Annotated in this window: 54 protein-coding genes and 1 tRNA gene (1 of these 55 running past the window's edge); 18 read left to right on the top strand and 37 right to left on the bottom strand. The window is 41.5% G+C overall.

The window, feature by feature from the left end:
* The 27 genes from DMZ48_RS08525 to DMZ48_RS08395 form a co-directional block, all read right to left on the bottom strand.
* Nucleotides 1-717 carry the 5' portion of a hypothetical protein gene (locus DMZ48_RS08525; protein WP_143954713.1) on the bottom strand. Its footprint begins 33 nt before the window's first position, so 717 of the gene's 750 nt are visible here — the first part of the coding sequence; its start codon is at nt 715-717; its stop codon lies beyond the left edge, outside the window.
* Nucleotides 718-1,036: 319 nt separating this feature from the next.
* Complete coding sequence (locus DMZ48_RS08520) at nt 1,037-3,049, bottom strand: M13 family metallopeptidase (RefSeq protein WP_143954712.1); 2,013 nt, start codon at nt 3,047-3,049, stop codon at nt 1,037-1,039.
* 282 nt (nt 3,050-3,331) lie between these two features.
* On the bottom strand, nt 3,332-4,087 hold the full coding sequence (locus DMZ48_RS08515) for a hypothetical protein (protein ID WP_143954711.1): 756 nt from the start codon (nt 4,085-4,087) through the stop codon (nt 3,332-3,334).
* Nucleotides 4,074-4,775: a hypothetical protein gene (locus tag DMZ48_RS08510; protein ID WP_143954710.1), complete on the bottom strand. Its 702-nt coding sequence runs from the start codon at nt 4,773-4,775 to the stop codon at nt 4,074-4,076. Before DMZ48_RS08510 ends, DMZ48_RS08515 begins: the two co-directional genes overlap by 14 nt.
* A 294-nt stretch (nt 4,776-5,069) precedes the next feature.
* Nucleotides 5,070-6,119, bottom strand: a complete 1,050-nt coding sequence (locus tag DMZ48_RS08505; protein WP_143954709.1) for an SDR family oxidoreductase — start codon at nt 6,117-6,119, stop codon at nt 5,070-5,072.
* An 18-nt stretch (nt 6,120-6,137) separates the two neighbouring features.
* Nucleotides 6,138-6,965 carry a sugar phosphate isomerase/epimerase family protein gene (locus DMZ48_RS08500; RefSeq protein WP_143954708.1) on the bottom strand — a complete coding sequence of 276 codons (828 nt, stop codon included), beginning with the start codon at nt 6,963-6,965 and terminating at the stop codon, nt 6,138-6,140.
* A 57-nt stretch (nt 6,966-7,022) separates the two neighbouring features.
* Entirely contained in the window at nt 7,023-8,093 is a 1,071-nt protein-coding gene (locus DMZ48_RS08495; protein WP_143954707.1) for a Gfo/Idh/MocA family oxidoreductase, read from the bottom strand.
* Nucleotides 8,090-9,265 (bottom strand): MFS transporter, encoded by a 1,176-nt coding sequence (locus DMZ48_RS08490; RefSeq protein WP_143954706.1) that lies wholly within the window; start codon nt 9,263-9,265, stop codon nt 8,090-8,092. Before DMZ48_RS08490 ends, DMZ48_RS08495 begins: the two co-directional genes overlap by 4 nt.
* 294 nt (nt 9,266-9,559) lie before the next feature.
* Complete coding sequence (locus DMZ48_RS08485) at nt 9,560-10,636, bottom strand: serine hydrolase domain-containing protein (RefSeq protein WP_143954705.1); 1,077 nt, start codon at nt 10,634-10,636, stop codon at nt 9,560-9,562.
* Nucleotides 10,637-10,705: 69 nt separating this feature from the next.
* Complete coding sequence (locus DMZ48_RS08480; RefSeq protein ID WP_199287956.1) at nt 10,706-11,590, bottom strand: helix-turn-helix domain-containing protein; 885 nt, start codon at nt 11,588-11,590, stop codon at nt 10,706-10,708.
* A gap of 8 nt (nt 11,591-11,598) precedes the next feature.
* On the bottom strand, nt 11,599-12,639 hold the full coding sequence (locus DMZ48_RS08475) for a T9SS type B sorting domain-containing protein (RefSeq protein ID WP_143954704.1): 1,041 nt from the start codon (nt 12,637-12,639) through the stop codon (nt 11,599-11,601).
* 81 nt (nt 12,640-12,720) lie between these two features.
* On the bottom strand, nt 12,721-13,140 hold the full coding sequence (locus DMZ48_RS08470) for a nuclear transport factor 2 family protein (RefSeq protein WP_143954703.1): 420 nt from the start codon (nt 13,138-13,140) through the stop codon (nt 12,721-12,723).
* A gap of 80 nt (nt 13,141-13,220) precedes the next feature.
* Nucleotides 13,221-13,673 carry a hypothetical protein gene (locus DMZ48_RS08465; protein WP_199287955.1) on the bottom strand — a complete coding sequence of 151 codons (453 nt, stop codon included), beginning with the start codon at nt 13,671-13,673 and terminating at the stop codon, nt 13,221-13,223.
* A gap of 65 nt (nt 13,674-13,738) precedes the next feature.
* Nucleotides 13,739-14,284, bottom strand: coding sequence for a carboxymuconolactone decarboxylase family protein (locus DMZ48_RS08460; RefSeq protein WP_143954702.1), 546 nt, complete (start codon nt 14,282-14,284; stop codon nt 13,739-13,741).
* A gap of 298 nt (nt 14,285-14,582) precedes the next feature.
* Nucleotides 14,583-15,431, bottom strand: coding sequence for an NmrA family NAD(P)-binding protein (locus DMZ48_RS08455; RefSeq protein WP_143954701.1), 849 nt, complete (start codon nt 15,429-15,431; stop codon nt 14,583-14,585).
* Between the two features lie 175 nt (nt 15,432-15,606).
* Entirely contained in the window at nt 15,607-16,596 is a 990-nt protein-coding gene (locus tag DMZ48_RS08450; RefSeq protein WP_143954700.1) for an AraC family transcriptional regulator, read from the bottom strand.
* 139 nt (nt 16,597-16,735) lie between these two features.
* On the bottom strand, nt 16,736-17,134 hold the full coding sequence (locus DMZ48_RS08445) for a DUF4844 domain-containing protein (RefSeq protein ID WP_143954699.1): 399 nt from the start codon (nt 17,132-17,134) through the stop codon (nt 16,736-16,738).
* A gap of 81 nt (nt 17,135-17,215) precedes the next feature.
* Nucleotides 17,216-18,166: a serine hydrolase gene (locus DMZ48_RS08440; protein ID WP_199287954.1), complete on the bottom strand. Its 951-nt coding sequence runs from the start codon at nt 18,164-18,166 to the stop codon at nt 17,216-17,218.
* Nucleotides 18,163-18,618: a toxin-antitoxin system YwqK family antitoxin gene (locus DMZ48_RS08435; RefSeq protein ID WP_143954698.1), complete on the bottom strand. Its 456-nt coding sequence runs from the start codon at nt 18,616-18,618 to the stop codon at nt 18,163-18,165. The genes DMZ48_RS08440 and DMZ48_RS08435 overlap by 4 nt, the downstream gene beginning before the upstream one ends.
* A gap of 247 nt (nt 18,619-18,865) precedes the next feature.
* A complete protein-coding gene (locus tag DMZ48_RS08430) occupies nt 18,866-19,189 on the bottom strand; it encodes a peptidylprolyl isomerase (RefSeq protein WP_143954697.1) in 324 nt (107 codons plus the stop codon).
* Between the two features lie 27 nt (nt 19,190-19,216).
* Complete coding sequence (locus DMZ48_RS08425; RefSeq protein WP_143954696.1) at nt 19,217-20,638, bottom strand: DUF1593 domain-containing protein; 1,422 nt, start codon at nt 20,636-20,638, stop codon at nt 19,217-19,219.
* Nucleotides 20,639-20,825: 187 nt separating this feature from the next.
* Nucleotides 20,826-22,262 (bottom strand): DUF1214 domain-containing protein, encoded by a 1,437-nt coding sequence (locus tag DMZ48_RS08420; RefSeq protein ID WP_143954695.1) that lies wholly within the window; start codon nt 22,260-22,262, stop codon nt 20,826-20,828.
* 388 nt (nt 22,263-22,650) lie between these two features.
* Complete coding sequence (locus DMZ48_RS08415; protein ID WP_143954694.1) at nt 22,651-23,640, bottom strand: phosphotransferase enzyme family protein; 990 nt, start codon at nt 23,638-23,640, stop codon at nt 22,651-22,653.
* A 115-nt stretch (nt 23,641-23,755) separates the two neighbouring features.
* Nucleotides 23,756-24,802 carry an agmatine deiminase family protein gene (locus DMZ48_RS08410; protein WP_143954693.1) on the bottom strand — a complete coding sequence of 349 codons (1,047 nt, stop codon included), beginning with the start codon at nt 24,800-24,802 and terminating at the stop codon, nt 23,756-23,758.
* A 4-nt stretch (nt 24,803-24,806) separates the two neighbouring features.
* Nucleotides 24,807-25,694 (bottom strand): carbon-nitrogen hydrolase, encoded by an 888-nt coding sequence (locus DMZ48_RS08405; RefSeq protein WP_143954692.1) that lies wholly within the window; start codon nt 25,692-25,694, stop codon nt 24,807-24,809.
* Between the two features lie 286 nt (nt 25,695-25,980).
* The gene (locus DMZ48_RS08400; RefSeq protein ID WP_143954691.1) at nt 25,981-27,222 is read right to left on the bottom strand and encodes a restriction endonuclease; all 1,242 of its coding nucleotides are present in this window, start codon (nt 27,220-27,222) and stop codon (nt 25,981-25,983) included.
* 147 nt (nt 27,223-27,369) lie between these two features.
* Nucleotides 27,370-28,122 (bottom strand): NERD domain-containing protein, encoded by a 753-nt coding sequence (locus DMZ48_RS08395; RefSeq protein WP_143954690.1) that lies wholly within the window; start codon nt 28,120-28,122, stop codon nt 27,370-27,372.
* A gap of 812 nt (nt 28,123-28,934) precedes the next feature.
* Here DMZ48_RS08395 and DMZ48_RS08390 point away from each other — a divergent pair.
* Nucleotides 28,935-29,432 carry a hypothetical protein gene (locus DMZ48_RS08390; protein ID WP_143954689.1) on the top strand — a complete coding sequence of 166 codons (498 nt, stop codon included), beginning with the start codon at nt 28,935-28,937 and terminating at the stop codon, nt 29,430-29,432.
* A 6-nt stretch (nt 29,433-29,438) separates the two neighbouring features.
* Here the strand turns inward: DMZ48_RS08390 and DMZ48_RS18545 are convergent, their stop codons facing one another.
* The 4 genes from DMZ48_RS18545 to DMZ48_RS08375 all read right to left on the bottom strand — a co-directional run bounded on the left by DMZ48_RS18545 (nt 29,439) and on the right by DMZ48_RS08375 (nt 33,019).
* Nucleotides 29,439-29,657: a hypothetical protein gene (locus tag DMZ48_RS18545; protein ID WP_162558686.1), complete on the bottom strand. Its 219-nt coding sequence runs from the start codon at nt 29,655-29,657 to the stop codon at nt 29,439-29,441.
* Between the two features lie 244 nt (nt 29,658-29,901).
* Entirely contained in the window at nt 29,902-32,334 is a 2,433-nt protein-coding gene (locus tag DMZ48_RS08385) for an arylsulfatase (RefSeq protein ID WP_143954688.1), read from the bottom strand.
* Between the two features lie 313 nt (nt 32,335-32,647).
* Nucleotides 32,648-32,729: transfer RNA gene (locus DMZ48_RS08380), tRNA-Leu, on the bottom strand.
* Nucleotides 32,730-32,827: 98 nt separating this feature from the next.
* Entirely contained in the window at nt 32,828-33,019 is a 192-nt protein-coding gene (locus DMZ48_RS08375; protein ID WP_338420299.1) for a GIY-YIG nuclease family protein, read from the bottom strand.
* A 306-nt stretch (nt 33,020-33,325) separates the two neighbouring features.
* Between DMZ48_RS08375 and DMZ48_RS08370 the strand changes: the two genes are divergently transcribed.
* The 3 genes from DMZ48_RS08370 to pth all read left to right on the top strand — a co-directional run bounded on the left by DMZ48_RS08370 (nt 33,326) and on the right by pth (nt 35,589).
* On the top strand, nt 33,326-34,267 hold the full coding sequence (locus DMZ48_RS08370; protein ID WP_143954686.1) for a ribose-phosphate pyrophosphokinase: 942 nt from the start codon (nt 33,326-33,328) through the stop codon (nt 34,265-34,267).
* Between the two features lie 23 nt (nt 34,268-34,290).
* Complete coding sequence (locus DMZ48_RS08365; protein ID WP_143954685.1) at nt 34,291-34,890, top strand: 50S ribosomal protein L25/general stress protein Ctc; 600 nt, start codon at nt 34,291-34,293, stop codon at nt 34,888-34,890.
* A 132-nt stretch (nt 34,891-35,022) separates the two neighbouring features.
* Nucleotides 35,023-35,589 carry an aminoacyl-tRNA hydrolase gene (gene pth / locus DMZ48_RS08360; RefSeq protein WP_143954684.1) on the top strand — a complete coding sequence of 189 codons (567 nt, stop codon included), beginning with the start codon at nt 35,023-35,025 and terminating at the stop codon, nt 35,587-35,589.
* Between the two features lie 194 nt (nt 35,590-35,783).
* Here the strand turns inward: pth and DMZ48_RS08355 are convergent, their stop codons facing one another.
* Nucleotides 35,784-36,476: a fibronectin type III domain-containing protein gene (locus DMZ48_RS08355; RefSeq protein ID WP_143954683.1), complete on the bottom strand. Its 693-nt coding sequence runs from the start codon at nt 36,474-36,476 to the stop codon at nt 35,784-35,786.
* Complete coding sequence (locus DMZ48_RS18845; protein ID WP_143954682.1) at nt 36,473-40,267, bottom strand: reprolysin-like metallopeptidase; 3,795 nt, start codon at nt 40,265-40,267, stop codon at nt 36,473-36,475. The genes DMZ48_RS08355 and DMZ48_RS18845 overlap by 4 nt, the downstream gene beginning before the upstream one ends.
* Nucleotides 40,268-40,415: 148 nt before the next feature.
* Between DMZ48_RS18845 and DMZ48_RS08345 the strand changes: the two genes are divergently transcribed.
* The 12 genes from DMZ48_RS08345 to DMZ48_RS08290 all read left to right on the top strand — a co-directional run bounded on the left by DMZ48_RS08345 (nt 40,416) and on the right by DMZ48_RS08290 (nt 51,669).
* Nucleotides 40,416-41,357 carry a bifunctional riboflavin kinase/FAD synthetase gene (locus tag DMZ48_RS08345; protein WP_143954681.1) on the top strand — a complete coding sequence of 314 codons (942 nt, stop codon included), beginning with the start codon at nt 40,416-40,418 and terminating at the stop codon, nt 41,355-41,357.
* Nucleotides 41,350-42,675 (top strand): HTTM domain-containing protein, encoded by a 1,326-nt coding sequence (locus DMZ48_RS08340; RefSeq protein ID WP_143954680.1) that lies wholly within the window; start codon nt 41,350-41,352, stop codon nt 42,673-42,675. The genes DMZ48_RS08345 and DMZ48_RS08340 overlap by 8 nt, the downstream gene beginning before the upstream one ends.
* 86 nt (nt 42,676-42,761) lie before the next feature.
* On the top strand, nt 42,762-44,033 hold the full coding sequence (gene serS, locus DMZ48_RS08335; RefSeq protein ID WP_143954679.1) for a serine--tRNA ligase: 1,272 nt from the start codon (nt 42,762-42,764) through the stop codon (nt 44,031-44,033).
* Between the two features lie 180 nt (nt 44,034-44,213).
* Nucleotides 44,214-46,001, top strand: a complete 1,788-nt coding sequence (locus DMZ48_RS08330; protein ID WP_143954678.1) for a tetratricopeptide repeat protein — start codon at nt 44,214-44,216, stop codon at nt 45,999-46,001.
* A 45-nt stretch (nt 46,002-46,046) separates the two neighbouring features.
* Nucleotides 46,047-46,358, top strand: coding sequence for a DUF4286 family protein (locus DMZ48_RS08325; protein ID WP_143954677.1), 312 nt, complete (start codon nt 46,047-46,049; stop codon nt 46,356-46,358).
* Between the two features lie 5 nt (nt 46,359-46,363).
* Nucleotides 46,364-47,209: a 16S rRNA (adenine(1518)-N(6)/adenine(1519)-N(6))-dimethyltransferase RsmA gene (gene rsmA, locus DMZ48_RS08320; RefSeq protein WP_143954676.1), complete on the top strand. Its 846-nt coding sequence runs from the start codon at nt 46,364-46,366 to the stop codon at nt 47,207-47,209.
* Nucleotides 47,210-47,317: 108 nt separating this feature from the next.
* On the top strand, nt 47,318-48,673 hold the full coding sequence (gene mgtE / locus DMZ48_RS08315) for a magnesium transporter (protein ID WP_143954675.1): 1,356 nt from the start codon (nt 47,318-47,320) through the stop codon (nt 48,671-48,673).
* A gap of 363 nt (nt 48,674-49,036) precedes the next feature.
* Nucleotides 49,037-49,990, top strand: a complete 954-nt coding sequence (locus tag DMZ48_RS08310) for a 2-hydroxyacid dehydrogenase (RefSeq protein WP_143954715.1) — start codon at nt 49,037-49,039, stop codon at nt 49,988-49,990.
* A gap of 8 nt (nt 49,991-49,998) precedes the next feature.
* On the top strand, nt 49,999-50,457 hold the full coding sequence (locus DMZ48_RS08305) for a DUF1801 domain-containing protein (RefSeq protein ID WP_143954674.1): 459 nt from the start codon (nt 49,999-50,001) through the stop codon (nt 50,455-50,457).
* 43 nt (nt 50,458-50,500) lie between these two features.
* Nucleotides 50,501-50,884, top strand: a complete 384-nt coding sequence (locus DMZ48_RS08300; RefSeq protein ID WP_143954673.1) for a VOC family protein — start codon at nt 50,501-50,503, stop codon at nt 50,882-50,884.
* A gap of 52 nt (nt 50,885-50,936) precedes the next feature.
* On the top strand, nt 50,937-51,311 hold the full coding sequence (locus DMZ48_RS08295) for a TM2 domain-containing protein (RefSeq protein WP_143954672.1): 375 nt from the start codon (nt 50,937-50,939) through the stop codon (nt 51,309-51,311).
* 34 nt (nt 51,312-51,345) lie between these two features.
* Nucleotides 51,346-51,669 carry an ArsR/SmtB family transcription factor gene (locus tag DMZ48_RS08290; RefSeq protein ID WP_143954671.1) on the top strand — a complete coding sequence of 108 codons (324 nt, stop codon included), beginning with the start codon at nt 51,346-51,348 and terminating at the stop codon, nt 51,667-51,669.
* On the opposite strand, the gene DMZ48_RS08285 is transcribed toward DMZ48_RS08290, so the two are convergent.
* The 3 genes from DMZ48_RS08285 to DMZ48_RS08275 are packed head-to-tail and all read right to left on the bottom strand — an operon-like array spanning nt 51,666 to nt 55,278.
* The gene (locus DMZ48_RS08285; protein ID WP_143954670.1) at nt 51,666-53,495 is read right to left on the bottom strand and encodes a GNAT family N-acyltransferase; all 1,830 of its coding nucleotides are present in this window, start codon (nt 53,493-53,495) and stop codon (nt 51,666-51,668) included. The two genes, DMZ48_RS08290 and DMZ48_RS08285, sit on opposite strands and share 4 nt — an antisense overlap.
* A gap of 54 nt (nt 53,496-53,549) precedes the next feature.
* Nucleotides 53,550-54,800: an aspartate kinase gene (locus DMZ48_RS08280; RefSeq protein ID WP_143954669.1), complete on the bottom strand. Its 1,251-nt coding sequence runs from the start codon at nt 54,798-54,800 to the stop codon at nt 53,550-53,552.
* Nucleotide 54,801: 1 nt separating this feature from the next.
* The gene (locus DMZ48_RS08275) at nt 54,802-55,278 is read right to left on the bottom strand and encodes a GNAT family N-acetyltransferase (RefSeq protein WP_143954668.1); all 477 of its coding nucleotides are present in this window, start codon (nt 55,276-55,278) and stop codon (nt 54,802-54,804) included.
* A 126-nt stretch (nt 55,279-55,404) separates the two neighbouring features.
* Between DMZ48_RS08275 and fbp the strand changes: the two genes are divergently transcribed.
* On the top strand, nt 55,405-56,409 hold the full coding sequence (gene fbp, locus DMZ48_RS08270; RefSeq protein WP_143954667.1) for a class 1 fructose-bisphosphatase: 1,005 nt from the start codon (nt 55,405-55,407) through the stop codon (nt 56,407-56,409).
* A gap of 17 nt (nt 56,410-56,426) precedes the next feature.
* On the opposite strand, the gene DMZ48_RS08265 is transcribed toward fbp, so the two are convergent.
* Nucleotides 56,427-56,861 carry a tellurite resistance TerB family protein gene (locus tag DMZ48_RS08265; protein ID WP_143954666.1) on the bottom strand — a complete coding sequence of 145 codons (435 nt, stop codon included), beginning with the start codon at nt 56,859-56,861 and terminating at the stop codon, nt 56,427-56,429.
* A 269-nt stretch (nt 56,862-57,130) separates the two neighbouring features.
* Between DMZ48_RS08265 and DMZ48_RS08260 the strand changes: the two genes are divergently transcribed.
* Nucleotides 57,131-57,574: a hypothetical protein gene (locus DMZ48_RS08260; protein ID WP_143954665.1), complete on the top strand. Its 444-nt coding sequence runs from the start codon at nt 57,131-57,133 to the stop codon at nt 57,572-57,574.
* Nucleotides 57,575-57,671 lie beyond the last annotated feature (97 nt).

The raw sequence follows: 57,671 nt of genomic DNA, 5'->3' as shown, positions 1-57,671 counted from the left end.
CCATTGTTTGAAATAGAGATTCTCAATTTCTTTTCTTTCCTTGGTATTTATCAGTTCAATAGGTTTTGAGTCTTTTGAAAGATCAATGATGTACCAGATTCCCTCATCCTTTACATCAAATTTTTGGTCATTATTGGTATCTCTTAAAGTCTTATAAATAATTTTATCGGTATTTGGTACGATATGGTATTCCACAAGGTGTTCTGTGATCGGACTTAAACGACGATAATTTTCACCATCCTGATCTGTTATGCAGAGTTGCAGAGGATCTTCAGAGGTGAGTTTGTTATCCTTATTGAAATCGGTATCGGCCAACTTATACAAAACACTTTTTTTCAGAAGGGGGCCAACCCTGTAAAAATTGGTTTCGAATTCGGAGATTCGGGTTTTCTTTTTGGTTAGTAACCGGGCGCTGCCACTTTTGATATCATAAAAAATGAAGTTCCAGTAATTCGGATAGCTATCCGCTTCGCTGTCAAATTTGCTACTATACCGGGGAAAAGTACTTCCGGAGGATCGTTGGGTTGTAATGGGTAAAATCACCTTTTCAATACTGTCGATCATAACGATTCTCGAGTATTCGAAACTATATTCATCGAGCACCGAATCGATTTGTTGCGGTGTCAGATCGGTTTCTTCAATGACTTGTATCCTTTCATCCTTTTTTCCACAGGATATGGCAAAGATGATCAGGGGAAGCATAAGGAGTCTACTCATAAAATGAATCTTAAATATTTGAATTCTTTGATGAGTCGGGTGGGGGAGAAATAGTAGGATGTAGAGTTTCAGACATCCATGACTCAAATCAATAGGGGAATATAGGAAAATATTCTCTTACTGGTAATAATCAAAGAGTTAATATGACAGATTTTTCGTTGATTTTTGAAAAAATAAGAGCCGATTATGGAAATTAATCGGCTCTTATTCTATTCAGAAGAAAGTATTACGTAATTATATACGTGCCCGGAGCAGCCAGGTTTTCCCGGACTCTATTCAAATATCCAAAGTTGTCATCATTAGAACGTAAGTGGTACGGTTACCAAACAGAAACACGTTCCCCTTCCGGCAGGTACATCTTGTCTTCGGGTTGTACATCGAAGGCCGAATAGAATCCCGGGATATTCATCAGGGGTCCGTTCACACGCCACATCGGTGGAGAATGCGGGTTGTTATTGATCCAAAGACGTAAGAATTCATCCTTCATTTTTACCCGCCAAATTCTGGCTACCGACATAAAGAATCGCTGATCGGGTGTATAGCCATCAATTTTCGTTGTATCCTGTCCTTCAGCGGTCATTTTAAAGGCGTCATATGCTACGGCTACCCCACTGAGGTCGGCTGTGTTTTCCCCAACGGTCATAGCTCCTTTGATGTGAATCGAGTCTAATACCGTGAAAGTACTGTACAGGTCGATCACTTGTTGGGTCTTCTCTTTAAACTTTTCATAATCCTGCGCTGTCCACCAGTTTTTCACATTCCCGTCTTTATCGAATTGAGCACCCTGATCATCGAAAGTATGAGTGATTTCATGTCCGATCACCATACCGATCCCTCCGTAGTTCAGTGCGTCATCGGCATCGTTATCAAAGTAGGGCGGTTGAAGGATTCCTGCTGGAAATACGATCTCATTGGCAGAAGGATTATTATAGGCAGTAACCGTAGGAGGTGTTGTGAACCATTCTTTTTTATCTACCGGTTGCCCTAATTTTGAAAGGTCATACTGATAATCAAAGGAATTCGCAGCGATGATATTGGCAAAATAATCATCAGCAACGATAGTGAGATCGGAATAATCTTTCCAATTATCAGGATACCCGATCTTTTTGGTGATCGCAAATAATTTTTCTTTGGCTTTTATCTTGGTACTGTCACTCATCCACTCCAGCTTGTCGATTCGGGCAGCATAGGCTTTTTGCAAATTGTTCACCAGGTCAAGCATTCTCTTTTTAGCGGATTCCGGGAAATATTTCTTTACATACAGCTGCGCCAGCCCATCTCCTAAAAGGCGGTCTACCGCACTCGTCATCTCTTCACTCCTTGGTTTTGGAACGTCTTGTCCGGAAATCACTTTATTGAATGCAAATTTGGCATCGACAAAGGGAGCACTGAGATTATCCGCATAATTCATAATCGACTTTGCCTTTAAGTACGTCTTCCAGTCATCTAAGGCAACACTAGGTAACAGTTCGTTGAGCGTATTATAGTAACCGGGTTGACGAACATCGATAGAGTCGGTTTTCATTCCGAGGCTTTTCAGAAGATTTTGCCATTCAAGATTTGGCTGACTTTCGATCAGCTCGGAAACAGCCATTTTGTTGTAATTGGCTTTTACATCCCGCATTTCTATTCTGGTCTTATGCGATTCAGCTAATTGTTTGTCGATATCATAAACCACTGTTGCACTTTTTGCTGCTTCTGCAGAATCACTTCCGGTCAGTTCGAAAAGGCTTTTCAGGTAGCTTTTGTAAGCATCCTGGATTCCAATCGTGGAAGGATCCGTTTTAAAATAATAATCCCGGTCAGGAAGTCCGAGTCCTGTTTGGTAGACATGAGCTATGTTCATAGAACTGTTCTTGTCGTCCGGTCCTATTCGGAAACGGAATAAGGAGGAATTATAAACCTTATATTGATCGGCGATGAATTGGATCATTGCGGGAATGTCGTTGATGGCTTCGATTGAAGTCAATACCGGTTTTATCGGCTCGTATCCTTTTTTGTTGATGGCAGCAGTATCCATTCCAGAGGCATAGAAGTCACCTACTTTTTGGGCGATACTACCATCCGGATTCTCACTTTTGGAAATACTATCCAGCAACCCCTGAAGGCGGATACGCTGTGGGTAATTCATAAACATATAAGCACCCACTCCCGCCTGGGTGGAAGGAATTTGAACAGAGTCGTACCAGATCCCGTTCATGTATTTGAAGAAATCATCTCCGGGCCGAAGACTGGTGTCGATACCTTCGATCTTCACGATCTTCTTTTCAGGTTCAGTGGAACAAGCCTGAACGGCAAGTACCAGAACAAAAAGGATTAAAATTTTTTTCATGGTTGGTGGTTTCAGTTTATCAGGCCGTACATAAGTACATCAATAGCAGTTACTGGTGTTCTTATGTTGCCCATTAGTTACGTTAAAAGCAGTTTCTAAGATATTAAAAAAGAATATTTTATTGAATTTGTAAGAGCAGAATTGCAAAATATTGTGAAAAACGAGGAATTACATGATAACTATGAAATACTTCATTGGGAGATTGTTGAATTCGAAAGAACTGGGTGTATTAAAGTTCATCGATTTCACAATCCGCAATGAGCAGTACCTATATAAATTACCTCAGAGATTCGCTGTTTTTTTTGAATCGATTAGATCGATCAATCTTTCGAGGGATGATTTTACTTTATCAGATTCACTTTTCTTCAACATCAATTCAGCCTTCTTTTTCATTTTATCAAAATTTGCTTCTGGATAGATCTCTACTAGTTCGGTGAAATAAGTATCGATTCCTTCTGCAAGTATTTCTTTACCTTCCTCTGAAAATGCTTTTTCATTGTTGAGCTCATCCATATAGATCAAATAGTTGTTGATCATGGATTCTAAATTTTTGTTGAGAGTATATGAAACCTTACTAGCATTCGGATCATCTGCACTTTCCTTAATTTCAGTGTTGGCTAACGTAAAATATCTGACCTGAAGATCCAATCCAAAATGCCAAACTGCCAGCATTTCCTTATCGTATAAATATTGATCTTTTCTATCCTGATCTTTATAGATCTTACTCATATTTTTCCATTGGGTGAAGAATTTCTGAGCGTATTCATTCCTGTGTTTCAATCCGAGTTCTTCATCATCCAATACTACCTTAAAATTTTGATGATCTGTAAGTTTTTCTACAATGAGTCTTGTTTCCGGATCATTAAAATTTGGGAGTTTTTCATCGGTGTCATAGCCATAGTTTAATTCAAGAATGGACGCTTCATAATCAACAAGATCCCAGTATCTTTTGTCTAGCGGGAATTGATGCTTTTCCGTTGTACAGTGGGTAGAAATAAAACAGGTTAGAAGGAGTAGGATTAGGTTAATTCTTTTCATTGAATTGAATTTTGGGTTTTTTATATTCAGCCAGTAAATTTAATAAACTATCAATTTCTTTTTCATATCTCTTTTGTTCACTCCATACATAGCTATGGAAAGTGTTATAATCATATTCTTTTTGATAGTCGTGAACATCAGCATACATGTCGTCAATGATCATTTCAATTCTCTCTTTGTCATAACGATCCAGTTTTGCAATTTTCTTCTTTGCTTTTCGAGTAAAAAGCTCAGTGATTTTTATGTGATATTTTTCATGAGACAAAAGGTCCTCACTAAAAATATTTCTTTTATACACAAATGAACGCGAAGGATGAAATAGCGATTCAATCGTTACGCCATCATTACTTATATCGGTTTCTATAGTAGTAACCACATAGGCAAAGCGTTCATTTCCATAGAGGGATTTTCTGAAAAATTCAAGGCCTCTGAAATTCTCAAACGTGATTTGATCATATTTGTCAAAGGTCATCGGTCTTTCATAATTTAAATAATTTACACGTATTAAAAGCGCAAATGCGATCAGCAGTGGAACAATGATCATGAGACTGATCTTGAGTATTCTTTTCAGCTTTCCTAAAGGAACTTTATTCCCTTTTTTATTCTCCTTAATTACAATGAACAGTTGATAAAAAACAGGCGAAAAGTAGATCAGAATTACCAGTATAATGATTAAGATATCCTTCATGTGTATTTCAATGCCCCGAATATATAGATTTCCTGATAAAATCCGGGAATGGAATACCCAGTATTGAATCTTTGGAAAGATCGGTTTTCAAAACTTTTCTATTTAGCGGGTTGTCATAAAGAATGACTAACTATTAAGATTATGCAGTCTGGGTAAATGAGCTGTATACTTATGAAGTTCTAAGAAATTATGTTCCAGATTGAATTCAAATAAGCGTATGAGATTCGTGGATTCGACCTTTTGTTTTCCGTTGGTTTACGGGGCTTTTTCTCCATTTATGCAGGCAGATTTACTTTAAGGAATAATCTTCTGCTCCTTTAGTGTTTGAAAGGTTTGGATCATATTCTCGATGCTGTTGACATGCATCTCGTGAAAGCCATGTCTTCTGGCCTTGTTGACGTCCAGAATGGCATCATATTCCACATTGAATATAAAATCACCGAAACCCCATTGTACCAATTCATCAAGACTGTTTTTTTGAAGTCCGTATTTCTCCACTATCCTTTGCCACAGTTCCGATTTTCCAGGCATATATTCCGAAAGACTGAAGGTCTGTGGTTCTGCGATCTCGACACCGAAGAATTCTCCGAATTTTTCCCATGCCTGATACCATCTAAATATATCACCATTGGTAACATTAAAGATCTCGTTTTCTGTTGACGCAGAAGTGGAGGCCCAATCCATACCCTTGCTCAATACCTCTACTCCCGTGACATTGACCAGCACCTGATAGGCTTTCGGTGATCCAGGAAATCGAAAAGGAATACCCTCTTCTTTACAGAGTGTTGCATAAACTGCGATCAGGTTGGATAGATTCATCGGATTGCCTAGGGTGTACCCAATCACAATATCGGGTCGAATTGCTGTCCAGGTCCAGAATTTATCCTTTGATCGTTCCCTAAGATAATCTTCCTGATTATAATAGAAATTAGGGGTGATACTACGTGGATCGGTTTCTAAAGCCGGGGTTTTATAGATACCCAAATGGGCACCATAGGCTTTCCCTCCCTGAATAAATACTACTCGTTGTAAAGGGGCTTCTATTGCTTCGAGTCCGGTAATAAGGTTTTCCAGTAATTCCTGATTGGCATTTACCTGTTCGTAAGGATCGACGCGTTCAGTATAGGCGGAATAGAATACATGGGTTACTTCCTGAAGTATATCGATTTGCTGAAATACTGCGTTTTCATTACTGAGGTCCAGTGAGACATAGTTAGCGGTTGTATTATATTTTAAGGGTGACCTTGAAGTTACGATAACTTTCCAATCATCCCGGTTGCAGAAATAATCGGTTAGATTTCTGCCGATGATTCCATTTCCTCCTGCGATCAATGCTGTTCTCATGTTCTTTTAAACTGAATTTTAATTTTTGATGATTGAAGTCCAAAGTGTCAGACTCCTGCGACATTGACCTAAAAATTCCTGCATTTGTTCTTTGTTCATCGGGTATTTATACGGACGAATTTCCGGCAGAACGAATTCGAAGAATACATAACCCTCAAATCCGATCTCCTTCAAAGTCCTGTATTGTTCAGTATAATCAATATGTCCGGTTCCGATACCACCTCGTCCTGAATCTGAAATATGATAACTGTGTAGTAAATCCCCGATCTTCAACAAGGGTGAGTGCATATCTGATTCACAGATATTCATATGAAAACTGTCAAGAACCAGTAACAGGTTTTTCGCTTTAGATTCGCGATATATGCGTAATAGTTCTTCGGCGGTTTGTACCCAGGGTAATTCATAGTGATTGCAGGCCTCATACGAGAGTGTTATTTGCTCATTTTGAGCAATTAGGTCTAATTGTCGTACTGCTTCTATGATGAAATCCATCGCTTTTTCATAATTTCCGATTTCTTTGGTCCAATAGGAAATTCCCTGAAGTGTAACTACAGGCGCTCCGATCGCTACTGCGAAAGCAATAATTTCCTGATAATGACTGACGCAGTCTTTGAGCGTGAATTGTTCTTCGTTGCAAGGTTTATAATTCATCGGATCATAGACCCTTATGTCCAATTCATATTTTTTAGCCAGTGTTACCACAGTGACAGGATCATAGAACTTATGATCACCACTGAATTGAATAGCCTCAAAGCCTGTTGATTTGATACTGGAAAAAAGTGTCTCCAGATCCTTAATTCCGTAAGTCCATGTGATAACTCCTACCTTTGGTTTATTATTGGTCATTAAAATGTGTTTTTCTTGGAGATTGATCCTTTGATCCGTATACTATTAAAGATAATACTAATATCCGGTCAGGTCAATTTCTACAATACTTCCGGTATTTACACTTTTACGTACAGCATCCATGACAAGCATGGTGTGATAGCCCTCCCAACCGGTTACAGGCACCGGTTCACCATATACTAATGCCCGATAAACCGCTTCAAAGTAGTTGTAGTAATTACCGATTTCCGTCGGGATAGTTTCTTTTATACGCTCTCCGTTACTGAAATAATATAAATGGCCTTCTTCATTCTCCGGTTCAGCACACCAAGGGCCTTTTGAAGGTTTTGCACCAGTCAGTAACAGGTCTTCCTGCATATCGGATCTGCTTTTAAAAAAGGATCCTTCCAGTCCGTGAAAGACATAGGCATCTTGTCTGCGTACAGCAATATTAGTCTCGTGTAATTTTACACGTTTGTCAGGATAAAATAAGATAGCGTTTACATAGTCCTCAACGGTACCTCCTTTTCGAAAGGTTGCAAAATCTGCAAAAACCGCAGTTGGTAAACCGAAGAGATTCAGAGCCTGATCGGTTATATGAGAGCCCCTGTTATTAAACTCACCGCCACTCACCGGTTTTTCAGTATGTGCTTCACCACCTTCCCTTAATTGGGGATGGTGAATATCATAAGCTATATTTACTTCTTTTAAGGGACCTAATTTTCCTGATTTGAGAATCTTTTTAGCGGTCAGGAAGTCACTGTCGAACCTTCGGTTCTGGTACACGATCAAATGTAGATCCATATTTTTGGCCAGTTCACAAAGCTCTTTGGCTTCTGCGGCCGTATTGGTAAATGCTTTCTCTACAATAACATGCTTTCCGGCTTTTAATACTTCTTTAGCGTATGTATAATGAGTATCGATCGGGGTATTCACAACTACCAGGTCAATGGATTCATCGGCGAGGATCTCTGCTAATGATTCATAGCTGTTAACATAGGAATAGTCTTTTTGAATTTTCTTTTCCGATCGTTCCCAGGCACCTTTTAGGGTAAAACCTTCATGTAAATGTAAAAAGGGTGCAAAGAAGATAGAGCCTGAAAAGCCATAGCCCAGAATGACGGTATTTATTTTTTTGATATCCTTCATAGAGTTTTATTTTTAATCTTTTTTTCACCGATCCAGTGGGTGAGCAATACCAAAGTAGCGATCACAAAGCCGGCGATGGATATTCCTTCCCATTTAAAATAGTACCATATATAGCCGCCGATAAAGGTGCCAAGCGCACCTCCGGTAAAATACATAACCATATATACCGTATTGATACGGTTTCTTGCCGCGGGATTCCCTTCAAAGATGATGGTCTGGTTGGTGATGTGTACCGATTGTATACCCATATCGAGCAGGAATGCACCGATGATCAGACTGATCAAACTTTCTGATGAAAACCCGATGATGATCCAGGATGCCATGATGATCAGGATCGCGATCACGATCAGGGTACTTTTCCGCATACGATCACTCAGTTTTCCAACCACCGATGCCATAATGGCTCCGGCGATCCCTACCAATCCCATACCGCCGGCCACATCACTTCCCATATGGAACGGTGCGCCTTCCAGCAAGAACACCAGGGTGGTCCAGAAGATGCTGAAACAGGCAAAGTCCAGTGCTCCGCGTAAGCCTGCCAGGCGCAATTTTGGCTGGGTTCGGAATTGTACGATGATGGATTTCAACAGAGAGCCATAACTGCCTTTGAAATCCGGGTTTATTTCAGGGAGGTGTCTGAACAGGAACAGAAACAAGATCATCATGATCACTGCTGCAATGATGTACATGGTTTGCCAGCCATAGTATTCTCCCACTAGTCCACTCAACGTTCTTGAACCCAGAATACCGATGAACATCCCGGTCATGACTGCGCCTATCGCGGCCCCGCGCTTTTTCTCATCGGCTAGTTGGGCAGCCATAGGAACCATCAATTGCGGGACTACGGAAGTGAGGCCGATAAAAAAACTGGCGATCTTTAATTGCAAGGGTGAACCGGCAAAGGCAGAGCACAATAAGGCTGCGATGATCAGGAAGAAATCGGAGAGGATAAGTTTTTTACGTTTTAATTTATCTCCCAGCGGAACGATCAGGAATAATCCGAAGGCATAACCGATCTGAGTAAGCATGGGAACACTGCTGATCTGAAGTTCTGTAACACCATAACTTTTCGCCATCAAGCCGAGTAAAGGCTGGTTGTAATAGTTGTTGGCAACTACCAGACCGGTAGTAGCAGCCATCAGGAATAAGAGTCCTTTGCTTAATTGCTGCATACTAAAAAGTGTTGTGGACTACCATTAACGAATCCGTAACGGGTGTTTTCATGTAATTTTTCAGGGTGGCCATGGTAACCTTATTTTAGCATCGAATTTGCAGCCTTCCCATTTAAGCCTGACCGTGTTGAGGGGGATCCAGGATGGCATTTACAGGAAGGGACTGCAGATTTCGATCTTTATTCTTTTTCTGAACCATAAAATTCCGAAGTTTGCAGGTTATTTCCTTGTAAAAAAACTGGAAGTGTTTGTACATTCCCGTGGACCGTAATACCGATCATGACGGTAGTACTTTTAATATTTTGAGGCCAATTCCGCGATTTCACGGGTTATCTTTGTTGGCGAATTACAATCGCAATTGGTCAATCCTATCACATAAATTTCGGAATCCGGCAGGTATACACCCATCGATTTAAATCCGAAGATAGAACCGCCATGTTCATAGCTCTTTTGGTCTGCTAGGTTTTCGATATGCCAACCATATCCATAGTTAATGAGGGTTCCATTGTTTAGCGAATAGTTGGTAAAGGCCATTTCGGTGGTTTTTTCACTGATCAGCCGATGGTTCCTGATCGCTTCTACCCATTGCATCATATCGGAGACGGTAGACATTAAAGAGCCTGCGGCATAGGGTAAAGAAAAGCTGATGTAATTACTATTGCTATACGTGTCGTCTTTTTTGTGATATCCTGAGGCTCGGTTCGCGATCACCTTTTTGTGACGGGCATACCAGGAATTTGTCATGTTTAGTTTTAGAAATATATGTTTTTCGATATAATCGGCGTAGGTTTCTCCAGATACGATCTCAATGATATATCCCAGTAAAACATAACCCGCATTGGAGTATTTAAAGTAATCTCCAGGTTGAAAATCTTTCGGCTCATTTTTAAAGAAATCGATGAATTCTTCGGGTGATAGATCTGCTCTTGAGATCTCATTCAGACCTTTGACCCTTGTGAAATCCCTAATCCCGGAAGTATGGGTGAGAAGGTGGTGTATAGTGATATGATCTCCTTCGGGATAATCAGGGATAAACTGAGTTAGCTTATCATCCAGACTAATTTTGCCTGATTCCATAAGCATTAATATAGCGACAGCGGTGAATTGCTTGGTCATGGAGCCTATTTCGAACACATCGTCAGGCTTCATGGGTACATTCAATTCGAGATTGGAGAGTCCGAAAGCCTTTTTGTAGAGGATGTTGCCATCTTTGGCGATCAGAAAACTGGCACCCGGTTCTTCCGGATGGTATTTTTGCAGTAAGATACTATCGACTCTGGAAGCCAGGCCTTGAGCGTGAATCGTTGTGGGAGGGTTTAGGATTAAAAGTGTAAATAATAAAAGTAATGGTAAAGAACTAGTGATTTTCATTTCCGATTTGTTTTGATCGTTTAGCGTATGACGGCCGATCTAGTATTCGGGTAACAGAAAAATTTGAGTTTATGCCTGTGAGGCTCTGTCAGATCCGATATTTCTTCGATAGATCTGAGGTGAAACCTCTGCCTTCTTTTTGAAAAAACGACTGAAATAATATTCATCATCATAACCCAGTTGAAAAGCGATCTCTTTGATGGATTTGTTGGTCAGGTAGAGTTCGCGTTTCGCTTCGATCATAATGCGTTCGGAGATCAGATCGGTTAATGTTTTCTTGAAATGAGTTTTTGTTAGTTTCCCTAATGCTTTCGGACTGATGGCTAACATATCCGCATAATCACTGGCTGAGTGATTGGTTCGGTAGTTTTCATTGATATAATCTTTCAACTTTTTCAGTACAAAAGGTTCATCCTCAGTAGCGGTATTTTTGTCGGGATCTTGCCCTTGTTCTTTCTTAAGGCGTGAGGCTGTGATCAGAAAGATCTTGAGATAAGAAACCAGCAACTCATGTTGCGCAAGTTCCGGATGTTTCATTTCGGTCATCATCTGGTCGATCATCATGTTCAGTTTCCCCTGCGCAGGCTCATCAAGCCTTACTTCCGGGGAATCATAAATGTTATTAAACAATACGCCATCACAAGCCACTTCCTTATGATGTTTATGAATACAGAAAAAATCAGGATGAAAATGTATGACCTGAGCATCGATGGATTCAATCATCAATTTAAAAGGTTGGTAAGGAGAAAATGAGACCAGGGAATTTTCCCCAAACTGAAATTTAGCAAAATCTGCCTGAATAGTGCCCTTTCCCTGCTTGATCCAGATCAACGTATAATGATCAAGACGTTGAAGTTCGAGAAACGGATTTTCATTTTCAAGGCTATAGATCTTTAAGGCCTGATACTTAGTAATGGGATCGATCAAGGTATAATCTGAATTCGTCATCATCATTTAAAAGTTTAATTTTCATTAGTACGATCAATGCTTATGATCACTCTGTCAATAATTTGTTTAGCCGTCGTTATCTCAGAGAGATCTTCATATAATTCACCATTCTTTCCGGAATGGTGTCCGTGTCCGATGAGCTTCATCAGGCCATGAACCGTTGATTCTTTGAATTCTGAAAAAATATCAGCGGCGTAGATAAGGGAAGGCTGACCTACCTGTCCGGATCCGGAGTAAATCATATCCTCGGGGAACCTGTCCTTGCTATAATATTCATTCCAGTCGTAAGATTGGTTGACTTCTAACAGGATTCTGTAATTATTTAGCTCAAAATTACTTCTGGATTCGATCAAAAAATTACCTGTTGGTGTTGCTCCGGAAACGGCATCGATGTCTGCTGAGTTTTCGAGCGGAGTAAAAAGCCCGTCCGATGCCTTTATCCCTCTTTTGTGGGTCCAATAAGGTAAGGCTTCCGGTCTTCTTTTAACTGCGGGTTCCCATTCACCGTCGATGTTAATACCAAAGTCATAAGTGCTTGAAGCGATCACCCGGGAGATGTAGAGGGTCTCAAGGTAGTTGCCCAGGCTATCTTCGGCCCAAATAGCAAAAAGCGGGTATTGAAAAGCGGATCCTTTTTTTAGTTCGACTGCAATGTTATTGTTGCCCTTGGAATTGTTTAACTGAATCAACTGATAACCGAAATTTTCTTCAGTAATGCCAGTTTGCCTGTTTCTCAGTTCATTACCGAACATATAAATGCTATTCAATCCCGGTAAATCAAAGAAAACTCCTGAAGCTAAAATGATCATCATCAATAATACAAAGGGTGCCTGAAGCTTTTTGATTCCCTTTTTTCTTTTTCCGGTGACATAATCGGACAATGGTTTTTTATTGTTTTTGAGGTGAAGAATAATTACCATCAGGAATACTATTCCAAAGAACGTATGTATAGCTGCGATACGGCTGTCAAAAGGCTTGAAATACATGATGATTCCGGAGCTTAAAAGAACCAGTAAAGTAAAGAGTAATATATTTCCTAAAATTCTTCTGTTCATGATCGTTCAATCTTTATTTACTGGTTCTAATAAGTTTTTATAGGAGGTTTTAATCATCGGGAGGAGATTTGATGAAGTATCTTATTTAAATTTTCTGTCCTTTTCCTGAATTTCCAGGTCATTGATACTCGCATAACGTCTGCTCATAAGTCCGTGCTCATTGAATTCCCATAGTTCATTTCCATAGGCTCTGAACCATCGCCCTTTATCATTGCGATATTCGTATTCAAAACGTACCGCAATTCGGTTGTTTCTGAAGCCCCAGAGTTCCTTTTTAAGCTTATAATCTCTTTCGTGCTTCCATTTATTGGTTAGAAATTCTTCGATTTCCTTTCGACCGTTAAGGAATTGTGCTCTGTTTCTCCATTCAGAATCGATCGTATATGCTTTAGCAACAACTTCTGGATTTCGGCTGTTCCATGCATCTTCCGCCATCTGAACCTTTTGTAAGGCAGTTTCTTCAGTAAAGGGAGGGACCGGAGTTTTTATTTCTTCTGACATTTTTAAAATATTTTAAATTAAAATCGGTAAACGCAATTCTTCATAGAATCAAAAATGCATTATCCGAATAATTACAGATTTCATATTTCTCTTAAGGAAGCTTTGTTCCTGAGGGTACTTTGTTGGTATTTATGGATAAAATACCATAGTGGAATACCGTAGGCTAAATGCCTTACCATCGATAGTACCGGAAGTAAGGCGCCTGCTTTTAATCCTGCAACCCCGGCTCCCAGGAGGGGAAACATAAAGAACCAAACCAGTGCAATGGTTTCTGCGATTACAAATATTTGCGCCCGAAGCCATTTTGGGCCGATCAGGGAGGGGGCAATTCCGGCATATAGAACGGCGAGTAAAATTCCATTCGAATAATGTCCGATTACTCCATAAGCCATTCCTAACCCGGTTTTTTCACCGATGATGCCGGCAATATCCCACCAGGTTCCGGTAAATAGTAATCCGATGAGGTCAAAGGCTAAAGTTCCGGTGATTCCAGCCAGGATCGCATTTTTCCAATTGATTTTATGTGTATTCATTTTGCTTTCTTTTTAAGGGTTAAATGAGCCTCTCCAAAGGAAGGAGAGGACTCCTTACTTTAGTTTTAAAGGGCCGTGGCGATCGGAAAATCGACAGGTATTTGCGTAAGATTGTGCAAATAGTTCATGGCGGTTTTATCACTTACCTGAAGGATCAGATCAACAAGATTTTCTCTGGTATATCCTTGATTAAAGAAATTTTGAAGGTTTTGATCACGTACCTGTCCTTTGTTTATAGTAACATCAGCAGCGAGTTTAACTAAAGCATCCAGTTTAGCATTATCGCTGTTACCCTTTCTGATCGCGATCAATTGCGCATCGGAAAACCCGTTCATTTTCCCTATAACAGTGTGGGCACTTTGACAATAGATACATCCATTCACTTCGCTAACAACAAGATTTATCGCTTCTTTCTCCTTGTTAGAGAATGAGGTTCTGGCATTCTGGTAATTTAAATACCTTTCAAGGGCATGATCTGAATGCGCTATGGTGGCGTAAAGGTTAGGTACAAACCCTAAGGCATTTTCCAGTTTGTCAAAAATTGCCTGATTAGTGGCTGACACTTCACTTCTTTCAGGTACTTTGATTTCAATCTTTTTAATTGTTTCCATTTTTTACATTTTTAGGATTAAACATTTTTACATTGCAAAGATGTCCCGGAACTTAGCGGTAGAACATGGATGTTCTACGCCATCAGATGGACATTTTTCCGCTATCGCATCTTCTTCATTCTGTGCAGGATGGCATCTTTAATACCTAAGCAAGTTCGTAGTTAGTCTTACGGCATGAAATGGAACAATGATTTTTTAGTCCTTCAGTTTTCAGAAGGAGAATAAGGATTAGTACAGGGGGTGAACTATTAGTGCTATGCTATCAAATTGGCTATGAAACCATCATGGGGATATAGTCTTAACGGATATTGAGTTTGGAAGTCGGATTCCATATTCCTGATTCGGCAGTTACGCTTGCATACTCAGCAAAGGTGGTCGGTTTTCTGTTCAACACCCTTTGAATATCCTGCGTGATCTCCGAATTTTCCGGATTGCCTAATACCTCCGTGAATAAATAGCCGATCAACCATATGAAATCATCCGGCACTTCAGCGTCATGCATTCCTTGTACATAGTCCTGCATGGAAACGGGAATAAATGAAACAGATCGACCGGATGCCTTTGCAATGATTTCCAGTGCTTCCTTAAAGGTTAATGCTTCGGGTCCTGTGAGTTGATAGATCTGACCATTATACACATCGTCTGTCAATACTTTAACGGCCACCTCAGCAATATCTCGGGTGTCTACAAACGGAATTTTCACATGAGATTGCGGTAATGCCAACATACCCCTTTGAATAGGTTCGGTTAAAAAGCTTTCACTGAAGTTTTGATTGAACCAACTGGCCCGGATGATGGTGTAGTTAATTCCTGATCGTATGATAACCTGTTCACACAATTCGGCTTCACGTTCACCTTTACCGGAAAGAAGTACTAGTTTTTGAATATTTGCCTGCTTTGCAACAATGATCAACTGCTCAATCGCACGTATTGCTCCGGGTACGGCAAGATCAGGTTGGTAGGTGATATAGATTCTGCTCATTCCATTAATAGCCGCTGACCAATTCTCGGGTTTACTCCAGTCAAAAGAAGGTTCACTGGTTCTTGAGCCAATGCGTACATTGTGGTTTAGCGCTTTTAATTTTTCTACGACGTGACGCCCGGTCTTACCGGTTCCTCCAAGTACTAAAATGTTCTCTGATTGCATAGGTGTCTTGCTTTTTTTGGCGCTATGGATTGTTTAGCGCTTAACGGTTCGTTGATTCATTGATGGGTTATACGACTATCACTATAACCTTGATGAAGCAAAGTTCCGCTGCTTGTCAAACATTTTATTGACTGGATGAACCAATAATTTGACACTTTGTGCCAATCCGAAGAAATTACAGGCTTTTTCTATATTCCAGTGGTGTTTTGGAGGTCCACTTTTTAAAAGCCCGGTTAAATGCACTTTGTTCTGAGAATCCGGTTAAGAAGGCAATTTCTGCTACGCTTTGGTCGGAACTGAAAAGTAAATATTGAGCGATCTCCACCTGAGTATCTTTAATTATTTCACGGTAGGTCGTGTTGTTCTCCGCTAATCTGCGCTTTAGGGTTCGGCTACTCATTCCCATATGGTCACTGATCTGTTGAATGGGTGGAATTCCACTTGGCAGTGCATCCTTAACCAGTGATCGAATCTCAGATACGATTCGGATATCCAGCTTTTGAATACCGATTCTTTCTTCTTCCATACGTTCCAACAGAAATTTGCTGATGCTTTTATCTGCCTTTGTTGATGGAGTTTCCAGATCTGTGGTTAGAAAAGACAGGGAGTTTTCCTTTTTTGAAAAATGAACATCACAATTGAAGAAATTCTGATATTCTAAAGTATTCGTGGGTGACTGATGTTCGAAGGATACCTTTACCGGATCTATATTACTTTGCGTGATCAGTCTGACAATATTTACACTAACGGCAAAGGTTGCTTCATTCGATAGCGCCTGACCCAGACGATAGGCAGGTCTGTTCAACGAAACGATAGTAAGGTTTTCTTTGGTTACGACTTCAATACCTCCAATAGTGGTGATCAGGATGGCATATCTTACAGCACGTTCAAATACATCTCTCGCTTTCCAGCATGTTTTCCAGGATAAGCCTAATGTCCCGTAATCTTCAGGAATCATTTGTGCGCCTACCCGTATGGCAAAGCCCGGAGATAAATGATGATGTCCTAATTCATAAATTTCTGCCAGGAGTTCAAAAGGGACAAAGGCGGTTGAGGTTTCTTTAAAGTCGGGGATTTTATGATGCAGCAGTTTTTCAGGGGGTAATCCTTCCGAAATCGCTTTGTTCACCACTTTTTGATAGATATGCCTGGAAACTAAACTCATGTTTTATAAAAGCACAGAAGCGTTATTAACTCATCCGGGGACATAATATCCTTTTTTAAACAGTAGGTTATCAAAGATAGTATGATAATTTGAAATGGTGTATGATGGCTATTTGGCGCCATATCCTGATTATATTCCACTATTGGTCACTGTCATCAGTCTTATTGAAACCATTGGGATCAAATCCGTACATGAAATTATTCAATTGCCCGTTTGAACTTGCTAATTCCACAATGTCCATCAGTTCTTCAAAATAACTGCAGACACGTTCACGATCTTCGGTATCCAACTCCAAATAAAGCTCCTCAAAACGTAAGAGTCCTTTTCGGATTTCCTCCAGGTATTTTTGTTCGGTGGGTTCCGCTGATTCGGCAACCGATCGAAAGCTTTCCGCTACCTGATTGATCTTTGTCGAATAGGTCGGGCGCATTTTTTCGTCACGGATTCCCGGATAAAACGGCTGTGATGACTCCCGGATGAATTTCTCCTTGGCTATAAAATCATCAAACATTTGAGAGGCATTTTCAGGAGGTTTCATAAGAACAGATTTCGATCCGCATGCAAAAAAAATGCGATGGAAATCAGTAGTAAAATGGTTTTTTTCATTTCATTAGACCTATTATTCCCCGGTCATATGCGCATAGAAAGAACGGGATATTCCGGCTAGTTGTTCGGTGCCTTTATCGAAATCTTCCAGGTTCTTAGACAGCAGTACCAGTACATACGAACCTCCATCCGGGAGGTAGATGATTCCTGCATCGTGGTGAATTCCTGTGATCGATCCTGTTTTATGGGCAACCGAAACATTTTCGGGAAGCTCTTTAGGGATGATCTCGTTGAATTGCTGATCTTTCAGGATAGCGATCATCGAATCACAATCTTCTTTGGTTCCCGCTTTACCGGAGGCGATGGACTCCATGATGATCTGGAGATCTCTTGCTGTGGTCGAATTGCTGAGCCCCATATCATAGGCCTTTTGATCTTCCACCCCTCGAAGGACTTCAATTTTTTGGGCTCCGAGATCTCTCATCGTGGCAGTTACGTTTTTAGCATCCACCAGTTCGATCAGTACATTGGTCGCCAGGTTACTGCTGACCGTGATCATGCTATACATTAGGTCATTCAAGGCTACTCTGGAATTGATCTTATCGTAAATGATATCGTCGCTGTCATCGGAAATATCCATACTGTACGGACTCCCATCTACAATACTCTTGAATTCATTGATCAGGAGGATGGAGTCGTTGAGGTTTAACGTTCCTGCTTCCTGTTGCTTAAAGAGTTCAATCATGACGGGTACCTTCATAGTACTTGCGGCGTGGAATTTTTCGTCCGCTGCGATAAAAAGCGTATCTGAAGGATCGGATAAATTCAGAAATGCTACCGCGATATCCCCGGCAATAGAATCGATCTGCGACTGAATAGTTGCTTCCAGTAGTTCTTGCTTCGTCTTTTCAGGTTCACAGGAACAGATTCCAAAAAGCAGCAGGATCACTGTGATAATTCTTAGGAATGAGAATGATTTGTTCATTGGTAACTTTGGATAGATGAAAAGGTTTTTTTTGATCATTTGGTTCCGGGAAGATTTTCTTTTCCGTATCGGTAGGTCGTTGATTTTATCAGTTTTCCGGAAGCTTTATCGTAAAAATTCCAAACGCCTTCTTTTTGTTGGTTGCTATAGCTTCCTTCGATTAAAATTTTTCCGCTTTGATTATAAAGAACATATTTGCCGTGTTTCATGTTCTTGGTGTAGGTTGTAATTTCTTTGATGTTTCCGGCCGGAAAATATTCCTTTAATTCTCCTTCGAGTTGCCCGTTAATAAATGCTTGTTCCTTGATAACAACTCCCTCCGGGTTGGTGGTTATGCAGGTGCCTGTATAGACGAAGTTTTCCTTAAACGCAGACCTGCCATCCTTACCCTGCATTGTTAGTTCACTGCAATCGCAAGTTTCGGATTTGGATTGTTGACTAAAAGATATTGCACTATACATTAAAAATGTTAAAAGAATAAACTTTCTCATAATTTAAAGGTGGTTTATTGGATTTAGAATATGTACAAAGCCTTCCTGTAGGGAATTCATTGTTTGCTCTAAGATATAAATTTTGTAGCATTATCCTTACGTAACTATATAATTGTATGAGTGTTTCCTGAAAATTCAGGATGATGCGACGGTAAAGAGGGAAATAGACCTCACTAAGATTCATGAACTAACAGTCTAATATATGTTTCGTTCGAGGTTTAAGCGGAATTAGCTTGTTTCTATAATTTTAAATACTGCACCTAGATTGTATTTGGTTGATAGTTTTTCTGAAATCAGGGTTATATTTATTTGAGGTTACATAGGTCCAGTCACCTCCATTTTTTAATATGATCTTTAAAATCAAGGGATCATTATTAGCAAAAAATGAAGTTGTGATCATAATGCGGTTCCACCATTGGTTATTAGGGTTAAAATATTTGATTTTCTTTACCGCTAAATATGCAAAGGTTCTATACTCCCAGTGATCGATCGCTTTGATTTCGAAATGATCCTCAAAGATCTGAATGGATGGAAATCCCGGCGATTCAAAATTATGAGTCTTCTGATTCAAATCGTGATTTTTAGAGTTGGTCTATATTTAATCAGTGACGGTAATGATCACTCGTTGATAACGGGTTAGCGATGGTAAGCCTGTATCCGATACTTCACAGATCATATGGATCGTATCACCAGGTTGGGCATTTTTCGGAATCGTAATTTTAGTTTTGGCAGTAGGGGAATCCTCAATAATTTCGCCTTTATAGGTGCCTGGTTCTTTATAATGCCACCATTTAAAATTCAAGGAATCCTTATCCGGATCTATGGTTGGGGAAGCATCCAATTTGAGTTTTGTACCAGCTTTTGCCGTAATATTTAAGGGGGTGTTCTTCAATCGTATTTCCGGATGATGATTGGCAGAAGCATAATCTTTAGTACACCAATCTGCACGAGCTGCAAAATCATGCTGCACATCGATGAGCCATCTCCAGATCGGTTTAAAATAGTGGGTACGGCGGGCAATCTTTTCCGGTTCGGTGTCGTGTTCCATTTTCTTCGACCAGCTATTGCTGAATCCCCATTGTCTGGCAGGATATTCAAAAGTGGTATCGGGAAGAGGATCCATCCAGACATTGTTACGTATTTTCACATAGCGTCCTCCCCAGCCACCAAATCCGGGTGACTCCATACTCCGGAGTCCGTTAGGAATGGAATGAAGGAAAGAAGGAGTGTCACCCTCTGCGTTGAATGCCCCATTGTTATTCTCATACACTTCACACAGCGCACCATGGCCATTAATGATATTATTTGTCATCCAGTCAGCCTCAAAAAAGGGTTTTACAGTTTCAGGGAGTACTTTTGGCCATATATAGGCCATACAATCGAATTGATCGGAAATAATGGTTGGAATATTGAACTTTTCCCAATTCGGTCGGATATATTCCTGGTAGGTTTCATCCTGTTCCCAAATAAGAAATAACCGCATTTTTTTCGCTGCCTCTTCCATCCTGTCGGGATGATCTTCCTGAAGGATCTTTAAGGCTCTTGAGATTGTATTACAACCTCCCCAGGCCTGGATCCAGACCGGGCGGGGATCACTTTTGTCCAGTAAGACCTTCACGATCCATTCGGCTCCTTCAGTTCGGATATCATCTTCACCGATTCCATTGATATTCCCCACTTTCCATTTGCTTAGCAAAAATTCCGGACTTGGGTAGTCAGGGTCATGGAGTAACAGGTTTTCGTAGACTTTTGCATACAGATCGATATAATCCCGTATCCATGAGACCTCATGAAAAGCATTCCAACCCTCTCCGCCAACCCAGTGGAATTGGGAACTACTGTTTATGATACCTTCGACGTCGAATTCATTGGCACTGAGCAGGAATCTTACCATGGAAGCCCGGTCATCTGCTTCCCCGTCAGTGGTAACGATCACCCTGGGTTTTGTATTCGCATATGCAGTGGTTAAAAACCCAAGGGTCAGAATAGTAATAAGGATCTTGTCAAGAGAATTAGTCATGAGTTTATCAATAATAAGGGGTGTAATGAAGTATTTTCAACACACCCCTAAAATATGAAAACTAAAAGGATTACATGGGCAGGTATCTGGAACTTCCGTTCCTAATTACTACTACTAAGTAAATTATTGCTTCTTTGAAGGCCTTGGATAACCTAAACCAATAACGCGTTGAACTTAAATTTTTAACTTATTCCTCTACTTTGATCGCCTTTGGAGGTGACCATGTTTTCATCCTTTCCAGATCCGGTGCATATACCCTTAAGATCACGTCCATATTTTGGTCGATCCTGTTGATAGGAAGCCAATTTTCCTCTGGAATGTCTGCTGGTTTAGATTCTGAAATGGATATCCTTATGCCTCCATCTGCGTTGAGCTTCATTCCGGAATTTTCTCCGACACTATATTTTTTATGATCGTTGGGAATAAAGAAGCCATTTTCCGTATCGTATAAGGTCATAGACCAAAAAGCATTGGAAGGAGGGATTTCTTCTTTTGACATTTCGATGATATAATCATGCATAGCATTCATGGATGAACCATCAGCGGTAACCACCGGAGGATAGACCGCTTCTTTGAGTGGGAGCCCAATGGGGCCGATAACGGATTGTAAAAGCATAGGTTCCATTTCCATTTTATCTTTCAGTTGAAATAGTCTTGGCAATAGTACTTTGCTGATTTCAGGGTCATTCATTTTAGCGAGATATTCATTTTTGATCTCCAGCGATTTTTTTGCGAACCGATCTCCATCGATCCTTATTGCGTCTTGTGGGTTGTAGACCTTTCCGGGTATAATTCCCAGCGGCTGAAAGGCTTTTAAAATAGTATTATCGAGTACATTCGTCGTATCGAAAGTGGTATGGTTAAAGATGAATTGCATTACTTCCAAAAGATTGTTTTTGTAGGTATCGGCATCGGTATCCCCATAATCAGGAAAATCGATCGGATCATCCTGTAGTTTGGGTTTGTTTTGATATTCCGAAAGAGACATTCCTTTAATAGCATTGATCTGATCGATGATCCGTTTATATTTTTCCGGCTCGTTGGCATGCGGCATGACTCTTAAGACCAGAGAAATAAAGTCTCCTGTCATTTCCAGAACTTCATCCACACCTTCTACGGGTGCTCCCTTGTAGTTTTCTGTTCTGGCACTATAGAACAAAAGTGTAATGGGCTCCTTAAAATCTCCTTCTGTGGTGGAAAGTGGTACATTCACATAGTGGTCATATCCGGTAGCCATGAGTGAGACATACTTCGAATCCATCGCAGGAAACTCGAAGATCACTGCATCTTTGCGCAGATCAAGCATGGCCATTTGATACATCACATCGTTGTTGGGTCTGGCGATGGCTTTAACCGTATGATCCAGTAGTTGGGTGTTTTTAAGACCTTTGTTATAGCCTTTCGTAGACATGCCCTTATCGGCTAATGCGAATTTGTTGTTGACATTATACATGGCTACATATTGGTAGGATCTTCTAACCAGATTGGAAACTTCGTCATCGGTAAGAATTGCATAGCCGTTGTCATCTACCGCAGTCTGAGCGGTATCAGATCTTTGCTCCTTGCATGAATTCAGCAGTAGTACAAAACTGAAAACGAATAGGACTAATAATGGATTTTTCATCGGTGTGGTTTTAATGTTTATCATGAGGAAGTGCATCAGGATTTTTCAGATTGTCAGGTCCGAATCCGGAAATTATCCTCATTATTCCCTTGTTTTATAATCAAATGCTACGTTTAACCATGCTTTTACTTTAAAAGCGGTGAATTTTTCAGTAGTGGTAACAGAAAGGGTAGGGCCATAGGTGTGGGTAGGACCAGCTTCAATTTTTTACAAAGGAGAGATGGGGATACCAGGCACTACTATTCCTGGTTTGCAGTGATCTTTATTTGCGGAATAGCAGCGGAATTTAGTTTAGAAGTTGCACATACAAAATGATATTGCTCAATTGTGAGGTCTTTTTGTAAGGTCGGTTTGCAGGTTAAGTTCCGCCGGAATATGGGGGATGGATTTATAATTCAATATGATGGTAACGCATCCATTGATCTACGGTATGGATCCAATATTTTAAAAATTCATCACTTAAAAAATGATTTGCAAAGTCGTTAAAGCGAACCACATGTATCCCGGTATAATGAAGCCAGATCGCTAAGCCACCCAAAGGAATCAATCTTTTTTCTTCTTCAGCTATTGGGATGATCGATTCATAGCCCTTAAAAAAGGAAGCTTTTTTCTTTTCATATTCGTGTTTGTCGGGCTCATTTCTAAATAGCAGCATTAGACTATAGCCAATGTCCAGGAATAACCAGCCGTTACCACAATTGTCAAAATCGAATAAGGTGATCTCCGTATCCTCTTTTATTTTCATATTATCATACCACATATCCAGATGGACGACCCCGGTTCGAACAGATTTCGGATCTATCTCTTTGAATTCATCGGTAATCAGCGAAACTGCCCGGGCAAAATAGCGCATCTCCTTCATGGATTCATCGAATCGTTCCTTCGCTTTTTCGAATGCCCATGCCATCAGCGATGTCTCATCATAGGTCTTTCTGTGGATTCTGTTACCAACCGTTAATCGATGCATCCTAGCCATCAGGTGTCCGAGATGGTAACAGGTCGCTGTGGAAGGATTCCTTTGGGTTTGTCCTTCTGCATAGGAAAACAGCACTCCGAAGCGCTCCCCTTCAAATGCATTTATTCGTTGGATCTGTTGGTTTGACACATCCTTTATGGGGTAAGACACCGAAACTTCGTGGTCTTTTAAATAGGATAGCAAGGCTAATTCTTCTTCGATCTCCTGCAAAGAACGCCAATCTTTGGAATAGACTCTGAAGACAAACTTTTGACCGATATCGGTTGTGAACAGGTAATTATGGTTGATTCCGGTCTTTAAGATGCTGCAAGTTGAACTGTTATCAAATCCATATCGATCTATGATCAGTTCTTTCAGATAGTCAGGAGAGATAATGGAGCTTAAGGCGGAGGCAACATTCATGAGTATCAGGGTATTATTAATTAATGGATGAGCCGATCACAATTCATGATCGGCTCGAGAATATCATTTGTAAAACAACACAAAGACGGGCTGTTATTTTGTCTTAAATAATTGACTATCCCAATACCGGAATTTGCTGACTCAAACAATGCAGCGTACCAAAGCCCCAGATAAGGTCGATGGCACTGATGCCGATAATCTCGCGATCCGGAAAGCAATCCGCCAGGATATTCAGAGCCTTTCGGTCATTCGGATCGTTAAAAGTGGGCACCAATACGGCACCGTTGACGATCAGAAAATTGGCATAGCTTGCCGGCAAACGGAGATCTTCGAAGACCAGCTTTTTAGGCATTGGCAGTTCTACGATCTTTGGAGCTTTGCCATTCTCCAGGGTTGCATTTTTCAGGCGTTCGAGGTTATCCTGTAAAGCCTTGTAATTAGCATCTTTACTGTCGGATTCCACTACTGTTACGATAGTATCTTCATCGACGAATCTGCAAAGGTCATCGATATGGCCATGTGTATCATCACCCTCCACACCGTTACCCAGCCAGATCACGTTGGTGGCACCGAGATATTCTTTGAAGACAGCCTCATAATCTTCTTTGGTAAAGCCGGCATTTCGAACCTGGATATCCGGATGTAATAAGCATTCTTCCGAGGTCATGATCGTACCTTTACCATTGGTATCGATAGCACCGCCTTCCAGAACTACCGGTTTCCCATTATAGGTAGCCACAGTTACGGGGAGTCCTAACGCCTTGCCTACCGATTCCGGAACATTCTTATCGAGTCGGTAATTCTTATATTTTGCCCAACCGTTGAAATTGAAGTTGATCGCTTCTTTCGACTTATCATCGTTCTCGACAATGATTGGACCGGAGTCCCGCATCCAGCTGCGGTTGGTCTTTTCAATGATATACTGGATCTTATCCGAATCGACATTTGCCCTGTCGAGCATTTCTGCGACCTTCTCCTTCAGATCTTCATTTGCAACCATGAGATAGACGCTTTCATACTCGGAGACTTTCTTGATGAATTCGACGAAAGCCCATTGGATAGCCTGATATTTTCCGGGCCAATCATTTCCATTAGCCGGAAAACAAAGCAGGATTCCACTTTGTTTTTCCCATTCAGCAGGGAATCTACGTGACTTGGTCATAGGATTATTTTTCAATGGCTCTTTTGGTGATATTCCCATAGAAATCGATTCTTCGGTCTCTGAAGAAAGGCCAGTTTTGACGAACGTTCTCCTGATGATCCAGATCGACCTCTGCCATAAGGATCTCTTCCTGATCGTGAGAGGCCTGGGCGAGGATCTCACCCTGCGGACCTACGATAAAGGAAGCTCCCCAGAATTCGAGTCCGTCGGTATCGGGCAGGTATTTTTCCAGACCTATTCTGTTAGCCGCAGCTACATACGTGCCGTTGGCAACAGCGTGTCCTTTCATGACATTCATCCAGGCGCCGTGTTGATTGGTGCCATATTTTTCCTTTTCAGAAGGGTGCCAGCCGATCGCCGTAGGGTAGAATAACACTTCAGCTCCTTGTAAGGCAGTCAATCGTGCAGCTTCCGGATACCATTGATCCCAGCAGATCAGTGTGCCGATCTGTCCGACCTTTGTCGGGATGGTTTTAAATCCGAGGTCTCCGGGAGTGAAGTAGAACTTTTCATAGAAATGCGGATCGTCCGGAATATGCATCTTACGGTAGAGTCCGGCTTCCGATCCGTCGGTATCGATGATATAGGCACTGTTATGATAGATTCCAGCCATTCTTTTTTCGAAGAAAGGCACGATGATGACCACCCCTAATTCTTTCGCCAGTTCGCTAAAGGCGATAAAAGAAGTACTGTATAAGGGTTCCGCCAAAGCGAAGTTATCTACATCCTCACTCTGACAAAAGTAATGGCTGCTATAAAGTTCCGGCAGGCAGATCACCTCGGCGCCTTGTTTTGCAGCTTTTTTCACCCATTCCATACATTTTTTCAAATTGTTGGCTGCGGTGTCATTAAGGTTGAGCTGTACAACAGCTATGGAATATTTTCTTTTCATCTTATCAAATTATATCAGAGTCTCCAAACGGGTATAAGTGCCATTCCTGAACTCTGTTGAAATTAAAACACTCTTTAAATTTACGAAGCAAAGGTATAGTATGACAAATTCACTTTGATAAAATTATTTCTAAAAATTTGATAGAATTTAATTTAGAGGGATCGATGTGAGATCAAGATTTTAAAGTAGTATGCCAATCGAAATTCCATAAAATAAAAAAGCCTTGCGAAATTTTCATTTCACAAGGCTTCGCTGTACTCGAGGTGGGAATAGGGGAATTCATTTGTTATATTCCAATATATCCCGCTTCGGTTTTTTCTACTTTTCCAAGGTTGATTAACCAAAATAGTCGAAAATTGACCTGAGCCAGGGTGCTCCAATTCACATCAAAATTTTCATTTACATATTCCAAAATCTCTTCTTCGGATTTTGGTTCTGTACTACTCAAAAGAAACTGGTGTATTTCCTCGAAAGCAAGAATATTTTTAGAAATTGTATTAAACAGAAATTCCAGATTCTTATTGTCTCGATAATGTTTACCCGCAATTGTCAAATTATAATAACCATCCTTGAGTTCAATTAGTCCCATGTTTTTAGGAACATTTAAATAACCATAAGCTGTATTCCTGGAAGTAACATTATCAAAGGATTTAACAAACCAATCAATCATTTCATTTCTTGAAGTTTCTTTTTCAGAGATTCGATCTAAAAGTTGATTAAGAGTTTCGATATAAGCATAATTACCTCCTGGGAGAGGCCAAATTGATCGGCTTTTATTTTCAGTACCATTCTTTGTTGAATCATTCAATTCAATTTCAAAAAGTTCAGTGTCTATTGAGAAAACGCTCACTATTTCTTCCTTAACGCCAACTTTATATTTAAACAAAAGTTCAATCAGTTTTTGGCCATTAACCAGGGCTACCGGCATTTTATTTATTGCCTTTGATTCATTGATTGCATCTTTTGTGAAATTGGAGGTTGTAATTATTAGCCCTCTCTGATCAACCTCTGCACTACCCCTTAATTGTGTTATATATTTACCAGAAATATTGTTTCCCGTTTTATATCGCTTTACCTGAATAACTGTTTTGACGTTTGTAAGTCCTCCAACAGTTAAATTCCCAATTACATCAATACCTTTGTCTCCACTTCTTTTAGTCACTTCTACGTTTTCATATCCAATTTTATTTAAAAGCTCAGCGACTAAAAATTCAAATTGAAATGGATCCATTTCCTGAATTGTTTCAATCAATTTTTGTTTAACAAGGCTATTTTGATTTTGAATGGCTAAAAGTGGTGATTTGGCAGATTCTGTTTGTTTTACAAGAGCGAAAAGTCCTTTGCCTACTTTTTTGAATTTGCCAGTGTCAGTATAAAGCTGTGCTGCCATAGTTGCTTCAGGCGTTGCTCCCGAAGTTTCGATCAAGTCTTCATTCAAAGCAATATGAGTAATCTCTTTTGCGGAAAGAGGTTCGTCAGCTTCTTTTAAAATTTTTTTGGCTGCTTCCTTGAATGATAATTTCTTCATATTTTCTTCTTAACTCCACTAAAATATAAATTCTATAGAAATATTCTTACGGAATTCCATAAGCGTAAATTGTTTAGTGTAGTTTATTTTCACTCAATTAACTGCCAGTAAATAATTACAGACGTTTGAAGGAGGTTAGTGGTCAATTTAGTTCAATGTATATTTACATTTAGGGAAGTTTTGACATCCATAAAAATTTCCATATTTACCTCTTTTGTAAATGAGTTTATTCCCACATCTAGGACATATTTTTAGTTTTTCCTTTATTTTTCGTTCCTGTACCTGTTTTGAAACTTGTTTTGAATGATTTCTATATTCTTTTCGGTCGACTATATTATTTTTATGTAGTTTATTTGAAATTAATTTTATTTGCTTGTACGATAGATGTTCTTCTTTATTTAAATTCTTAATTGTTTTAAGAAGATTTTTTTTGTAAATAACGGGAAGTGTTGTAGTAATGTTTTTTAATATGCCACTCCCAGTAAATACAACAATTGGGAAATATTTAATGTAATTAAACTCAGAAAGTGTTTTTTTAATAGCGAATACATGAACCCAATTTTGTTTTATGGGATTTCGGAGTTTCTTTTTATGTTTATATATGGTTTGTGTCCAATACTCTGAGTTTTGATGCCCATGAATCCATCCTTTATAGTTTTTCGTTTCGATTACAAAAATTCCACTTCTACTAATTACAATATGGTCAATTTGAGTGGTGGAGTTACCGTATTTTAATAAAATATCATTTAATACTATATATTCCTTTTTGTTCAGACGTTTTAGCTTGTAAGCTACTCTGTACTCTCCCAGAGCACCTTTTATTTTAGGTGCAATCCTTTTTTTATAATAATAGGAGAATCCATAAAAGATTATAATGGCGGTGATAATTATGAATTCCATTATCATTGAAAATGTTTTTGTAAATAGCTGGGGCCGTAAAAACGTTTTACCAACTATGGATTATATGCAATTGTATACATATTAATTAAAGTCGTCTAAAATAAAAAATACCTTAGAACTATTCTTACGGATTTCCGTAAGATAAAATTGTTTAATGAAGTTTGTCTAGATCCAATTGCCCGGTCGTAAACAATTATAAACGTTTGTATTCGGCTATTTTCACCTTGAATTCGAAGTGGTATTCCTTCATCAGCCCCAAATATCTTACCGAACTAAACGGTTAGCTTTTGGGATTAATTTATTAATTCCAGAATAACCTTGATGTTATCTTCTGAAATCAAAGGGGAAGAGCAAGAGGGTAACACGCAGCCGCGATGTTACAGGTGTTTATTTTTGCCCAAAATCCTTTTAATATATGGGCTTTTTGGAGTTTTGATGCATATTAAATTTTGGGTGGATTTAAAGTAAATGCGCCCGCAGCCCCCTAAAATCAAGGAAAATTTAAAGTAAATGACTTTTTTAGACGGTAATTTGTACTGTCCGAGTTGCATTAAAAACCAGCTCATTTCAAATCAGTTTTAAAAAGTTTGATTTTCATGGATTTGCTGCAAATCCTTTGGGAAGCCCTGTAAATAGGTTTTTATTTGCTACAAAAAGCCTTTTTTCCGGGTAATTATGTCATTGTATTGGCTGTAAGCCAATGGCAAAATAGTATTAGTTCGGAAAGATTTTAGGGCGATTTGAACCGTATAACCAGCTCGGGTATGAGATTATCAGAAAATGCGTTATCTTGATATCAGGAATTTATTATTATGAATACATTGAAAATAGCATGGGTTCTTATGCTGAATCTTATTTGGGTTTCATCATTTTCTCAAAACCCTGTTCTTGTTACAAGTGATGATTTTCAAGGAGTGATTTTTTCGAGGATTTATGAAATTCCTTATTCAAACGAAATACCTTTAGAAAATCGCTTTACCCCAAGCAAAAGGGAGATCATGGAATTGGAAAAGAGTTTAAAAGATCAACTAAAATTCATAAACAGAAACCAACCTAATCAGGGTAGACATTATGGGCCTATAATTCATAAGAATCTGAGAAAGTATATTCGTCAGTATGTTGGAATAATTAATGAAAATGGACAAAGAATCATCCATGTAAATTTTGTTTGGAATGGATATTCAGGAACTGATGATTCTTGGAAAAGTAGTTTCGTTATTGTAATGGACGGAGGAAGCCATTTTTGGAATATAAACTATCGGATTGAGGAAAAGGAATTTTTTGATTTTTCTGTGAATGGAGTTGCCTGATTATTTTTATCCCTGATAGACATTAATAGTAACCACCTTATCAGCATCGTCAAATTTAAGTGTCAGACTACCGGTGTTGATTCCAAATCTTGTATGTCCGAGAAAATAACGGAATTCAGATTTAATTGCTGAATCAGGCTTGCCCAATAATTGCAAGATTTCAGGTTTTGACATGCCCGTAAGGGTATAATTTTCACGTAGACTGTTCATCATATCCCAACGCATGAACAATGTTGATTCAGTTTCCTGCCACGATTTCCATTGGTCAGATTAAAAGGGAATGGAGGTGTCCATTCCTTTTAATAGTGTCACTGCAAGCATCGTTGCAAATGTAATGGGAATCAAAATCTTTAGCGTCTTTTTTATTTTCCTTATCACTGTTCACTTCCTTAATTAATTTCCAATTGAAATTCTTTGCATAATTCAGAAACATAGTTAAGTCAATAAACATTGTAAACCAAACCGGATTTTACTTCATAGTATCTTTTGGTGCAATATCAATAGTGACCTCTACAATATGTCCCTGGAATGTATTTGGTGCCTCGTATTCTTCGGTAACCGGTGACCCTGTATCTGCTCCGATTCCAAAGGTATCAATTCCGTAGCGTCCGCCAACCGTACTGTTCACTTTGGCTTGGCCGACTTTTTCTTCATTGATGAACAGTGTAAACATACCACCTTTTCCGGCTCCGCCACCCTCATAGTCGAAAGTGAGTTTGACACTTGCGAGTCCGTCTGGTAATTTTTTATTTGATTTAATGGTAGTGATTTCCGCCTCAAAGAAATTGTAGATAAAGGTTGGATAACCATTCTTTACAAACAGCGTGTAACCTGCCCCGAGTCCGCCAATAGCGTTAATCACACCATCCTTATGACCGGCGGTCGTTTCAAGCATGGCTTCCAGCGTCCAGGAAGTGTTTTTGGTGTTCGGTGCAGCCGTTTCTGGTATTCTGATAGCTCCTTCATAAAAGGTAAAGCGTGTTCGGTCTCCCAATGGTGACGGTTTAGGTACTCCCAATCGTCCGGCTCCCCGGTCATCCAGTGGAAATACATGGTATTTTTCTGCTTCTTCTTCCCAAAGTCCTTTTAGCTCTTCCAGCTTTTCAGGATATTCTGCAGCGACATTCACCGCTTCAGAAAAGTCTTCTTCAATATTGTACAATTCCCATTTTTCATTTTCAAATCCGGGAGCCAGATCCTGTCTCCATGGGAAGGTATGCTGATGTGCTGCTACCCATCCTTCATGATACAAGGCGCGATTCGCAAATACCTCGAAATATTGGGTCGTCCTGATTTCAGGAGCATTGGGATCGGCAAAGGTGGACATAAAGGATTTGCCATCTATGGGGCGTTGTTTGATGCCATCGATCTCCGCGGGCATTTTAATACCGGTTGCTTCCAGAATTGTGGGGACTACATCGATCAGGTGCAGGAATTGAGATCGGACTCCGCCCGAATCCTTTATGACCTTAGGCCAGGAAACTACCATGGGATTTCTGGAACCTCCAAAGTGTGAGGCCACCTGTTTTACCCATGGGAAGGGAGTGTTGCCGGCAAAGGCCCATCCAATAGGAAAATGAGGTTCGGTAGTGGGGCCGCCCACTTCATCTGCTTTTTTAAGATTTTCACTGATCTCACTGGGAATACCGTTAAGCCCTTTGACTTCATTGATAGTTCCTTCTTTTCCACCTTCGGCACTTGCTCCATTATCACCCACTATATAAATAATTAGCGTATTGTCGGCATCGGGTAATTCGTAAACCACATCCAATAAACGTCCAACTTCGTAGTCTGTAAAGGCCAGGTATCCGGCAAAGTTCTCATAGAGTAACGTGTAGAATTTCTTTTCTTCGTCGCTTCGGGATTCCCAGGTGGGGACAGAATCATTTCTGGGAGATAATAATGCATCCGGAGGAATAATCCCCATTTTCTTCTGTCGTTCATAGACGATTTCCCGTTCCTTGTCCCATCCATGATCAAATTTACCTTTGAATTTATCCCTCCATTCTTTGGTCACATGGTGAGGGGCGTGCACTGCTCCCGGAGCATAATACATGAACACAGGTTTTTCAGGAGAGATGGATTTCTGAAGTTGCAGCCAGCTGATAGCTTTATCGGTCATGTCGGTCTGGAAATGGTATCCTTCCTCAGGAGTTTTATCCGGCTCTACCGGAATGGTATTTTCAAAAATAACCGGATAATACTGATGAGTTTCCCCTGCATTAAAGCCATAGAAATAATCAAATCCTAATCCGGTGGGCCATCTGTCAAAAGGTCCGACCGCTGACGTTTCCCAATCCGGGGTATTGTGATTTTTCCCAAACCAGGATGTGTTCATCCCGTTGTATTTTAAAACTTTGGCTACGGTAGCTGTGCTACGGGGGATCATAGTGGTATAGCTGGGATAACCGGTTGCCCATTCAGCCAGGAATCCACTACCGGAATTGTGGTGGTTTCTTCCGGTAATCAATGCGGCTCGGGAGGGTCCACATATAGCTGTGGTATGGAAACGGTTATATTTTAAGCCTTTTGAAGCCAGTTTGTCCAGATTAGGCGTTGGGATAGAGCCGCCAAAGGTACTGGTCATTCCAAATCCAACATCATCCAGAATAATCAATATCACATTCGGAGCACCTTCTGGTGGTGAGGGTAATTTTGGCCAGTCCATTTCCGAATCCTTATAGGTGCGTCCTATTTTTCCGTGGAACGGTGGGTCCGGATAAGGGAGACTGTTTACATTTTCATTTTTCGAGGGACTTTCATTAGCTGGAGTGTTTCCGGCATTCTGGCAACTCAGTAAGAGAACCGGAAGGATTACTAGAACGAACCCATAGATTTTTAAATTTCTGAACTTCCAAAGATACTGGTATAGTGAGCAGATAGAATTGTATAGCGCACCCATAATTTCAAATTTTATTAATCACCTTTATACCATAAAGCAATAATGTTTAAGCAATACACCTATCTGGAAGGTTGTTAATTATTTGGTGTGGACGCGGGACACCATAAATATATGAAAATTAGATAATTGACTGTTGTTTTGCAACATGAAAATCTCAAGTTGAGGTGTGATTTCGTGAATTGATTTCCAGGGTTTAAGTTCAGGGATTGTAATGGGAAAAGTAAGATTTGAAATAAAGCAGGTTAAATTGAAGCAGTGAAATTCAATAAAATAAAAAAGCCTTGCGAAATTTTCATTTCACAAGGCTTCGCTGTACTCGAGGTGGGAATCGAACCCACACTCCCGAAAGAACTGGATTTTGAATCCAGCGCGTCTACCAATTCCGCCACTCGAGCTAATAGTGTGATCTCTTCAGATCTAATTTCAGTATGTCATCAAGCGCGCCTGCCTGTCGTTAGATATGCCTGCCATTCGGCAGTCAGACACTCGAACTTCAAGTTTGATCTCTCAAAGTTCTTAATTTTTCTTTACCTATTCCAGATTTCCAAAACTTTTCTCGCTTTCTAGCAGCGATTCGATCTGGACATTCTTCCTGATAAAGAATTGAGAACGGAGCATACGGCTTTGTCGTTTTCTCTCTTCCTTCATTATGCCGTTTAAACCTTTCTTCCAGATTCTGTGTCATGCCTACATAAATGTAATTTCTGTTGATACTGGAAAGTGCATAAACGATCATCAATAATTCAATATTTCATCAAGCGCGCCTGCCTGTCGTTTGATAGGCCCGCCTATCGGTAGACAGGTCTACCAATTCCGCCACTCGAGCATTAAATTCAACCGCTTTCCATGAAGCGGTGTGCAAAACTATAAAATATTTTTATTTCCAAAACAAAAATACCAACAAATATACTTTCCGTCTTCGAATAAATTTCTAAATTTGCACCTCATTTTGAAAGCGAGTACAATAACAACCTATAAAACAGTTTTTTAAATGCCTTATTCAATGCCCGATCCAAAGATATTTGCATGTACGCAAACTTCGGAATTAGCAGGGAAAATAGCCAGGGCCTTTGGAGCCGAACTCGGGAAGGTTTCCTTCTCACGTTACAGTGATGGTGAGTTTCAGCCTTCATTCGAAGAATCGGTGCGCGGATCACGTGTATTTATTATCGGTTCTACCAATCCGGGTCCGGAAAACCTTATGGAAATGTTGTTGATGCTCGATGCAGCTAAACGCGCTTCCGCTCGTCACATTACCGCAGTAATGCCGTATTTCGGATGGGCACGCCAGGATCGTAAAGATAAGCCGCGTGTTCCGATAGGAGCGAAGCTGGTTGCTAAATTACTCGAGGCTGCAGGAGCGACCCGTATTATTACTATGGACCTCCACGCGGACCAGATTCAGGGATTCTTTGAAAAACCGGTTGATCACCTTTTTGCTTCAACCATTTTCCTTCCTTATCTCGAAAGTCTGAAACTCGATAACCTGACCATCGCATCTCCTGATATGGGGGGGTCGAAAAGAGCATACGCTTATTCGAAATTCCTTGCCAGTGACGTGGTGATCTGTTATAAACAACGTAAAAAAGCGAACGTGATCGATCATATGGAACTGATCGGTGATGTGACCAATAAGAATGTCGTTCTTGTAGATGATATGGTAGATACCGCAGGAACCCTGACCAAGGCTGCCGATCTGATGATCGAAAGAGGTGCATTGAGCGTTAGAGCCATCACCACACATGCCCTGCTTTCAGGTAATGCCTATGAGCGTATCGAAAATTCAAAACTTACTGAACTGATCGTTACCGATTCCATTCCATTGAAACAGGAATCACCAAAGATCAAAGTACTGAGCTGTGCCGACCTGTTCGCAGATGTTATGCATCGCGTACACCACAATACCAGTATCAGTTCTAAGTTTTTAATGTAGTATATTAATTTAATATTTATATAATGAAGTCAATCACTATTGAAGGATCTCAAAGAGAAAGCGTGGGTAAGTCGTCGACTAAAGCCTTACGTAATGCTGGAAAGGTTCCTTGCGTGTTATACGGAGGAGACAAGCCATTACATTTTTCAGCAGATACAATGTCTTTTAAAGATCTTGTTTACACTCCGAATGCACACACTGTGGTAATTTCATTGGAGGACGGAACTAAGCTTAATGCTATTATGCAGGATATCCAGTTTGATCCTGTTAGCGATGAAATCTTACACATCGATTTCTATCAGTTACACGATGATAAAGAAGTAACTATCGAGATCCCGGTACGTAGAGTAGGTAACTCTCCAGGGGTTATGGCCGGTGGTGTTCTACGTCTTAACCAACGTAAACTGAAGGTTAAAGCGCTTCCAGCTAACCTTCCTGATTTTATCGATGCTGATATCACTTCGCTTAACATCGGTAACAAACTTTATGTTACTGCACTTGCGAATGATAATTATAAGATCATGCATCCAGATAACACCGTAGTATGTCAGGTGAGAATTTCACGTGCTGCTATGAAAGCTGCTCAGGAAGCTGCTAAAGCTGAGAAGTCTGGTAAAAAATAAGCCTTTACAGCTATAAATCTTAAAAGCACCCTTTTTCTTTAAAGGGTGCTTTTTATTTTTGCCTAAAACTTAACTATGATTGACCGGCTGTTTGATATCTTTCGAAAAGATAAGCCTGTAAAAGTTACGGATATGAAAAAGTTCCTCGTTGTCGGACTCGGTAATATTGGTTCGCAATACGAAAATACACGTCATAATATCGGATTTAAAGTCCTTGACCATCTCGCTGCCCAGGAAGGACTCACCTTCGAGACCCGTAAATTAGGCGATATGACGACCTATAAATACAAAGGACGTACCTTTTTATTACTCAAACCCAGTACCTATATGAACCTGAGCGGGAAAGCGGTTCGATACTGGATGCAACTCGAAAAGATCGCGCCGGAAAACCTCCTTGTCATCACTGACGACCTGAACCTACCTTTCGGAACTATTCGGGTTAAGACGAAAGGCTCCGATGGCGGACATAACGGTTTAAAAGATATTCAGGCACAACTCGGATCCAATGTCTATAACCGATTCCGTTTTGGTGTAGGCGCTGATTTCGAAAAAGGCCGCCAGGTCGATTATGTCCTCGGTGAGTGGAATGCCGATGAAGAGGCCAAAATGAAGGAAAGACTCGATCGTTCCGTAGCCCTCATAAAATCCTTCGGCACCGCCGGACTCGCCAATACCATGAATACGTTCAATAATACTTAGGGTGTAATGTAAGCACAAGAGGCCTTAGTGTTAAGTAGTAATCATAAATCCATAATCCATAATCCATAATCCTTAATCCTTAATCCTCAATCCTTAATTCTCCATTCTCCATTCTCAATTCAAAAGCAAAGTTTGAATGTGAAGAACGGGTATAGAGCTTTAAGCCTGGGCTAAATTCAAACAAAATCTCTATTTTAACGCGTTCTGAATTGTGAAACTTCGGAATAAGATCGGTTGCCGTTCGCATCATTGGTGATCACACGCCAATAATAGGTTTGGTTCTTAACCAGATCGCTTACCGTTAGCCTTTTTAACGTGATATTGATTCCGGCAACATTTTGTGGGTTTGAGTTGGTTCCAAAAAGAATCGTGTAGGTAGTGATGTCACCGTCCACATCACTGGCATCCCATTGAAGATCGATACTGCTACCGGTCTCATAATAGATATTCGCTCCTGATTGCGGGTATAATAATTCAGCCGGAAACGGTGGATATGATGAAGTGCCGGTACCTGCATTATAGAATTTCCAGGTGGCGCTATTCGTTGGCTGGTCAGTTAAAGCATCATTGATCGCGGTCACCTGCCATGAGTATGGCATTCCCCGCATTAAACTTACATCATATGTTGTATTGGTTGTAGCATAAGTGCTCGAAGATCCGTCTTCCAGATTTTTTACCGTAAGGGTATACCGGTCTGCTCTTGCGGTGGTTTCCCAGGTGAAACCGATGGTGCTTAAATTCGTTCCGTTAATGGCGCCTTCGATGCATTCTGAATTGTTTTCCGGGAATACAAGTTGCGGAGTTTCCGGACTACTCGGTGCCGGGTCGTCCTTACCACAACTTAAAATTACCAATGCAAGACTTATGTAGATTAAGATTTTTCTCATTCTTTAACCAGTTTGAAGATTTTTTGCTCCTGTCCGTCTGTAAGATTTAACAGATACATTCCCTGTTGTAAATGTCCGAGGCTTATTTCGAGCTGTTGGCCTTTATTCGTAATGCCTTCAGATCGGTATACCATTCTTCCCGATAGCGAATAGATCCGTATCGATACTGCTTCTCCGGTCATGGTGTGGTAAACGGTCACTTTGTCGGTGAAAGGATTCGGAGCTGCCACCAGAAGATTTCCGAGGCTGATCTTTTCTTCATAGATTCCCTGACAGGATTTATTGGTAGTTACCTTCAGATTATTGATGCCTTCCTGCAGATCCAGCGTTATGGTGGAGGCTGCTGTTTGTGTGGTGATCCCGTTGAGTTCTATATTGTAGAGGTCCGCTCCTGAAAGTTCAAGGGTAACTGTTTTCGTTCTTTGGTCTGCTACGGAGTAAACCTGAAGCGATTGCGGTTCCTCAATGTTGATGTCGAAACATTGCTGATAGTCATCTTCTCCCTCCACGGTAAAACAGAGTTGATAAACCCCTGCTGAAAGATTGCTAAAAGATGCCGAGTCGGTGAAATCTACTGCCATATTTCCGCTTAAACCGGTTAAGGTTGCAGTATAATTATATGAACTTTCCGTTGTGATACTGATAGTTCCGTCATTATTGTCTGAACAGGATTCGCCGGTTAATAATAACTGATAATTGGTTTCTGCAACGGAAAAGATCGGGCATCCGTTTACGTCTACCTTTGAGTTGGCAGGGGTGTCCGGGCACTGATCGATACTGTCGAATACTCCATCTCCGTCAGAATCTTCTTCAAAGGTCCCGTTTACACAGAGGTTCAGACCGAAGCTATTGAGGGTTCCTCCGTCCTGAGTAAAAGTGTCATTGACGGTCAATGTCCAATTCCCGTTCACAGGCTCATTTCTAAAGATCGAGAATGACTGTTGTGGTTGTACAGTGCCACTTACCGCCGGTAAATTACCGCAGACCAATGGGTCCCCATCATCTGAAAAGGTCACATTCATGTTTTGTCCGCTTCCGCATTGCTGGCTGATAAGCGTAGCAGTCTTGCCGGAAGGGGAAGTCAGTGTAATGATCAGGTCTTCGACAAAAGTATGTGTTATATTCACGGAAACAGACAGGCTGTTCAGAGTAGCCTGTTCGTTTAGAGCGATTACTGAAGTGATCGTTTGTGTACCCTCTGAAGGAATGTTTACGGTATTGTTGTTCGTAAATGTGTTGCAATTGATCGGAATACTTGCGAAAGAAAAAGCATTCGAAAAAGCTCCTTCTCCGCAATCATTGATGGGTCTTACTCTCCAGAAATATTGCGTGTTCCCTTCCAGCATTTGAGGTACATATTCCGGGGAATTTACTTCTGCGGTCTCGATGATCGTATTGAAATTTGGCGTTTGTGAGATCTGAATTTCGTAACTCTTGGCGTTGGTATGTTCTTCCCAGGTGAAAACATTGTCCAGAAGTACATTGGAGGAGCCGTCTGAAGGGGTGTTTAGCGTCAGTTGTTCGAAAGTGGTATTATACAGGTTGATGCTGATCGGATAGGTGTTGGATTGACCTCCCGATGACTCAGCGATCAGATCGAAACTAACCAGTCCTGTGTCCGTATTGCCGGTTCCTGAAACGGATACTTCTACTTCTGTATTGTCATTTACAGCGGTGGGCTGACTAAAGGAAACCGCGAGTCCGCTGGTAACATCAGTAGCTGAAAAAGTAGTGGTTTCGTTAAATCCGGAATAGGCATGGTACGTAAAGGTAAAGATAAGATCATTCGGCTGGCAAACATCATATTCAAGAGTTGGGATCTCCAGGGCGAAGTTTGATTGTTGTACTTCCAGGGTGGCTGTGTTAAGGGCAAAATAAATATTGTCATCTGCCTTTACCATGATCCGTACATTGTCTGATGAAATGTCTCCCGGTATGATCACTTCCTGTCCACCGTCATTTTCAGTGTTGTCTGAAATTAGTACGGGATTAGTAAAGTTTCCGTCAACGATCAGGTAGATATCTACAAAGTCAGTGTTGATGGGAGCGATATTGGTATTGGCGACATTCCAGGTTACCTGTGTGGTCGATCCTCCAGCCAGTACACTTTCTGAAGTGTGTGAACTTACGGAAAAGGGTTCGCCGGTGTCATGAACCTCGATCTGAATATCGTCACGGGTCGACTGACCTCCCAATGCATTATTGTCTCTTACAGTTAGTGAAAAATCCATAGTCCGGCTTACAGTAGGGATGACTTCCCAGGTCGGACTCAGATTATTATTGAGTAGGGCGCTTGCTTGTGGGAAATATCTTTTTGGCGAGGAAACCGGGGCTCTGGATCTGAATATTGGTCCGCCAGTTGCTGTGGATGCCGGGGGTTGTTCGCCGATCTCATTGTTCTGTTGTTCCCAGCAATAGGTGAGGCCATCTCCATCAGCATCGGAAGCGATTCCTTCCAGTACGAAGGGAGTGCCTGCCGGAATCGTGTGATCTGCTCCCTCCGTTACCACGGGAGCATTGTTTCCGATAGCGGTAAGTTGTGCACATTGGCTGTTGCCGACAGTAACATTATCCCATATCTGAGCGATACTGATGGCGTTAAAATATGCATCGCTGTTTCCCTGAACGTTTGCCGGGCATAACCCCGCATACCCCATGATCGTCGAACCGCTTCCGGGTTCTACAGCGGTCGCCGCACTGCGGTTGTCATCACAGGAATTATTGAAAATATGTGTGGCGCCGAATTGATGTCCCATTTCGTGAGCGACGAAGTCGATATCGAAATCATCGTTCACCGGACTGTTGAGTCCGGTAACACCCCGCGCTTTATTTGAAGTACATACCGAAGCTACCTGTGCAACCCCACCGCCTCCGGTACTGAAAACATGTCCGATATCGTAATTAGTAAAGCCGATGGCATCATCGATTATATCCTGGATCTCGTTCAAAAGAGTATTTCCGTTGCTGTTAGTAAGTCCGTCGGTCGCTGAATCCAGAAAGATGATCTCCTCGTTATTGGCGATGATCTCCATGGTTATAGCCAGTTCGTTTTCAAATACCCCATTCACCCGCGTCATTGTGGTGTTCATAGCGGCAAGTACTGCTGTGATCTTCTGTGATTCGGTCCCGTTGGAAACTCCTGCTCTGTTGATATGAAAAGTGGCGTATTCACCGGTACAGGCTATGGCCAGTCTGTAGGTTCGTAGATTTCCGTCATTTACGCCACGGTATAGCAATTCCTTTTCAGCAGTGGACTTCATCGCGTTTTCATCCAGTACCAAACATTGGTCATCAGTACTCAAAAGGTCTTTTCGGGAAGCGATATAATAGGTGTCCTTCGTATTTTCTGTCGGGTTGATATAATGAATGTCGTGTCCCTCTCGTATCATCCCATGAAATCCATAAGGGTCAAGTGTAAAGTAAAGTATTTTGGAGGGGTCCGAAACATTGATGCCTTTATACGACCTGACCTCAGGGAATTTTTCCTGCAGACCTGCGGAAAGTGTGGAATAGGGACTCACCCTGTAGTCAGCGGTTCCTTTGATGTCGGGAAAGGTCAGTGTGACCTGAGAGACGGATGATTTACCGGAAATTCCTTTGGTAACTGGTAAAAGAGCATTTTTAAGCTGGTCTTTATCAAGCCGGAAGATCTTTGTGTCGGCTCCGGACAGCAGCCCCTTTTGCAGGGTTGTACTAACCGATTCTTCCCATGGATTCACCTGTTGGGCGAAGCCGGAATGGAAGACGGTTAAAATTAGGGTGAAAAGGATGTAGTATTTAAAGTCTCTCATTATTAAGGCGGTCTGATGGTAAATTTATAAAAAATAGTAGATGTCCTGTTAATTTATTTCAAATACCATGGGAATAAAATATTGAGATTTTCAACTTATAATTCGTTATTTTGTGGTAAGATTAATGCTAACTCAAAAAGCTTTAAAGTTGATTATAAAGCGAAATCTTTTTGATAAAAAAGAGAATCATCATACAGTGGTAACCATAGGGACATTCGACGGCGTTCATGTGGGCCATAAAAAGATAATTAAAAAACTGGTGGATAATGCCAGTGCCAATGATCTCAAATCGACCATTCTTACTTTTTTTCCACATCCGAGAATGGTTTTGCAACAGGATAGCGATTTAAAGTTGCTAAACACCCTGGATGAGAAGATCGCAATACTTGAAAATACCGGTCTGGATCAATTGATCATTCACCCGTTTACGCTCGAATTCTCCCGGCTTACCGCTGAAGAATATGTTCGTGATATCCTTGTTGGACGGATCAATGCGAAAAAGGTAATCATCGGATATGATCACCGGTTCGGAAGAAATCGTACCGCTACCATCGATGACCTGGTGATCTATGGTGAGAAATACGGGTTTGAAGTAGAGCAGATCTCGGCAGAGGAAGTGAATGAAGTATCGGTTAGCTCTACAAAGATCAGAAAAGCGTTGCTTGAAGGAAAGGTCCGGAAAGCGAATCAGTACCTTGGATACCCCTATATTCTGACTGGGGAGATCACTCGGGGAAGAGGGATCGGCAGGCAGCTTGAATTCCCAACGGCGAACCTGACCATTGCAGAATCGTACAAACTCATACCTCGTAACGGGGTGTATGTGGTAAGGAGTACTATCGATGGAAGATTGGTCTATGGAATGATGAATATCGGATTTAATCCGACCATCGATCCCGAAGGCAGAAAGCAGACCATCGAAGTGAATTTCTTTGATTTCGAAGAAGATCTTTACGGCAAGGTGATACAGGTGGAATTACTGGAATGGCTTAGGGAAGAGGTGCGTTTTGAATCGTTGGAGGAGCTCAAGGATAAATTAAAGGAAGATAAATTAAAATCACTTGCATTTATAAGGAAGAACTATGCTTGACCGTTGGCTGTTCAAACAGATAGACAACAGTCCTCTGATCGTTTTCAGGGTAATATTCGGACTCCTGATCTTTCTGGAGTCGGTTGGAGCCATCTTTACCGGGTGGGTGCGACGTACCCTTATCGATCCGCAGTTTACCTTTAATTTTATCGGTTTCGAATTCTTGCAGCCGCTTCCCGGAAACGGCATGTATTTCTATTTTGCGCTGATGGGCGTATGCGGTCTTCTGGTAATGGTCGGCTATCGGTATCGGCTGAGCTTATCAGTCTTTACACTTCTTTGGACGAGCGTTTACCTGATGCAGAAGGCATCCTACAACAATCACTATTACCTGTTGATCCTTATCTGTCTGATCATGCTGGTCCTTCCGGCAAACAGGTATTTGTCTTTTGATGTTAAGCGAAACCCCTCCCTGAAAAGTATTACCATGTCACGCTGGTGTTCCTGGCTCATCATTTTACAGATATGGATCGTGTATACCTATGCTTCCATCGCCAAGCTGTATCCTGACTGGCTGAATTTCAGCGTCGCTGAAAATCTGATGCAGGCGCGTTCCCATTATCCTATTGTCGGTGATTTGTTGCAACAGCATTGGGTGCATGTTGCTATTACCTATACCGGGATACTTTTCGATTTGTTAATCGTGCCTTTGTTATTGTGGAAACCGACTCGAAAATGGGTCTTTGGTATCGCGATATTTTTTCACCTGTTCAACTCTGTGGTCTTTCAGATCGGGATTTTTCCATATCTGTCGCTGGGATTTTGTCTGTTCTTCTTCGATCCGGAAACGATTCGCAGATTGTTTCTGCGGAAAAAGGAACCTTACCTGGAAGAAGAAGTGAAAGTTCCTGCTCATAAAGGGAAGATGTTGTTCGTTGCCTGTGTCTATTTTGTGATCCAGATCCTTTTGCCGTTAAGACATCACGCGATACCAGGAGATGTATTATGGACCGAAGAAGGACATCGACTGAGCTGGCGGATGATGTTACGGGGGAAGTCAGGTTACATTCGATTCCGAGTAGTGGACAAGGTTACCGGGGAACGCTTTCGTGTAAGACTCGATGATTATCTTTCCGATAAACAAAGGCGGATCATCGCTACGAAGCCGGATGTCATCTGGCAGTTCGCCCAAAGACTCAAGGACGAATATGCAGAAAAGGGCAGAGATGTGGCGGTTTACGCTGAATCGGGAAAAGTGGTTGTCAACAGCAGGGACGCTCAGCAACTCATCGACCCGGAAATAGATCTCGCTGCTGAAAAATGGCATTTTTTCCGGCATGAAAAATGGATACTCCCCTTTAAAAAAGACGTAGAATAGATTTCCAAATCACGTTTAATGGTTTAAATTTGTCCATTCAATTCAGGCCTTAAAAGTAATACTGGCCGAAATTTAAAATACAAAATATGCTTCAGGTACAATTTATCAGAGATCACAAGGATGAGGTCATCAAAAAACTCGCTATCCGAAATATAGATGCGGCACCGATGATCGAGAAGGTTCTTTCCCTTGATGAGGAGAGAAGAGGGGTACAAACCAAGTTAGACAACACCCTTGCCGAGTCCAATAAATTGTCCAAGGAGATCGGTAATCTTTTTAAGAGTGGGAAAGCTGCTGAGGCCAATGAAATGAAAGCTAAAACAGCGGAACTCAAGGAGAGTTCACGCGAACTCAGCGAGAAGCTTAATGAAACGGCTAACGAGCTTACCGAACTGTTGTATAAGATTCCAAATGTTCCACATCCAAGTGTTCCGGCAGGGAATTCTGATGAAGATAATGAAGAGATTTTCCGTGAAGGGGAAGTTCCTGAGCTATATGAAGGAGCATTACCACATTGGGAACTGGCCAAAAAATATGATATCATCGATTTTGATCTTGGGGCTAAGATCACAGGAGCGGGATTTCCGGTCTATAAAGGTAAAGGTGCGCGATTGCAACGTGCACTGATCAGCTATTTTCTGGATAAGAATACAGCTGCCGGATATGAGGAATATCAGGTGCCTCATATGGTGAACGAAGCCTCTGGTTATGGTACCGGTTCGCTTCCTGATAAGGAGGGGCAAATGTATCATGTGGGAGCCGATGATCTGTATCTGATACCTACTGCCGAGGTGCCGGTAACCAACTTCTTTCGTGATGTTATTCTGAACGAATCAGATTTTCCGATTCAGTGTACTGCGTATACTCCTTGTTTCCGAAGAGAAGCCGGTAGTTATGGTGCGCATGTTCGCGGTCTCAACAGATTGCACCAGTTCGACAAAGTAGAGATCGTAAGGATTGAACATCCGGATAAGTCCTATGAGGCCCATGAAGGAATGATCGAGCATGTGAAAGAGATACTCAGAGATCTTAAATTACCATACCGAATTTTAAGGCTTTGTGGTGGCGACCTTACCTTTACTTCAGCACTGACCTATGATTTTGAGGTATATTCAACCGCTCAGGAGCGCTGGCTGGAGATCAGTTCGGTTTCTAATTTCGAAACGTTCCAGGCGAATCGTATGAAGCTTCGTTATAAGGATGCTGATGGAAAGAATATGCTGGCACATACACTTAATGGAAGCGCCCTTGCACTCCCAAGAGTATTGGCAGGAATCCTGGAAAATTACCAGACACCGGAAGGTATTGTTATTCCGGAAGTGCTAAGGCCTTATACAGGATTCGATATTATCGACTAAACAAAATTTTATATAAGAAAAGGTCCGGAAATATCCGGACTTTTTTGTTTTAATTCTTAAGCTTACTTATAAGTTAGGGAAATAACAATCTACGATTGTCTGCGATTCCTCGATTTTCATTCTTTTTAACAGCATCATTGACGCTTATCAGCTATATTTGAAAGAGACTAGTTTTCAACTATGCGGAAAATCCTGATCATATTTGTCTTTGTATTGGGTTCCTGTGGACTATACGCACAGGATCAGGCGATCGCACATCAGTATTTTAATGATGGGAATTTCGAGAAGGCTTTGGTGTATTTTGAAAAATTACATCGTAAGAATCCGATGAATCAAAACTATATCCGGTCGCTGGTGTATTGTTATCAGGAACTCGACCGACTTGATGATGCCGAGAATCTTCTGAAAGAACAATTGACAAAATCACCCGTATCGCCGGTGACTTATATCGATCTCGGATACAACTACGGACTCAAAGGTAATGAGAAGGAGGAAGATGCCTGTTATGATAAGGCTATTGCCTCCCTGGATGAGCGTCCGAGTTATGCCTATAGTGTGGGGCATACCTTCAAGAACAAGGCGCTGCTGGATGAGGCTATTCGAGCTTTTAAAAAAGGCATGGAGCTGGATCCGAATCTTAACTTTAATTATGACCTTGCCTATATATACGGGGAGAAAGGTGATCTGGAAAATATGTATGAGACTTATCTCGACCTTATCGTTGACCGTTCTAATCTGAAAGAGAACATCAAACGCAATATCGGTAGGTTCATCTTTGATGATGAGGATGCGGAAAGCAATGCATTACTCCGTAAGATATTGCTAAAACGTGCACAGACACAACCGAATATACTTTGGAACGAGCTATTAAGCTGGCTTTTTATTCAGCAGAAACATTATCGCAGTGCTCTGACCCAAGAGAAAGCGATCTATAACAGGGCAGAGGAACCTTCTCTGGACGGAATCATTGACCTTGGAATGATCGCTTATGACGATAATGATATGGAGACCGCGAAAAGTGCGTTCGATTTTATCAGAGAGCATACTTCCATGGCTGATACCAAGCTGGAGGCTGAGCTCTATCTGTTGAAGATCCGTATCCTATCCTCTACACCGGATGATTACGCTGCTATTGAAAAACAGTTCAATGCCCTTTTAGAAACCTATGGAGCCAATCAGACCACGGTTGCATTGCAGTTGGAGCGAGCCCGTTTTTCTGCCTTTACCCTGGATAATGGAGCGGAAGCGGTAAAGATCCTGAAGACTATGTTGGAGGAACCATTGTCTAAATATGAACGAGCCAGCGTTAAAATGGAGCTGGGAGATATTTTGGTGTATATGGAACAGTTCAATCAGGCGCTGATCTATTACGCACAGGTTCAAAAGGAAATGAAGAACGATGTGCTGGGGCAGACCGCACGTTTTAAAGTGGCTCAGGCAAGCTTCTATAAAGGAGATTTTGAATGGGCTGAGACCCAGGCCAAGGTGTTGAAGTCTTCCACCTCCCAATTGATCGCTAACGATGCCCTGCAATTGAAATTACTGATTTCCGATAATACCCTGGGCGATTCCCTTCAGACAGCACTAAAGATCTATGCGAAGGCAGATCTGATGGCTTATCAGGAAAAAGATGAGGCAGCAATAGCCCTTCTGGATTCGCTGCTTGTCAATCATAAGGGGGAAGATATAGAGGATGAGGCTTTATTGAAACAGGCGTCCCTGTTTCGCAAGAAAGGGGAGTTTGAAATGGCTGAGAAGAACTATGTGAAGATCATAAATTTTTTTGCAGACGGTATATTGATGGATGATGCGCTCTACGAACTGGGGATGTTATATATGGAAGATATGAACAGTCCGGAAAAAGCTAAGCCACTATTTGAAAGACTTATTTTCGAACATCAGGATAGTGTCTATTTTGTGGAGGCCAGAAAAGTCTACCGAAAGCTCAGGGGTGATGTGCTCGAATGAATAATTATCCCGTTCTTTGCAGTTCCGAACGATAAATCCTTTACAATGTACATTTATAATGTCACTATAAACATCGATGAGAGTGTTCATGATGCCTGGGTGAAATGGATGCAGGAGTCACATATTCCCGAAATGATGAGTACCGGAAAGTTTACCAACGCCAGAATGGTAAAGGTTCTTGTAGAAGAAGAGATGGGCGGAATTACGTATTCTGTACAATTCCTCACAGAGAGCAAAGAGATCCTGGAACGATACTATCAGGAAGATGCCGATCGGTTAAGAGCGTTAGCTCTGAAAGCATTTCCCAATAAATTCGTCGCATTTCGTACGGAACTTGAGATCATTAGCGAACATTGAGTAAGATGAAGAAACATTCGGGTAGATCCGCAGAAAATCCCTCCGGAAACGTCAGGGCAAAGAAACACCTTGGGCAACATTTTCTCAGGGATGAGAATATCGCCCGAAAGATAGGTGATACCCTTACCCTGAATGGCTATGATCAGGTGCTCGAGATCGGGCCCGGAATGGGAGTGTTGACCAAATATCTCCTGGAAAAGGATCTCGATGTGTATGCGATGGATCTCGATACCGAGTCGGTGGCATATTTGAATACCGCGTTTTATAATGAATATCTGGCCTTGCGTAACCGAACCCGTGAATTTAAAGTATTGGAAGCCGATTTTCTTAAGTTCGATCTCTCACAGCTATTTGATAAGCAACAATTCGCGATAACCGGGAACTTCCCCTATAATATCTCCTCTCAAATTGTCTTTAAAGCGATAGAACTCCGTGATCAGGTGATCGAATTCACCGGGATGTTTCAAAAAGAAGTGGCGCAGCGTATCTGTGAAAAAGAAGGGAGTAAGACTTATGGTATTTTGTCGGTGCTAACGCAGGCGTTCTATGATGCCGAATATCTATTTACCGTACCTCCGGGAGTGTTCTCACCTCCGCCTAAGGTTGATTCCGGAGTACTTCGTCTGAGAAGAAAGGAAGATTATGGTCTGCCTTGTGATGAGCGTTTGTTTTTTCGGGTTGTGAAGTCAGCATTTCAGCTGAGAAGAAAAACACTTCGTAACAGTTTAAAAACTTTCGAACTACCCGATAATTTAAAAGAAGATGCTATCTTTGACCGACGACCTGAGCAGATGAGCGTCCAGGATTTTATTGACCTCACTGTCAGGATCGAAGCAGTTACCAGACTATAGCGCCCGGAAACGCGGGAACCTGTAAATCTGCTGCTTTTATGAGTAGCGTGGATTTATATTTACCCGGAAGCTCCGAAGCCGGCGCCCTGATCAATTAAAGGATAGGCCATGATTCCATTTAAGCTTAGCGATGAACTTATAGAGCAGATCGAGAATCTCATCGAAGAGAAACAGGATCGATTATTGCTTGAAATGATGAATGAGTTCCACTATGCGGATATAGCGGAGATCATCAATGAGCTCAATCTTCCTGAAGCGACCTATCTGATCAAACTTATCGATAGTGAAAAGACCTCCGATATCCTCACGGAACTCGATGAAGATGTAAGGGAGCAGATCCTGAGTAACCTGTCTGCCAAAGAGATCGCAGAAGAATTAGGGGAACTCGACACGGATGATGCTGCCGATATTATCGCAGAGCTGCCGGAAGAAAGGGTAAAGGAGATCATCGCACATATCGATGACCGCAAACACGCCCGTGATATTGTCGAACTCCTCAGGTATGATGAGAATTCAGCCGGGGGACTTATGGCGAAAGAGCTTGTTAAGGTGAATGAGAACTGGAATGTGCTAACCTGTGTTAAGGAGATGCGCCGACAGGCAGAGAATGTGACTCGGGTTCATTCCATATATGTGGTCGATGACGAAGAGAAACTTAAAGGAAGGTTGTCGCTGAAAGACCTTCTTACCACTTCCACCAAAACGCAGATCAGTGAAGTTTATATTCCTAAGGTAGATTACGTGACCGTTCATGAAAAGGCCGAGGATGTAGCGCGATTGATGTCGAAATATGACCTGGAGGCCATTCCGGTTATCGATGAACTGGGAAGACTGGTTGGTCGTATTACAATCGATGATATCGTGGATGTGATCCGTGAAGAGGCTGAAAAGGATTATCAGCTCGCTGCCGGTATTACCCAGGATGTAGAAGCTGATGACAGTATCTGGAAACTCACCCGGGCACGTTTACCCTGGTTGATGATCGGTATGCTGGGAGGTCTGGGAGCAGCGAGTATCATCAATGGTTTTCAGGAAGTGATGCAGAGCTATTCCATATTGCTGATCTTTATTCCGCTGATCCAGGCAACCGCCGGAAATGTAGGGGTGCAATCGTCGGCGATCGTCGTTCAGGGATTAGCTAACGATACCGTGAAAGGAGAAATTCTGGGCCGACTTGGTAAGGAGTTTCTGCTCGCATTGGTAAACGGTTTGGCCATTGCGTCAGTGGTATTGGTGATCGGACATTTCGCTTTTGGAGCACCGTATATGGTTAGTGTAACGATAGGCGTGGCCTTGGTTACCGTGATCATTATAGCTGCCCTGATCGGCACATTCATTCCAATACTGCTCAATAATCGCGGGATTGATCCCGCAGTAGCTACCGGACCGTTCATCACGACGAGTAATGATGTTTTCGGTATCCTTATCTACTTTCTTATCGCCAAGATGATCCTGGGATTCTGAACAGACCCGTTCAAAAGCAAACCGCGGAAATGTTAGTGGTAAATTGTAAATTTTAGATTGTAATTTCACTTCAATTCTTCATTCTCAATTCTCAATTCTCAATCCTCCATTCTCCATTCTCCATTCTCCATTCTCCATTCTCCATTCTTCATTCTCAATTCTCAATTCTCCATTCTCCATTCTCAATTCTCCATTCTGAATTCATAGTTTGAATATGCTGTTCCGATATTGAGTTTTCAGCCTCCTCGGCTCCCTTTTAAGGCTGGGGTCAAACGAGGAGGGGTGTCCATATATTTAACAGGGATAAATTCGTAAATTTGATCATATTTCAAATCATATTTTAAATTACCTTTAATGAATACGATGAAAGTGCTGCATGTAGATACCAATCACCCTGTATTGATGAATAGTCTTGCGGAGATGGGATGTGAGAATCATGAGGATTATACCGGGACCAAAGCAGAGATCATGAAGAAGATCGGAGATTATGACGGACTCATAATACGTAGTAGATTCCCGGTGGATAAAGAGTTTTTGAAAGCTGCGGTTAATTTGAAGTTTATTGGGAGAGTAGGGGCAGGACTCGAAAATATCGACATGGAATTCGCACAGCAAAGGAATATCCGGTTGTTTAATGCTCCGGAAGGAAACCGAAACGCAGTTGGCGAACATACCCTGGGGATGTTACTCGTACTTTTTAATAAATTACTGGTTGCGGATCGGGAGGTGAGAAACGGTATCTGGAAGCGTGAGGAAAATCGCGGACTTGAACTCGATGGAAAAACCGTGGGCATCTACGGTTATGGAAATATGGGTAAGGCTTTTGCTAAAAAGCTGGCTGGATTTGATGTGGAGGTGATCTGTTATGATATCGTTGGTGGCGTGGGAGATGCCAATGCTCGTCAGGTGGGTATTATGGAATTCAGAAAGAACGTGGATATAGTGAGTTTGCATACACCGCAAACTCCCGAAACCATGGCGATGGTAAACAGCGAGTTCATAGAATCTTTTAATAAACCCTTTTGGTTCCTGAATACGGCGCGAGGTAAAAGTGTAGTTACGGCCGATCTGGTTGACGCCCTCCGTACCGGTAAGGTGCTGGGTGCCGGACTCGATGTGCTGGAATATGAAAAGTCCTCTTTTGAGAACCTCTTTGATGACGGAAAGCTACCGGAGCCTTTACAATATTTGATCGATGCCGAGAATGTTATTCTTACTCCTCATATTGCCGGTTGGACCGCCGAGAGTAAGGTAAAGCTGGCTTCGGTGATCGCTGATAAAGTGAGAGAAACATTCTTTGTTACAAAGACTATATAACTAATGATTTGAAATACGAGGCAGAAACGACGGAAGCATATATCGCTCAACTCCCGGAAGACCGTCAGGAGGCGGTACGTAAATTAAGAGATTTGGTACGGGATAACCTCCCTCACGGATTTGAGGAGACCATGAGCTATAATATGATCGGTTTTGTGGTGCCACATGCGTTGTATCCCGCGGGTTATCACTGTAATCCGGAGCTACCATTGCCTTTTATCAATATTGCCTCTCAAAAGAATTTTATAGCCCTGTACCACAGTGGGATCTATGCTGATCCTGAGCTGTTGGAATGGTTTGTGACTGAATATCCCCAACATACTACCGGAAAACTCGATATGGGAAAGAGTTGTATCCGCTTTAAAAAGCCGGAACAGATTCCTTATGAACTAATAGCTGCATTAATGACCCGAATGACACCGGAACAATGGATCAATCGGTATGAATCGGTCATTAAGCGACAATGATCATGTGCTAGGGTTACCGAAACAAAATCAAAACAGAACATATATGAAACGCGTAACCGGATTAGGTGGATTCTTTTTCAAAACCAAAGATCCTGACAACATTAAAAATTGGTATAAACAACATCTTGGAATTCCTACTGATCAGTACGGCTGGACCTTCTGGTGGAAGGATGAGGCGGGGAATAAATGTTCTACCCAATGGAGTCCGTTCAAAGACGATACCACTTATTTTAGTCCGAGTGAGAAACCATTCATGATGAATTTCAGAGTGGATGATCTGGAAGCACTGCTGGAGGTACTTAAGGAAGAGGGCGTAAACATTGTTGGTGATATGGAATCCTATGATTATGGGAAATTTGCCTGGATCCTTGACCCTGAGGGTAATAAGATCGAGCTTTGGGAGCCAGTTGATAAGGCATTCTTATGAACAACTGAGAATTTTTATTATTTTTAGTGGATAATCAACCAAACCTGAAAAAATGAACGAAGAAGAAGAAAGCTTCAGCGAAAAAGCCAAAAAGTTTGCCGATGATGCGGAAAAGGAATTCAAGCAAACCGCAAAAGACTTTAGTGAAGGTGCTAAAGAAGCGTTTAACAGAGATAATAGTCAAAGGATACTCATAGGGGTGCTGGCGATTGTCTTAGGTGCGTTAGGGGTTCATAAATTCGTCCTGGGATATACAAAGGAAGGTATCATACTCCTTGCCGTAACGCTGGTACTAAGTCCGTTCACCTGTGGTGCCGGAGCAGGACTGGCGGGAGTCATAGGATTGATCGAAGGGATCATTTACCTGACTATGTCCGATGAGGAATTTTATAATACCTATCAGGTGGGTCGAAAACCTTGGTTCTGATCAATTTGTTTAACCCCTTCTCTTAATATATACTATGGGCTTTTCCAAAAATACCATACATACCCTTGAGCAAAATGATCTGGGCCGTATGTTTAAAGCGCTGGGACATCCGGCACGAGTAGCGATGCTACAATATATTTCTATCAATCCCGATTGTATTTGTAATGATATGGTAAGCGATTTTGAGCTTGCACAATCCACCATATCCCAACATCTTTCGGAGCTTAAGAAAATCGGGGTCATCGATGCGATACCTCATGGTAAAAAAAGCAAATACAGGGTCAACATCGATCGTTTGTATGAAGTAAAACAACAGATGTCACATTTTTTCAATACGACTCACGAGAATTGTTTTTAAGGCTGCTCTTCGGAGTGGTCTGGTTCATGGTTATCCATGAACTTCTGTTCGAGTTCTGCCTGGAATTCTTCCATTACGGGTTTCACGGTGCTTTCCGGAAGGTCTGCGATGCGAATATACATGAGTCCGTCTACGGAATTGTTGAAGAGGGGGTCTTCGTTAAAGGCCACCACCCGGGCATTCTGCTTGATGTATTTTTTGATCAGTACCGGTAGTCTGAGGCTTCCCGGTTCCACTTCGTCGATCAGTTTGTCGAACTTATTCAGATCGGCTCTGGTCTCATCGAAAATGAATTCTTTGTCGGCGTCTTTGAGTTTTACCTTGAATTCTTTTTTCGGACTGATGTATTGAGCCACATACGGATCCCAGTAATGTGATTTCATGAACTCGATCATCAATGATTTGGAGAAGTTCGAAAATTTGTTGCTGATACTTACGCCGCCGATAAGGTATTTATGTTCCGGAAAACGAAGCGTGGTATGTACGATTCCTTTCCAAAGAAGGAACAGTGGCATCGGTTTTTGCTGATATTCACGGATAATGAAAGCACGTCCCATCTCGATCGATTCGCTCATCATCTTGTGGAGTTCCGGTTCGAACTTAAACAGTTCCATCAGGTAAAATCCGTAGATTCCGTGTTCCTTATAAATATCTTTTCCCAGTCCCATTCGGTAGGCTCCTACGATCACTTTTGCATCGTTATCCCAGAGGAAAAGATGGTGGTAATATTCATCGTAATGGTCCAGATCGATCGCCTGATTGGTGCCTTCTCCTACCTCGCGAAAGGTGATTTCACGTAATCTTCCTATCTCCCTTAAGATATGAGGAATTTCAAATGCCTGGGAAAGATAGACTTCATAGTTTTTACTGTGCAAAAGCCTTTTGTCGTTGTCCCTGAGTTCGGTTACTTCCTGGTCCATCAATTCCTTGCTCACCGGAGTTACGATGCGCTTAGGGGATTTTGGAATCTTAAAGTTCGTAGGTACTTTTAGTTCCATACGCCCTTTATGGTACGGATTCGAAAGCATATAAGTCTTCCTTCTCAGAAATTCGGTGAATTCATCCAGGGATTCATGTTCGTTCTGAGCTTCCACACTGATGGGCTTACCGATGCGCACCCGAATCACCCGGTTGCGTTGTGTCAGAAGTTCTGACGGTAATTTAGCGGTGCGTAGGGTGTCATTTATTTTCGAGAGACTATAGAACAACGAGCTGTTCTTCGCATGAAAATATATCGGTACAACGGGTACCTGTGCTTTTTTGACCAATTTCATCGCGGCCTCTTCCCATGGTCGGTCTACGATGAGTTGTCCGTCGCGATAGGTGGAAACTTCACCAGCAGGGAATATACCCAGCGGATGGCCGTCCCGAAGATGTTTTAGAGACTGCTTGAATCCGGCAATACTACTTTTAGCATCCTTATGATTCTCAAAAGGGTTTACCGGCATTACATAAGGAACCAGTGGTTCGATACGATGTAAAAGGAAATTGGCGATGATCTTATAATCAGGACGCTGTTCCAGCAGGAGTTTTAATAGCAAGATACCATCGATTCCGCCCAGTGGATGGTTGGAAATAGTGATATAGGAGCCTTCTCTCGGAAGTCTTGTCAGATCTTCTTCGGGAATCTCAAAATTGATCTCAAACTCCTCGAGTATGGCGTTGAGAAAATCCAGGTCTTTTTTTTCCTTATGTTTATTGTAAATCCGGTTTAACCTGGAAATTTTCAAGACCTTCATAAGACTCCATCCCATGAAGGTCCCCAGAAAGCCAAATCTGTCAGCGTTAATTACCTGAGCTACTTCTCTTGCGGTAACTAATCCCATGAATCACGTTGTTGGTACATGATACAAATATAGAAAAAGAAATTCTTGCCTTCTTTATTTAACAACTAACTGTACAGTTTCCTTAGTGCGCTGTTCGAGCAAAATGTCCTTGCCATTTTGAAGTGAAGTGATCGCTTTTTCATTAAAATGACGAATGGTATAGAGTGAAACATCTTCGTAATGAGTCACTTTGAATTTTGATTTTAACGATTTCAACAAGGTGTCGAGTTGGTTGAATTTATTATCAACACAAACCGAAAAACTGATGGCTGAATTTTGGATCAGGTCTACTTTCATTCTCGAATCTGCCAGAAGTTTAAAGATCTCACTGATGTTGTCTTCCACAATAAAGGAGAAGTCTAGTGAAGATAGTTTAATCAGAACAAGCTCTTTCTTCATGATGAAACAAGGTACGTCGGGTACGATTCCTTTTCCTTTGGAAACTACGGTGCCATCCGCATCAGGATTGATGAAGGATTTAACAAATAGCGGAATTTCCTTGCGTTGTAAAGGCTGAAGGGTTTTAGGGTGAATAACCGAGGCGCCGTAAAAAGCAAGCTCTATCGCTTCACGGTATGAAATCTGGTGAAGCAGTTCCGGATTTTCAAAATATCTCGGGTCTGCGTTCAGTACACCGGGAACATCCTTCCAGATGGTAACCGAATCAGCATTCAGGCAATAGGCAAAGATCGCTGCCGTATAATCGGAACCTTCCCTGCCTAAGGTGGTGGTGAAGTTATTTTCATCACTACCCAGGAAACCCTGAGTGATGTTCAGACTTTTGCGGTCAACTCCTTCGCTGATCTTTTGTTGGGTAGTGTCCCAGTCAACGTGAGCATCTCTGTATTTGTCATCGGTTTTGATGAAATTTCGAACATCCAGCCATTTGTTTTTGAGTCCTACTTCGTTAAAATAGGCACTGAGAATTGTTGTAGAGATCAATTCTCCATAAGAAACCACCTGGTCATATACAAAACTGTATTTTGGAGATTTGTTCCAGGCTAAAAATCCTGTAAGCTCCTCGATTAACGTATTGAATTGTGCATAAACGGGATGCTGGTCTGTGCTGAACAGATCACCGAGTATTCCGTTATGGTAATCCACGATCACCTCAATAGATTCAGCGAGCGCATTTTTATTTTCAAAATAATTTTTAACTACAACTTCCATGGCATTGGTCGTCTTGCCCATTGCCGAAACCACAAGCAGGGTATTTTCATGTCCTGCGGTTTTAAGTACATTAACTACATTGCGTACCCCATCGGCATCCTTTACAGATGCACCTCCGAATTTAAAAATCCTCATGTTAAAGTGATAAAAAATTTCTTATTCCTGATTCATCCAGTTGAACGGTATTCCAGTCTCGTAATACTTTGGCTCCGTTCTTTTCATAGAATCGTATGGCTGGATCGTTCCAGTCGAGTACCTGCCATTCAATACGCCGCACCTTTTTGTCGTAACCATATTTGATCACACGATCGAAGAGAGCACTTCCGAGTCCGGTTCCCCGCATCACTTCCTTCACGATAAGATCCTCCAGATGGATTGTCTTGCCTTTCCAGGTAGAATACCGGGGATAGACCAGTGCCATCCCTACTATGGCGTTGCCAATTTCGGCAACGAAACAATGGAAAAGAGGATTGGTTCCGAAACCATCCTTTTTTAGATCCTCTACAGTTACCTCAACTGCATCAGGTTCTTTCTCAAATTCTGCCAGTTCTTTGATCAGTTCGAGTACCTGATCCATGTCGCTTTCTTTGGCGTTGCGTATTGTATATTCCATAATTGTTACAAATTTCACTAAAAGTTACAAATAGAAAAAAATATAATTTTACGAAAACGTTGTAGCTTAACAAAAATATCGATATTTGTTTCCTCGAACACAACTATTAACCAATTATTTATCAGAATGTCGGGAAATACCAAGACTTTGGGGGAGTTTATCATCGAAAATCAGGCTTCTTTCAAATATTCAACCGGAGAACTTTCAAAATTGATCAATGCAATTCGACTTGCGGCCAAAGTTGTGAACCATGAGGTGAACAAAGCGGGTCTTGTCGATATACTCGGTGCGAGTGGCGAAACCAACGTTCAGGGTGAGGATCAACAGAAACTCGACGTCATGGCGAACAAAAAATTCATTCAGACGTTGACCAATCGCGAGATTGTTTGTGGGATCGCTTCAGAAGAAGAAGATGATTTTATTTCGATCAATAGTCTTGATAATAATCACCAGAATAAATATGTGGTATTGTTCGATCCGCTGGATGGTTCCAGTAATATTGATGTAAACGTTTCGGTTGGAACCATTTTTTCGATCTACAGAAGAGTGACTCCTATCGGGACTCCGGTGTCGATTGAGGATTTCCTGCAGCCGGGGCGCAATCAGGTGGCAGCCGGGTATATCGTTTACGGCACGTCAACCATGCTGGTGTATACTACAGGCCATGGTGTTAACGGATTTACCCTGAATCCGGCTATTGGGACTTTTTATCTTTCACATCCTGACATGAGGTATCCTGAAGACGGTAAGATCTATTCCATGAATGAGGGTAATTATGTCCATTTTCCTGAAGGGGTAAAAAGGTATATCAAATACTGTCAGCAGGAAGAGGGTGACAGGCCCTATACTTCACGTTATATCGGTTCCCTGGTTTCCGATTTTCATCGTAATATGATCAAGGGTGGGATCTATATCTATCCTAAGAGCAATGCTGCTGAAAATGGTAAACTACGGTTGTTGTATGAATGTAATCCGATGGCGTTCATCGCAGAGCAGGCAGGAGGTAAAGCCAGCGATGGTTTTACGCGAATCATGGATATAGCGCCAACCGAATTGCATCAGCGCGTTCCCTTCTTCTGCGGTAGTCGAAATATGGTGACCAAGGCTGAAGAGTTCATGCAGCAAAGTTAATTTTTCGGAAATTATTTTCAATGATGATGCTGGTGTTTCAGAGCTTCCTGAAATGTATCCAGGTCCACCTTATTGTGCACTAGCTCCATGCTGCGTGTGATAAGATCATCGATATTCTCGTGCCGGAATCCGAGTCCGATACATTGTCTTCGCATGATGCGGAATTCGTCCGCTCCTTCGATCTCATCGGCATAGATCATACGGGCGATATCATAAAGCCGTTCCAATCGTATATCGTGAAAGTGAGGGGTATGTACAGGATATCCATAGGGGTCGTCCAGGATCTTGATATAATGTTCTTCATCAATGTCCAGATTATAAGCCAGTCTGTCGAGAAAAGCCTGTTCTCTTTCATTGATGGGGCCGTCTGAAAGTGCTACTCTGACAATGGCTGCGAAATGGTCACGGTTACGTTCACGAAAACCGCTGGAATAAAGATCACAATATGACATACTCGTTCGGATTTTGTTTTCATAAAGATATTAAATATATAGCGAAAACGATTGAAATTTAACGAATTACGAGGGAGTGCTATGCCTTGAATCCGGGGGTTAACATAAAATTATCCATACCGTAAAACAATGACGTTTGTCATATTTTTTGTGTTTAACCAAAGGTTGTGAAGGATAGTTAAATTACTCACAATTAATAATTTTGGATATTAAAATCATGCCTTTGCACGTTAAATTTATAAAGTGAAAATGATCTAAATTTTTGGGTTATGGATATTCAGTTGAACACGAGCTATAAAGATAACATGGATCTGCTTCTGCAAATGGTCTATGAGACAGAGCTGAATTATGATGAAATGGCCGGTTATACAGACAACCGGGAGTTACTCGATTTCTTAGGGAAACGGGCAAATCAATGTAATGAATTCGCCAGAGAGATACAATGTGTCTATGGATACAAAGGTGATGATTTCGAGCCTGAAAGTTTCTATTCTTTCCAGGATCTCGTCTTCTCTCGTGGATTGGTGGTTTCTGATGACGAGCTTTTGCTGACCGCCGTTCTTCAATGGGAAGCATTATTGCAGGATGTTTACAAAGAAGTGATGATGCTCAACAGGCTTCCCGATGATGTTTATGATATCCTTGAAAATCAGTTGAATCAGATTGCTTTTGAGAAAAGTAAAATTGAAGTCGATTCGTATTCGGCTGCTTAAAAGCAAATCGTCTGCTTGCGCACGATGGAGTGACGTGCACCTTTGGTGCTGAGTGTCGATCCTGATCGCTGGCGCGATCAGTTCTCTAGTGTCGCGG

Origin of the sequence: Robertkochia solimangrovi, assembly GCF_007279655.1 — a bacterium.
Classification (GTDB): Bacteria; Bacteroidota; Bacteroidia; order Flavobacteriales; family Flavobacteriaceae; genus Robertkochia; species Robertkochia solimangrovi.
Note: the sequence above shows the minus strand (reverse complement) of the source record. Positions and strands in the feature narration are given on the sequence as shown.

What these genes read in the sequence shown, in the direction of transcription:
- DMZ48_RS08520 (WP_143954712.1), bottom strand. Translation starts at nt 3,049, where the DNA reads ATGAAAAAAATTTTAATCCTTTTTGTTCTGGTACTTGCCGTTCAGGCT.
- DMZ48_RS08515 (WP_143954711.1), bottom strand. Translation starts at nt 4,087, where the DNA reads ATGAAAAGAATTAACCTAATCCTACTCCTTCTAACCTGTTTTATTTCT.
- DMZ48_RS08510 (WP_143954710.1), bottom strand. Translation starts at nt 4,775, where the DNA reads ATGAAGGATATCTTAATCATTATACTGGTAATTCTGATCTACTTTTCG.
- DMZ48_RS08505 (WP_143954709.1), bottom strand. Translation starts at nt 6,119, where the DNA reads ATGAGAACAGCATTGATCGCAGGAGGAAATGGAATCATCGGCAGAAAT.
- DMZ48_RS08500 (WP_143954708.1), bottom strand. Translation starts at nt 6,965, where the DNA reads ATGACCAATAATAAACCAAAGGTAGGAGTTATCACATGGACTTACGGA.
- DMZ48_RS08495 (WP_143954707.1), bottom strand. Translation starts at nt 8,093, where the DNA reads ATGAAGGATATCAAAAAAATAAATACCGTCATTCTGGGCTATGGCTTT.
- DMZ48_RS08490 (WP_143954706.1), bottom strand. Translation starts at nt 9,265, where the DNA reads ATGCAGCAATTAAGCAAAGGACTCTTATTCCTGATGGCTGCTACTACC.
- DMZ48_RS08485 (WP_143954705.1), bottom strand. Translation starts at nt 10,636, where the DNA reads ATGAAAATCACTAGTTCTTTACCATTACTTTTATTATTTACACTTTTA.
- DMZ48_RS08480 (WP_199287956.1), bottom strand. Translation starts at nt 11,590, where the DNA reads ATGATGATGACGAATTCAGATTATACCTTGATCGATCCCATTACTAAG.
- DMZ48_RS08475 (WP_143954704.1), bottom strand. Translation starts at nt 12,639, where the DNA reads ATGAACAGAAGAATTTTAGGAAATATATTACTCTTTACTTTACTGGTT.
- DMZ48_RS08470 (WP_143954703.1), bottom strand. Translation starts at nt 13,140, where the DNA reads ATGTCAGAAGAAATAAAAACTCCGGTCCCTCCCTTTACTGAAGAAACT.
- DMZ48_RS08465 (WP_199287955.1), bottom strand. Translation starts at nt 13,673, where the DNA reads ATGAATACACATAAAATCAATTGGAAAAATGCGATCCTGGCTGGAATC.
- DMZ48_RS08460 (WP_143954702.1), bottom strand. Translation starts at nt 14,284, where the DNA reads ATGGAAACAATTAAAAAGATTGAAATCAAAGTACCTGAAAGAAGTGAA.
- DMZ48_RS08455 (WP_143954701.1), bottom strand. Translation starts at nt 15,431, where the DNA reads ATGCAATCAGAGAACATTTTAGTACTTGGAGGAACCGGTAAGACCGGG.
- DMZ48_RS08450 (WP_143954700.1), bottom strand. Translation starts at nt 16,596, where the DNA reads ATGAGTTTAGTTTCCAGGCATATCTATCAAAAAGTGGTGAACAAAGCG.
- DMZ48_RS08445 (WP_143954699.1), bottom strand. Translation starts at nt 17,134, where the DNA reads ATGAAACCTCCTGAAAATGCCTCTCAAATGTTTGATGATTTTATAGCC.
- DMZ48_RS08440 (WP_199287954.1), bottom strand. Translation starts at nt 18,166, where the DNA reads ATGATCAAAAAAAACCTTTTCATCTATCCAAAGTTACCAATGAACAAA.
- DMZ48_RS08435 (WP_143954698.1), bottom strand. Translation starts at nt 18,618, where the DNA reads ATGAGAAAGTTTATTCTTTTAACATTTTTAATGTATAGTGCAATATCT.
- DMZ48_RS08425 (WP_143954696.1), bottom strand. Translation starts at nt 20,638, where the DNA reads ATGACTAATTCTCTTGACAAGATCCTTATTACTATTCTGACCCTTGGG.
- DMZ48_RS08420 (WP_143954695.1), bottom strand. Translation starts at nt 22,262, where the DNA reads ATGAAAAATCCATTATTAGTCCTATTCGTTTTCAGTTTTGTACTACTG.
- DMZ48_RS08415 (WP_143954694.1), bottom strand. Translation starts at nt 23,640, where the DNA reads ATGAATGTTGCCTCCGCCTTAAGCTCCATTATCTCTCCTGACTATCTG.
- DMZ48_RS08410 (WP_143954693.1), bottom strand. Translation starts at nt 24,802, where the DNA reads ATGACCAAGTCACGTAGATTCCCTGCTGAATGGGAAAAACAAAGTGGA.
- DMZ48_RS08405 (WP_143954692.1), bottom strand. Translation starts at nt 25,694, where the DNA reads ATGAAAAGAAAATATTCCATAGCTGTTGTACAGCTCAACCTTAATGAC.
- DMZ48_RS08400 (WP_143954691.1), bottom strand. Translation starts at nt 27,222, where the DNA reads ATGAAGAAATTATCATTCAAGGAAGCAGCCAAAAAAATTTTAAAAGAA.
- DMZ48_RS08395 (WP_143954690.1), bottom strand. Translation starts at nt 28,122, where the DNA reads ATGGAATTCATAATTATCACCGCCATTATAATCTTTTATGGATTCTCC.
- DMZ48_RS08390 (WP_143954689.1), top strand. Translation starts at nt 28,935, where the DNA reads ATGAATACATTGAAAATAGCATGGGTTCTTATGCTGAATCTTATTTGG.
- DMZ48_RS18545 (WP_162558686.1), bottom strand. Translation starts at nt 29,657, where the DNA reads ATGCGTTGGGATATGATGAACAGTCTACGTGAAAATTATACCCTTACG.
- DMZ48_RS08385 (WP_143954688.1), bottom strand. Translation starts at nt 32,334, where the DNA reads ATGGGTGCGCTATACAATTCTATCTGCTCACTATACCAGTATCTTTGG.
- DMZ48_RS08375 (WP_338420299.1), bottom strand. Translation starts at nt 33,019, where the DNA reads ATGACACAGAATCTGGAAGAAAGGTTTAAACGGCATAATGAAGGAAGA.
- DMZ48_RS08370 (WP_143954686.1), top strand. Translation starts at nt 33,326, where the DNA reads ATGCCTTATTCAATGCCCGATCCAAAGATATTTGCATGTACGCAAACT.
- DMZ48_RS08365 (WP_143954685.1), top strand. Translation starts at nt 34,291, where the DNA reads ATGAAGTCAATCACTATTGAAGGATCTCAAAGAGAAAGCGTGGGTAAG.
- pth (WP_143954684.1), top strand. Translation starts at nt 35,023, where the DNA reads ATGAAAAAGTTCCTCGTTGTCGGACTCGGTAATATTGGTTCGCAATAC.
- DMZ48_RS08355 (WP_143954683.1), bottom strand. Translation starts at nt 36,476, where the DNA reads ATGAGAAAAATCTTAATCTACATAAGTCTTGCATTGGTAATTTTAAGT.
- DMZ48_RS18845 (WP_143954682.1), bottom strand. Translation starts at nt 40,267, where the DNA reads ATGAGAGACTTTAAATACTACATCCTTTTCACCCTAATTTTAACCGTC.
- DMZ48_RS08340 (WP_143954680.1), top strand. Translation starts at nt 41,350, where the DNA reads ATGCTTGACCGTTGGCTGTTCAAACAGATAGACAACAGTCCTCTGATC.
- serS (WP_143954679.1), top strand. Translation starts at nt 42,762, where the DNA reads ATGCTTCAGGTACAATTTATCAGAGATCACAAGGATGAGGTCATCAAA.
- DMZ48_RS08330 (WP_143954678.1), top strand. Translation starts at nt 44,214, where the DNA reads ATGCGGAAAATCCTGATCATATTTGTCTTTGTATTGGGTTCCTGTGGA.
- DMZ48_RS08325 (WP_143954677.1), top strand. Translation starts at nt 46,047, where the DNA reads ATGTACATTTATAATGTCACTATAAACATCGATGAGAGTGTTCATGAT.
- rsmA (WP_143954676.1), top strand. Translation starts at nt 46,364, where the DNA reads ATGAAGAAACATTCGGGTAGATCCGCAGAAAATCCCTCCGGAAACGTC.
- mgtE (WP_143954675.1), top strand. Translation starts at nt 47,318, where the DNA reads ATGATTCCATTTAAGCTTAGCGATGAACTTATAGAGCAGATCGAGAAT.
- DMZ48_RS08310 (WP_143954715.1), top strand. Translation starts at nt 49,037, where the DNA reads ATGAAAGTGCTGCATGTAGATACCAATCACCCTGTATTGATGAATAGT.
- DMZ48_RS08300 (WP_143954673.1), top strand. Translation starts at nt 50,501, where the DNA reads ATGAAACGCGTAACCGGATTAGGTGGATTCTTTTTCAAAACCAAAGAT.
- DMZ48_RS08295 (WP_143954672.1), top strand. Translation starts at nt 50,937, where the DNA reads ATGAACGAAGAAGAAGAAAGCTTCAGCGAAAAAGCCAAAAAGTTTGCC.
- DMZ48_RS08290 (WP_143954671.1), top strand. Translation starts at nt 51,346, where the DNA reads ATGGGCTTTTCCAAAAATACCATACATACCCTTGAGCAAAATGATCTG.
- DMZ48_RS08285 (WP_143954670.1), bottom strand. Translation starts at nt 53,495, where the DNA reads ATGGGATTAGTTACCGCAAGAGAAGTAGCTCAGGTAATTAACGCTGAC.
- DMZ48_RS08280 (WP_143954669.1), bottom strand. Translation starts at nt 54,800, where the DNA reads ATGAGGATTTTTAAATTCGGAGGTGCATCTGTAAAGGATGCCGATGGG.
- DMZ48_RS08275 (WP_143954668.1), bottom strand. Translation starts at nt 55,278, where the DNA reads ATGGAATATACAATACGCAACGCCAAAGAAAGCGACATGGATCAGGTA.
- fbp (WP_143954667.1), top strand. Translation starts at nt 55,405, where the DNA reads ATGTCGGGAAATACCAAGACTTTGGGGGAGTTTATCATCGAAAATCAG.
- DMZ48_RS08265 (WP_143954666.1), bottom strand. Translation starts at nt 56,861, where the DNA reads ATGTCATATTGTGATCTTTATTCCAGCGGTTTTCGTGAACGTAACCGT.
- DMZ48_RS08260 (WP_143954665.1), top strand. Translation starts at nt 57,131, where the DNA reads ATGGATATTCAGTTGAACACGAGCTATAAAGATAACATGGATCTGCTT.